Source organism: Dyadobacter sp. SG02 (genome assembly GCF_900109045.1).
Classification (GTDB): domain Bacteria; phylum Bacteroidota; class Bacteroidia; order Cytophagales; family Spirosomataceae; genus Dyadobacter.
This window is the reverse complement of the sequence record NZ_FNYL01000001.1, coordinates 490,071-547,741: the sequence shown is the minus strand read 5'-3', so window position 1 is coordinate 547,741 and position 57,671 is coordinate 490,071. Positions and strand designations below refer to the sequence as shown.

The window sequence follows — 57,671 nt, the reverse complement described above, 5'->3', positions numbered from 1 at the left end:
AACCACCCCGCAAAGCCTGCAATGCCGAAAAGCACTTTGTCGAACACAAAATTGATTCGTTCGGTACGGATTTGCCAGTAAGTGAATGCCAGGGTAAGGATCGCCAGCGACCAGAAAACGACGGTAGGTGTCAGCGGACTTGGGGCCGGAAGTGGTTCGGCAGTGAATATCTGCCGGGTCGATGAAACCAACGGAGCAGTGCCTGTGGCTGTTTTGACTTTCGCATCGGCGAAAGCCGTAGCGAGGTTGTCGGGCAGGAATGTGGCTTGTTCGGGCGTCGCGATCTCGTCGGATGGTGCACCTATGGCCAGGTCCATGCCAAAATCGGCCCAGGGGTTTTGTTTGAATGCATACAGGTCGATCCACTGGCGGAAGCTCCGTTTTTCTTTGGTATACCCATTGTAAATCAGGCTGTCCCCAACGGCCGATTTCAATGCGACGGTCATACGGGTCGCGCAGTTGTCGTAAAAGAACTTGTATTGATATTCGCGGTTCTCGGGCAGGTAATTGTTTTCGAGAAAGTTGTAAAGTCTTTGTTTCTGGGGAATGGAGAGGTTTAGTACCTGCTCGGAAATGGAGCGGCCCTCTTCTCTGTAAAATTCGACCTGATAGGAGAGTGGCGACACGGAGACGCTGTAAGGTAATGTACCTCTCAGGAATTTAACATAAAAATTACCTTCCTTGAAACTGAATGTGCCGTAATTGAATGCCCGGTCGACGCCCGTCGAAGGATCGAAAACCCAAAGTATGCTGTGCCCGAAGCCGGAATACAGCTCCGTTCCCGGCGCCACGGTAATGAGGCTGATTTTCGCCGAAGGGCTGAGGATACCGAACTGCGCCTGCGAAGCAACTGGCCTGATCAGCCATAGAAGGCAGATTAATGTAACTAACCTTAAATGTTCAATCCTCATCTTCGTCATTCGGTTTTTTCTTTTCATCGGCCTTGCCTGAAACAACGATCACAATTTCGCCTTTTACAGGTTTGTCGCCAAAATGGGCTATCACTTCCGTAACCGTCCCGCGCACATTTTCTTCAAACATTTTACTCAATTCCCTCGAAACGCACACCTGCCTGTCGGCCCCGAAATGCTCGGCGAATTGCTGCAACGCTTTCACGAGCCGGTGTGGTGATTCGTAGAAAATCATTGTCCGCTCCTCGTTGGCCAGGTTTTGCAGACGGGTTTGCCGTCCTTTTTTATGGGGCAGGAAACCTTCGAATGTGAACCGGTCGGCGGGAAGGCCGGAGTTGACCAGCGCGGGGACGAACGCGGTAGGCCCGGGCAGGCATTCCACGGGTACGCCCTCACGCAGGCAAGCGCGCACGAGCAGGAACCCGGGGTCGGAAACGGCGGGCGTGCCGGCGTCGGAAACGAGTGCCATCGTCTCGCCCTTGCGGATGCGCTCCACTACGCGTGCGACGGTCTGGTGCTCGTTGTGAATGTGGTAGCTGTGCAGGGGCTTCGAAATGCCCAGGTGTTTGAGCAGGTTCCCGGAGGTACGGGTATCTTCCGCCAGGACCGCGTCAACGCTTTTCAGCACGTTGATAGCCCTTAATGTAATGTCTTCGAGGTTGCCGATCGGCGTGGGTACTATGTAAAGTTTCATGCGTTATAAATCCTGTCGATCGCCGCGGCCAGCATGTGGTCCTTTTCGGTTACGGTGTCGCCGGCATCATGGGTATTCAATTCAAAACTGACCTTATTGTACATATTCGTCCAGTAGGGATGATGGTCCATTTCGTTCACAACATCGGCCACTTTGTTCATAAAAGCAAAAGCTTCGCGGAAATCCTTGAACGAAAAGCTTTTTTTGAGTTTGTTATCTTCTTCCTGCCACATGGTTTCTACGATTTTGATGTGCTTTTCCGGGTCAAAATACTCGTGCCATTCGACACCGCATGGCTGGATTTCCGGAAACGAATATAAGGTTAATCTGGCCGAATCCATACCGATCGAGTATATTTGAACTTTGGCCGGGTGTAAAAGCTTAAGAGGTTATAGATTAATCAAAGACAGCCTTCGGAACAGAAGGCAACCATTATGAAAGTAGAACTAGTCCGCGTAAATGACGCCTTCCATTTCGAAGGCACCGGTTCCTCCGAAGTAAAAGTACATACCGACGGCTCTCCCGAAATCGGTGGCCAGAACCTCGGCGTGAGGCCGATGGAGCTGTTGCTGATGGGCCTCGCAAGTTGCAGCGCCATTGATGTGGTACTGATCCTCAAAAAACAGCGCCAGGAAATCACCGATTTCCGCATCGTTGCCGACGGTGACCGCGAGCAGGAGCCGGATACCCAGCGCAAGCCGTTCCGTAAGATCCATTTGACATTCAAATTCGCTGGTGTGAACCTCGACGAGGCCAAGATCCAGCGCGCGATCGGCCTTTCCATGGAGAAATACTGCTCCGCTACCGCTCAGTTGGAAGCGCTGGCCACCATTACTTATGACGTTGAAATCGCCTCAGTTTAGATAAATCATGCAACAATACCACGACCTGCTGCGCCATATCCTGAAAGAAGGTGTCAGGAAAACCGACAGGACCGGCACCGGCACGATCAGCGTGTTCGGATACCAGATGCGTTTCGACCTCAAAAAGGGTTTCCCGTTGGTGACGACCAAAAAGGTACATACCAAATCGATCATTCACGAGCTGTTATGGTTTTTGCAGGGCGATACCAATATCGGTTACCTCAAAGAGCACGGCGTGTCGATCTGGGACGAATGGGCCGATGAAAACGGTGACCTGGGACCGGTGTACGGCAAGCAATGGCGGAGCTGGGAAGGAGCCGACGGGAAATCCGTTGACCAGTTGCAGGAGGTTTTGAAACAACTCAAAAACTCGCCTGATTCGCGCAGGATCATTGTTTCGGCCTGGAACCCTTCGGAACTTCCGCAAATGAAGCTCCACCCATGCCATGCATTGTTCCAGTTTTACGTGGCGCCGCCTGATACCGACGCCGGTGAGACGAAAGGGAAGCTTTCGTGCCAGCTCTATCAGCGCAGCGCGGATGTTTTCCTTGGCGTACCGTTCAACATTGCCAGCTATGCATTGCTCACGATGATGATCGCCCGCGAATGCGACCTCGACCTGGGCGATTTTGTCTGGACGGGCGGCGATACCCACATTTACCTCAACCATTTGGAACAGGTGGAAACGCAACTCGGCCGTGAACCGCGCGAATTGCCTCAATTGATTTTGAACCCGGAAGTGAAGAACGTGCTGGATTTCAAATTCGAGGATTTCGAGCTCCGGAATTACAACCCATGGCCGGGTATCAAGGCTCCGGTAGCGGTGTAACCCTCGTCTCGGGATGAGCATTCAATACATATTAGAGATTGTCGGAACATTCGCATTCGCGATCTCCGGCGCATTGGCTGTGAAGGATCAGAAGCACCAGGATTGGTTTGGTGCGAGCTTCACAGCCTTTATTTCGTCCATCGGTGGCGGTACGCTGCGCGATGTGCTGTTGGGAAGTTACCCGCTGGTCTGGATCAATGACATCACGATCATCCACGCCATTATCCTGGGGATTCTCGTCACATTTATTTTCTACAAATTCCTGCTAAGGCTGCGAAAGACGTTGTTCCTGTTCGATACGTTCGGGATCGCGCTTTTTACTTTGGTAGGGACTGAAAAGGCCTTGCATTTGGGCGTCAGGCCGGAGATTGCCGTGATCATGGGCGTTTTCACGGCCACTATGGGCGGGGTGATCCGGGATGTGATGACGAACGAAATCCCGATCATTTACCGGAAGGAAGTGTACGCGACGGCGTGCTTTACCGGTGCCTGTGTTTACCTGATCCTCGATAGTTTAGGTGTAGAGCGCAATACCACATTCATTTCGTCGGCCGTTGTCATTATCGTATTAAGGATACTGGCGGTGCGTTATCAATGGAGTGTTCCCCGGTTTTTCAGATAAAAAGAAACCGCCGGAGATGATCCGGCGGCGCTCGATATTCTTACTCTATTAATACTATTTCTTCTTCTTTTTAACTGTTGAAACAGCTTCTTTCACAGCCGGTGCAGCTTTGGCCTGCATTTCGGCGATGGCTTTTTCAACTTGTGGCTTGTAAAAATTGTAGGCTCCGTCCGGTGCGGCTGCGCCTACCGTCAATGCTTTTTGGGCTACGGGAACCGCTTCGGCGGTTTTTCCCAGTTTGTTCAAAATCTGCGCTTTGGTCCACAATGCGCCGAATGACTCTTTCAAACCGATCGCTTTGTCGGCCAGCGACAATGCTACTTGTAAATCCTTGCCTTTGGAAAGCATATAAGCGGCCGTGCTCTGCAATGTGGCTACGTCCTCTGGTTTTTCGGCTACGGCTTTGTTCAATGCAGTCATTGTAAGCGACTCGGTGCTTACGGCGAGGGGCACAGGTACAGTCACCGACGACCACGAGAGGTTCAACAGCGCTGTGCTATCGGTTACCGGCTCGATCTCGATTTTGAATGCTTCGGTGAATTCGCTCGAAGTCGGTACTACCATTGTGCGGGCAACGTCCTCAGATTCTTTGTAGGCGTCGCTGCCACCCTGGTTATAGTTTTTATTCAAAATCACTGTCCACGCAGCGCCATTGGGGATCGAAAACAATGCATACTTGCCCGCAGGTACTTTTTTGCCGCCGAATGTAAACTCGGTGCTGGATTCGAAAATCGTGGCCATGTTAGCACCGGTGCGCCAGATTTGATCGTAAGGAGCGAGCGTAGAGCCGTCGGCGAATACTTTGCGGCCTTTGAGGAACGGGCGGGAATATTTGACGGTGAAATCGGTTACACCAACGGTTTGCATTACAGTGGCTGCGGGGCTGGGCGCGGGCACGCGTTGTGCGATAGAGCCGGTCGCCAGCAGGGCAGCGAGGGACATGGATAATAGATACTTTTTCATTGCTTGAATAAGGTGGTTTATTGCTTTCAGTTGTTAAACTTGTGGTGAAATTAGAACGAAAAAACCAGATAGTCTAAATGAAAAGGGACAGTTTGCTCGCATTGCTCGCATCGTACGAACCGGAGCAGGGCTTAGAGGCTGAAATGCATAATGATACGGTCGATTTTGTGAAAGGGCATCCCGAGTGTTTCGAACGCAGCCTGCTGAAAGGGCATATCACGGCTTCCGGCTGGGTGCTTTCGCCGGGGAAAGATGCGGTACTGCTCATGCACGACCGCAAGCTCGACCGCTGGTTCCAGCCCGGCGGCCATTGCGACGGCGATCCCGACGTGCGGGAAGTGGCGATGAAAGAAGTAATGGAAGAAACCGGTATCACCGATTTGCAGGCATTGCGAGCCGGTATTTTCGACGTGGACGTGCATTTGATTCCCGCCAATAAAGACATTCCCGAGCATTACCATTACGACATCCGCTTCGCATTCAAAGCCGCCGGGGGCCAGGAAATCGTATTGAACAGCGAATCGAAAGACGTGCAATGGGTACCCGTTTCGCAGGTTCAGCATTCCAACGATTCCGAGTCGATTATGCGGATGGTGAGGAAAACTACCGCTTTATAAATTTCAGCGTGCGCTCCTGATTGTCCACTTTGATGCGGATCAGATAGATTCCGGAAGCAAGCTGGCCTGTTGCAACGGTGTGTTTGGCAGGAAGTCGCGTAGTGGCCGAATGCATCGTGGCACCGTTTGCGGCATAGAGACCCACCTTGGCCATTTTCCCAATCAGGGTTTGCGGGATGGTAAGTGTCACTTCGTCCTGCGCCGGATTGGGGGAAAGGATGACATCGCGTAACAGTTCCCCTTCGGTACCCAGCGGAGCGAACTCGTTTTGCACGATTTCCTGCGCCTTAACGAGGTTTGGAACGCCATAACCCAGAAAATTGTCGGGCGTCGCAGCCAGGTGCCCCGATTTTTTCAATACATAAATAACCTGCTGTGCCGTCAGGTTAGGGAATGCCTGCCAGAGGATGGCGGCAACACCTGCAATTTGCGGCGCTGAAAATGAAGTGCCATACCCGCTGGAGGCGCCTCCACCAAGATCGCCGATGATCGTTCCCGCACCGACCGCCGCGACATCCGGCTTTTGCTGTTGCGCCGCATTGGGGCCGACGGAGCTTAGTGAAGAATAGCTGCGGTCGTAGTTGGTGGCGCCTACTGTCAGTACCGAATCCACATCCGCAGGTGCGCCAATGTATTTCCAGGTATCGTTACCGTCATTTCCGGCGGAGTTGACAACCAGAATCCCCTTGCGCGTGGCGTAACGCGCGGCGCGGCTGACGATCGTCGTTTTACCGTCCATGTCCTTGTAGGTATGGTTATAAGCAGGCGAGTCGAATTCGTCGTCGAATGTGGTGTAGCCCAGTGAGGAGTTGATCACATCGGCGCCGAGGCTATCGGCGCGTTCGGCTGCCATGAGCCAGGTGATTTCCTCGTAGGGAGATTCGCCGAAGTTGTTTTCGGTAACATACAATGCAAATGACGCCTTGAACGCAGTACCTACCAATGTGCCGGGTAAGTAACCTGCGATCGTCGACATGACGTTCAGGCCGTGGAAGCCGTCGTTATAGATATTACCGTCGCGGGCCACGAAATCGTGGGAGTCGACAATTCGCTTTTCGTCGCGGAGCTGTTTGAAATAGGCTACTTCATCGCCTTTGGCAAAGCCGTTGTCGAGAATGGCAATGAGCATATTCTCGCCCTGGAAGCCTTTTTTGTGCATATCAGCCACTTCCATCAATGCCAGCTGCGCATTCATTTTGCCGTAATCGACATCCTCGGTTGTGCCCAATTTCCGGTTTGTAGCATCGGTGCGGGCAATACCGGGTGATTTGGAAGTGATATTGGCAACGGGCAGGTTCAGCTCAATTCCTTTGTAAAACGGTAAAGTCTTGATCTGTGCAAGCTGTGCGTCCGAAGCTTCCACCAATGCACCATTGAACCATCGACTCGGGTAGATCACCTTCGCCCCGGTTTGAGTTATCGCAAACAGGTAGCCCTGATTGACCGGGAAATCGTTTGTGGTGATGGCGATGTTCTGCTTTTTACGCCGGTCGACAGACCTTTGGGAAAGAAATTCAGTGGGCTTGTCGACGGAATAGGTACTGTTGCTTTTGTCTTTAAACAACAACAGGTATCTCGGATTACTCTGCGAGAAAACAACGCCTTCGGCGATTAGAAATGTTAATACGGTAAGCAGTAGAGTTTTTTTCATGGACGCGTTTTATGAAGGCAACGTTTGCGGCTTCTGTTTCCATATACTTCTCCCAAAGCAAAAGTGTGGAGGAATATCCTGCGGTCAGGCTACTTTTTCGCCCGGTATATCCCGGCCCCCGAGGTGATCGCATTCTAGCAATGCTTTCATGTCGGAGAAAGGTACGACGGTTTTAAGATAACCATAATTATCGGCGAGGGTAATGGTTTTGTTGTTATCGCCCATTGAAATATCGATATCCGCCATCCCGAACTGGCACGGATGCTCATAACCCGCGGCGTGCGTGATTTCGATGATCTCCTTTGCCAGCGTCTTCATATAGTTGTTGAAGCGCTCGCTTTTTAATGTGGGATCGATGCCCGATTCCAGCCATTTGTTGTTGGTGGCAATGCCGGTCGGGCAGCGGTTGGTATGGCAGGTTTGCGCCTGAATGCAGCCTATCGAAAGCATTGCCTCGCGCGCCACATTGATAATGTCCGCACCCATTGCGAATGCCATCACAGCCTGAGCGGGAAGCCCGAGTTTACCCGAAGCAATGAAGGTGATCTTATCGTTCAGGTTATGTTTCTGGAATATTTTGTAAACGGTGCTGAATGCAAAAACGAGTGGCAGCGACACGTGATCTGCAAAAGACGGAGGTGCCGCGCCGGTGCCACCTTCACCGCCATCAATGGTAATAAAGTCGGGGCCTTTGCCGGTTTCGACCATCAGGTCGGCCAGTTCTTCCCACATTTCCGTTTTACCCACTGCCGATTTGATACCTACCGGCAAACCTGTTTCCGCAGCCATGGCTTCGATAAAATCGATCATTTCGCGGACATTCGAGAATGCGCTGTGGTAGGGAGGTGAAACAACGTCCTTACCGATCGGTACGCCGCGGATTTCGGCGATTTCGGCCGTAATCTTGCTGGCCGGCAGCACGCCGCCCTTGCCGGGTTTGGCCCCTTGCGAGAGTTTCAGCTCGATCATTCGCACGGTCGGGTTGTTCTGCATCAGCTTCACCAGCTTTTCCATCACAAAATTTCCGTCGTGGTCGCGCACGCCGAAATAGGACGTGCCCATATTAAAAACCACATCCGCCCCAAATTTGTGGTAAGGCGAGAGGCCGCCTTCGCCGGTATTATGGTAGTTGCCAAATTTGAAAGAGCCCTTGTTCAGAGATTCGATGGCACGTGCGGAGAGCGATCCATAGCTCATCGCGCTCACGTTCACGACCGAACGCGGGCGATACGGGCGCTTGCGTCGGTGGTACGCGCCTATGACTTTGGCACTCGGAATGGTGTAATGGTGGGGATCGTTGCCGTTTTTGACGTGGTGGCTGTGGGTCGAATCCACGCGGTAGGGCAACATTGAAGGCTTGATGAGCACATAACCCGCTTCCTGCATATTCTGGTCGGTGCCGAAGCCCTGGTAGTTGTTCTCTTTTTTGGAAGAAGCGTAGATCCAGGAGCGCTGCCGGCGGTTGAACGGCAGCTCTTCCCGGTTGTTGGCTACAATGTATTGGCGCAGCTCCGGCCCGATCGTCTCGATCATGTACCGGAAATGCCCTACCAGTGGAAAGTTATGCTGAATGGTGTGCCTCTTTTGTAAAATATCCCTGAGCGCGATAATGGCGGCGATGGCCAGGATAATATAAAGCCAGACAGGCACGGATGCCAGGAACGACCAGACAGTTTCCATAAACAATTCCAGATGGTGAATATTCTAAACTTCTTCCCAGGTGGTAACCTTCGCGAGGTCTTTCCAGTAACCGGGATAGGATTTTACGACTACGCCGGGCTCTTCGATCAGGATTTCGCTGACCATACCCACGGGCGCGAACGCCATCGCCATACGGTGGTCGTCGTAGGTGTGAATGGACGGCACCGGATCGGTAGGGATGTCGGTGAGGGTCGTTACTTCGTATAAATGGTCTTTTTCAACTTCATTCAATTCCGCTCCCAGCTTTTTGAGCTCCTGTTGCAATGCGAAAATGCGGTCGGTTTCTTTGATTTTAAGACTTTCCACCCCGGTCAGTGAAAGGCGGATCTTTTTGATCGCGCAAATAACAACCACGGTTTGAGCCAGATCAGGGCAGTTGGTGAAATCCCAGCCCAATGATGCTTTCGCAGGGATTTTGGTCAACAGTACGCCGCGGTCGGTGAATACGCTTTCCACACCGAGGTGACGCATAATGTCGACGATGGCACTGTCGCCTTGCAGCGAGTCTTTCTTCAATCCCAATAACTCCACTTCCGCGTCGGCGGCCAATGCTACAATGCTGTACCAATAGCTCGCACCCGACCAGTCGGATTCGATGGCGTAAGGTTTGGGTTGGTATTTGAATGGCGGGATAGTGAGTACATTATGCTCCCAGTCGGCGATGTATTCGATACCGAAATGTGCCATCTGGTTCAAAGTCATTTCAATATAAGGTCTTGAACCTACTTCGCCTTCCAGTTTGATTTTCAAACCGGCGGGTAACTGCGGCGCGATCATCAGCAATGCAGATATGTACTGACTGCTCACATCGCCGCGCATGGTGAGCTCATTGTTGCCCGAATAATTGAAGCCATTCAGTTGGAGCGGCGGGTAGCCTTCCACTTTTTCGTAGGTAATATCCGCCCCGAGCTTGCGCAGCGCATCCACGAGTATCCCAATCGGGCGCTCGCACATACGAGGCGTGCCGGTCATGGTTTTCTTCTGGTTGGTTACGGCAAAGTACGCCGTCAGAAAGCGCATGGTGGTTCCTGCGTCGATCACGTCCGCTACCGCATCGCTGGAATTGAGCAGGCGGAGCATCGTCTGCGAGTCGCGGGCTTCGGAAATGTTGGTCAGCTCGGACTGGAAACCGGTGAGCGCATTGATGATCAGCGCGCGGTTACATTCACTTTTGGATGCGGCAAGCTGTATTTCTGCACGTATGGATTGTTGGGGGGGATGAACGAGAATGGATTTCACTTTTCAGATATGGTGTTTCGCAATTAATAGGTTTCAAGCACTTTCAGCTTATTCCTGTTATTGATTTTCAGGGAAGCGAATGTGAATTTATAACAAATATACCCCGCAGCCATGAGCGAACCGCCGATGACGAGCGTGGAAGTGTCGGTCGTGTAGCGTTTATTGTCGATGCCTTTGTTGAAGAAATCGGCTCCGATGAAGATCAAACCGGCCAGTGGAAGCAATGGAGCTGCCTGTGAAACGAACGGAATCCTTTTGGAAACTTTCAAAAGGCGAATGTCTTCGAGCAATATTCTCTGGTAGTCCATCCGGCCTACGGCTTCGTTCACCACACCGATGGTAAATGCAGCGTCATCAACGGACGCGATCGTTTCATTGAAACGGATCGTTTCGTTCTTCATCCGGAACTTGATATTGTCGCCCGGAAAGAACCGGTATCTGTGAAAGCCGCCGATAACAGGGGAAGCATCGAGTACCAGATATTTCTGTCCCGGCGTAGCGATTACCCGGCTGCTGCTGCCCTGTTTCAGAAAGAGTTCTTCGCTGGAAAGGGTTTTTTTAGGGTCATAATGGTCTTGCGACCATGCTTTGATATTCCCCAGGAACAGCAAAACGACAATGGGAAGGAGTAGTCTCATAGTACTAAAAGAATGGTTCAAATATAGGGAATCATTCTCTTAAACGGGCACAACTGTTGCATTGTTGCTTATTAAAAACGCGTTAAACTAGTCGTCCTCAGCCGTTTCTTCCTTTGAAACCTTTACAGATACACCACCGGACACAAGCATCTTCATCACATCCGTCGCTTTGGCGTCGACCGGTGTCACATTATCGGCGGGAACGATGAAAAGCTCGCCTGAAAGCGAATAGGAGAGGGGCATGTACACCGCCACGTGGTCGGCGATTTTGAGGTGGCTGAGGTCGGTTTGGGTAATGAAACCGATTTTTTTAATGTCGGTGTCCTTATACATCGTCACCAGCACGGGCTGGTTGAACTTCTTTTTATCCCCGACAAACGCCAGAATGAGGTCTTTGATAGAATAGTATATCAAACTCACCAGCGGAATGCGGCGCATAATGCTTTCCGTGAATTTGAAAAACGACTGCGGGACGATTGTCGAGAACAGGAAACCGAGCAGGATAATGCCGAAAATGATGATCAGCACGCCGAGGCCCGGAAGATACACCATCTGTTGGTTCGAGATCGGTATTTCGATGGGAAGGATATTGTCGAGGTATTCCACACCCGACCAGATGATCAGGGCCGTCGCATATAGCGGCGCCACCAGCACAAGTCCCCGGATGAAGTAGCTGATGATGCGTTTGAGGAATGAGTTTTTAATTTCCATATTTGCACGCCGGGCGCGCTGGTTGGCGGTCCCGGTAAAATTAGCAAGAAGTTCAATATTTGACGTATATGTATCAGGCCAGTTATTTAAAACATTTTACCGAAGAAGTTTTTCTGGCGATAGGATGTTCTCATGAAGAGGCCCGACTGGCTTCCGAAGTGTTGGTCAGCGCGGATTTGCGCGGGGTGGATTCTCACGGCATTGCCCGTTTGGCAGGTTATGTAAGGCTTTACGACCATGGCCGCCTGAACCCGAAGCCTAATGTGACCATTGCCTATGAAACGCCGAGTACCGCCGTGGTCGACGGCGACCGGGGATTAGGGCTGGTAGTGGCACCCAAAGCGATGGAAATTGCGATGGAAAAGGCCGAAAAAGTAGGGTCCGGCTGGGTATCGGTCAGAAACTCAAACCATTTTGGCATTGCGGGCTACCATGCGATGCTGGCTTTGGAGAAGGATATGATCGGCTGGACCATGACGAATGCGGCACCGCTTGTTACCCCGACTTTCTCACTGGATAAATTATTAGGCACAAACCCTATTGCCGTTGCAGTGCCCGCATTGACAGAACCTGCCTTTGTGGCAGACTTTGCATCGACGGCAGTGGCTTACGGGAAGTTCGAAATTTTGCAAAGAAAAGGCCTTCCGGCACCGCTGGGGTGGGCGCAAGACGCCGATGGTAACCCTACGACCGATTCTAATGCCGTAAAAAGCGGCGGCGGATTGTTGCCACTCGGCTCCGATCGCGAGCATGGCAGCCATAAAGGTTACGGCCTCGGCGCTATTGTCGATATTTTTTCCGGTGTGCTTTCCGGTGCTAACTTTGGGCCGTGGGTGCCGCCGTTCGCTACCGCCGGTTTTATGGGTGTGCAGCAAAGCGTGGGGCTCGGTACCGGGCATTTCCTGGGTGCGATGCGCGTGGACGGATTCCGGCCAGCCGACGAGTTCAAGGCTGATATGGACAAATGGATCGGCGCATTCCGGAACGCACGGGCCGTGGATGGCGAAAAAGTATTGATCCCCGGTGATCCCGAACGTGAAATGGAGGCCGAACGCGGTGTGAACGGTATCAAACTGCTCGAACCGGTAGTTTTGTCACTCGACGAGCTCGCGAAGCGGTTCGGCATACCATTTGAAATTAATTTCTAAATATTAAAAACAAGAGCTGACGGCCGACCGCCGATGGCTGACCGCTGAAAAAAATATGTCGCGCAATTTTAGAATAGGGTTGTTTATCACCATTGCGATCCTGGCCACTACATTTACCTTTTATTTCTGGCAGATCTTCCGGACGCCGAACTTGCAGGCTGACAAAGAATCGAGCTTCGTTTTGTTGATACCCGAGGGCGCTACCTACAAAACGGTGCTGGATACATTGAATAAGCATGATGTGATTAATGACCACATCTCGTTCCAGTTTTTGGCTAAATTTTTAAATTATACTGAAAAGGTGAAGCCTGGCCGGTATGTGATCAAGGCTAAAAGCAACAACTATGACGCGCTTAAAAAGTTGTCTTCGGGGAACCAGGACGCGGTGAAATTGACATTCAACAATATCCGCCTGAAAGAGGACCTGATCAAACGCATCGGTTCCCGTTTTGAATTTGGGGAAGATAATTTCCGCAAGGCACTGAACGACCCGGCGGTTTGTAATAAATATGGTCTCGATACGCTGACGATCGTATCGATGTTCCTGCCCAACACCTACGAAATCTACTGGACAACCGGCACCGAGAAATTTCTCGACCGCATGCACAGCGAGTACAAAAAGTATTGGTCTGACGAGAAAGTCGCCAAGGCCAAGGAAATTGGCCTGACACCCGTTCAGGTTTCCATTCTGGCTTCCATTGTAGAAGAAGAGCAGGCGCGTAAAGTCGACGAGCGCCCGCGTGTAGCAGGTTTGTATATCAACCGCTTGCACGCTAACATGCCACTGCAGGCGGACCCGACGATTAAATTCGCGTTGCAGGATTTCGCTATCAAACGCATCCTGAACCAGCAGTTAATGATCAAATCGCCTTACAATACTTACATTAATACCGGCTTGCCTCCGGGGCCGATCCGCGTTGCGGATTTCAACTCGCTGGATGCGGTACTGAACTACGAAAAGCACGACTATATTTATATGTGTGCCAAAGCGGATCTTTCCAACTACCACGCTTTTGCCACCAATTACTCCGACCACCTCAACAATGCACGCCTTTACCAGGCTGAGTTGAACCGGTTGAAAATCATGAAGTAAGGATGTTTGTTCACGAAGTAAAGGGCATCAGGGTGAGGTATGCCGATACCGACCAGATGGGATATGTGTATTACGGAAATTATGCCCGGTATTACGAGATCGGCAGGGTGGAGGCATTGCGCAGCCTGGATTTTCATTATAAAGCGATGGAAGATTCGGGCGTAATGATGCCGGTTTATGAATGCCACTACAAATACCTGAAACCAGCCCGCTACGACGACGAGCTGAATATTTTGGTTAAAATTGAGGAATTGCCCGGCGTACGCATCCGGTTTGCTTATGAAATCCGCAACCAGGAACGTGTTTTGCTCAATACCGGGGATACGACATTGGTTTTCCAGCGAATGGATACCGGCAAATTATGTCCGGCGCCCGACAAGCTGCTAGAAAAACTGAAACCCTATTTTGAACCGAAGGGATAACACGCGGCCGGTTATGCTTGAAAAATTGCTGAAAAACCGCCACATCAAAAGCATTATCACCTGGTTACAGCAAACGATGCTGTTCCGGGGAACGGTGTCGTTGTACGACATTATCCTGAACCTGGTACGCAGTAATGAGAGGCATGAGATCGACCAGCGGGCTTCGGCGGTGGCTTATAGCCTCACATTAGCCGCTTTTCCGGGGATCATCTTCCTTTTTACCCTCATTCCCTACATTCCGATTGATAATCTCGATCAGCTGATCCTCCAACTGCTGCGCGATAATATGCCCCAGGGTACCTTCGAAGCCGCCGATCAGACGATCCTGGACATCGTAAGCCGTCCACGTTCAGGCGTACTCTCGCTCGGTTTTATTTTTGCGATGATCGCTTCCACGAATGGCATGATGTCGCTCATGCGGGCATTCGATATGGTGTATGACGATACCGAAACGCGCGGTTTCCTGGCGATCAGGGGCATTGCGATGCTCCTCACATTGCTTTTAATTGCCGTACTATTCCTTTCGATCGTGTTACTGATTGTCGGTGACGCCGTGATGAACATCGTCGGCGAATGGCATATCATACGCGACAACTGGCTGATCGCATTGCTGAACATCCTGCGATATGTGATCAGCTTTGGCTCGCTGATGCTGACGATCTCGATTATCTACCGGTTCGCGCCCTCGCACGGGCGGCAGTTCACGTTCCTGAATGCGGGCTCGGTGATCGCTTCCATTCTCATTCTCGCGGCCACCTACGGATTTTCCTTCTATCTCTCCCGGTTCAGCTCTTACAACAAGCTTTATGGTTCCATTGGCACGATGATCGCGCTGATGATCTGGATTTACCTGATGGCATTTGTGATTATTCTGGGATTTGAAATCAATGCGAGCATTAACCGTGCGCGTGGGCGGTTAACTTCCAGGCACAGCGCAAAGCGGTGATTTGCCGGATAATAACATTATCGGCATCTCCGGTTTGTTGTTGGTAATTTTGTGCTGCGGTGCCCTTTCCCCCTCCGAATACACCACCGTAATGAAGGGACCGCATGGAGCGTACATCATGACAAACTTAGAAAAACCACTCGTTACAGTTATCCTGACGGCCTATAATCAGGAGAAGTACATCGAGGAAGCTTTGGCTTCCGTTTTTTACCAGACTTACGCATACATCCAGCTGATCGTAATCGATAATGCGAGCAAAGACAATACGCTGGGTGTCATCGAAAGTTTTAAAGGAAAGGCGCCAGCCTTTCAGGTAATTCGCAACCGTAATAATATCGGACTTTGCCGGGCATTCAATCAGGGACTCGCCATCGCGCAAGGCAAATACGTGATCGACCTTTCAGGGGACGATGTCATGATCGCCGACCGGATCGAAAAGCAGGTTGAAGCGTTCGAAGGGCTGTCTGACAGCTACGCCGTCGTATTTTCGAATGCGCGTTATATCGGAAAGGCGGGTCAGTTGCTGCATAATCATTATAATATCGACAGCAAAGGCCATGCAACCTGCAAGGTGCCTTCGGGCGATGTTTACAAAAATATCCTCGAAAGGTATTTCATATGCACGCCTACGATGATGATGCGGACAGCCGCATTGCAGCAATTGGGCGGCTACGACGAAACACTTGCATTCGAAGATTTCGATTTCTGGGTCCGGTCGTCGGTACGTTTTAAATACTTTTACCTCGACGAAGTCCTGACAAAGAAGCGGGTATTGAAGACATCGCTTTCCACGGGTGTTTACAAAAAAGGCAGCGGAATGTTGCAATCTTACTATGCCGTTTGCAACAAAGCCTATGACCTCAACCGCGATCAAAAGGAGTTCGATCTTTTGGCGGAGCGCATACGTACATTTATACGCAAATGTCTGTATGCCCAGGAGTTTGAACTGGCGGTGCGATTTCGCCGGTTATTGAACTATATCGAGAACCCCGGGTTGCAGACAGAGCTGATCGTCCTGATGTGCAGGCTGCATTTGCCGGTGAATTTCGCTTACAGGTTCTACATCGAAAACCTAAAAAAAATAGCCCCGCAGGAAGGATTTGCATTTTGATTTTGTTAGGTCAGAAAGTAAAATTTCCCTTATGCCTGCTGAGTTTGTTAAAATTTATCCTCAAAACCCTGACGAGCGCCGAATCCGTCAGGTAGTCGATTGCCTGCGCGACGGAGGTTTGGTGATTTATCCGACCGATACGGTGTACGGTTTGGGCTGCGACATTTATAATACACGCGCAGTCGAGAAAATAGCCCGTATCAAAGGCGTCAAACCCCAGAAGAACGACTTCTCATTTATCTGTTACGACCTGAGTCACATTTCCGACTTCGCGAGAGTGGGCAATACGGCGTTCAAAACCATGAAAAGGGTGTTACCCGGGCCGTATACGTTCATCCTGGAAGCGACGAGTAACGTCCCCAAGCTTTTGAATACCAATAAAAAAACGGTCGGAATCAGGGTGCCAGACAACCTTATTCCACGTTTGATCGTAAAAGAGTTAGGGAACCCGATCGTAACGACTTCCATTCGCGACGACGACGAGATCATCGAGTATTCAACCGATCCCGAGCTAATTTTCGAGAAGTTCCAGAACCTGGTGGATATGGTGGTGGATGGGGGTTACGGCGGCAACGTGGCGTCTACGATAGTGAAGGCCGACGGCGATGATTTTGAGGTCATCCGCGAAGGTCTGGGCGATGTAAGTATCTTCCTGTGAGATCAAAAATTGTAATGATTTAAGTTGCTGTTGAACATTGTTGACCGTACAAAATAATTATTATAAATTTTTTGATAATATCATAAGCCTTTACCATATTTGATAGTGTCGGATTTTTTAGTTAAAGAGGATCAGTCCACGGAAGTACGGATTGAATTGCAGTATCTGCCTTGTTTAGAGTATTTTACTTGTCTATTACAGTACGACCGGGTCTACATCGATATTGAGGAGAGGTATGTGAAGCAGACTTACAGAAATCGCTGCAATGTACTCACTACCAATAAAATAGATACGCTGACGATCCCGGTGAAAGGATATGAGGCAGCGAGCTCCACGAAAGATATTTTGATCGACTATAACCAGGATTGGACGAGACGCCATCTGGGTTGCCTGCAGTCAGCCTACGGAAAGTCCCCATTTTACGAGTATTACGCCCACGAGTTTGTGCGTGTTTACGAAAAGAAGCTGGCATACCTGGTCGATTTGAACTATGAATTGTTGACAATTTGTCTTAGATTGACTGGTATAAAAAAGGACATTCAGTACAATTTGTCAGGTGAACAAATCGCCGAAAAAGGAGCGTTAAACGCTATTTCACTAATAAACAACAGAAAACAGCCGAATTTGCATAAATATTACAACCCTGCGCCTTATTACCAGACCTTCGGGAATGATTTTGTGGGGAATTTAAGTATTGTTGATTTACTGTTTAATATGGGGCCGGAAGCAAAAAGTGTTTTGTTAAGATCCTGTAAGTCTCAATAAAGCTATTTTGAACAAACGGGGATGAAGTAGCGTTTAGAATACATAAACACTTTTTATTGCTACACAATGGAAGCAAAATTTTCGAATAGAGTGAAAGAGGTAATCTCAATGAGCCGGGAAGAAGCCCTCCGCCTGGGTCACGATTACATTGGTGCAGAACACTTGTTATTAGGAATGATCCGTGAGGGTGATGGTGTAGCCATAGGGTTGCTGAAAAAGCTCGGTGTGTCGCTGGACGATGTCCGCCAGACGATCGAGCAGGCAACGAAAGGTGCAGCCACAAACAACGTTAAAAATTTACAGAATATCCCTCTGACGAGGCAGTCGGAGAAGGTATTGAAGATTACATATCTGGAAGCCAAGATTTTCAAAAGTACGCTCATCGGCACTGAGCATTTGCTTCTTTCGATATTGCGTGATGAAGACAATGTAGGTACCCAGATATTGCATAAGTTCAATGTTAACTACGAAGTCATCAAGGAAATGTTAGAATATCAATCATCCGGATCCAGACCTCATATGGGGCCGGAGACCGAAGACGGGGATGATGAAGCCAGAGGCGGAATGTTTGGAGGCGGAAGTGGCTCTTCTTCCGGTAAAGAATCTAAAGGTGCTGAAAAATCCCGTACACCTGTCCTGGATAACTTTGGAAGGGATTTGACCAAAATGGCGGAAGTAGGCAAGCTCGACCCGATCGTCGGACGTGAGAAAGAGATCGAACGTGTTGCGCAAATCCTGAGCCGCCGTAAAAAGAATAACCCGATCCTGATCGGTGAGCCGGGCGTTGGTAAAACAGCCATCGCGGAAGGCCTTGCATTGCGGATCGTTCAGAAAAAAGTATCCCGTGTGCTTTTCGGCAAACGTGTCGTTACGCTTGACCTTGCTTCGCTCGTGGCCGGTACCAAATACCGTGGCCAGTTTGAAGAAAGAATGAAGGCTGTGATGAACGAGCTGGAAAAATCACCGGATGTGATCCTGTTCATCGACGAGCTCCACACCATCGTGGGCGCCGGTGGTGCATCGGGCTCACTGGACGCTTCGAATATGTTCAAGCCTGCATTGTCCCGTGGGGAAATCCAATGTATCGGAGCTACCACGCTGGACGAGTACCGCCAGTACATCGAGAAAGACGGCGCATTGGCCCGTCGTTTCCAGATGGTAATGGTGGATGCGACTTCGATCGAAGAAACGATCCAGATCCTGACCAACATCAAGGATAAATACGAAGATCACCACCACGTGAATTATACGCCTGAGGCGATCAGCACGGCGGTGAAACTTTCGGAAAGATATATCACCGATCGGTTCCTGCCCGATAAGGCCATCGACGTACTCGATGAAGTAGGTGCACGGGTGCATATCAGCAACATCACGGTTCCTGAGGATATTTTGATGCTCGAAGAGCAGATCGAGAATATCAAACAGGAGAAAAACCGGGTGGTGAAAAGCCAGAAATACGAAGAGGCTGCGCAATTGAGAGATCGTGAGAAAAAGCTGATCGACCAGTTGGACAGAGCGAAACTGGCCTGGGAAGAAGAAACCAAACAGAAACGTTACACCGTAACCGAGCACAATGTAGCCGAGGTGGTGGCGATGATGACAGGTATCCCTGTCACTAACGTATCGATGGACGAAGGCAAGAAATTGCTGAATATGGCCGACGAGTTGAAAGCGAAGGTCATTGGTCAGGACCCACCGATTGAGAAACTGGTGAAAGCCATTCAGCGTACACGTGTAGGTTTGAAAGATCCTAAGAAACCAATCGGTTCATTTATTTTCCTTGGACCAACCGGTGTAGGTAAAACAGAGCTCGCGAAAGTACTGTCGACTTATCTTTTCGATAAAGACGACTCGCTGGTGCGTATCGATATGAGCGAATACATGGAGAAATTCAGCGTATCGCGTCTGGTAGGAGCACCTCCGGGATATGTGGGCTACGAAGAAGGTGGCCAGCTGACCGAAAAGATCCGCCGCAAACCATATAGTGTTGTATTGCTCGATGAGATCGAAAAAGCGCACCCGGATGTGTTCAATATCCTGTTGCAAGTACTCGACGACGGTATTTTGACGGATGGTTTGGGCAGAAGAGTCGATTTCAGAAATACGATCATCATCATGACTTCGAACATCGGAGCGCGTGACCTGAAAGATTTTGGATCGGGAATCGGTTTCTCTACCAAAGCGAGATCTGACAATCAGGACGATATTATGAAAGGTACGATCCAGAGCGCATTGCGTAAAGCATTCTCTCCGGAGTTCCTGAACCGTCTCGACGATGTGATCGTGTTCAACTCGCTGCAACGCGAAGACCTGCACCGCATTATCGACATTTCACTGGGCAAATTGTTCAGCCGCGTGAAAGGTTTGGGTTACGAAATCGAATTGACCATCGCTGCGAAAGATTTCCTGTCCGAAAAAGGTTACGATCCGCAATACGGAGCGCGTCCTTTGAACCGGGCGATCCAGAAATACCTGGAAGATCCCGTTGCGGAAGAAATATTGAAAGGTGACCTGCGCGAAGGCGATGTACTGGTAGCCGATCATGAAGAGAAGAGTGAACAACTCGTTATAAGTGTTCGTAAAAAAGAAGAAGAGCTGGCGAACTAGATTCGCGTCGCTCGGAAAGCATTAAGTAGCTTGGAAGGCAGGTCGAAAGACCTGCCTTTTTTATTTATATTTAGCCATCGAAAATTCGTATAACTAATGGGATCTAGTTGGAAAACCGCTGTGCTGGGCATAACACTCAGTCTTGCAGCCATTAATACCTCCGTGTTTGCACAAAAATTGCCCCCGGGCCCGCAGGTTCTTACATTTTTCTCCGACGCCGACGATACTCAACAACCTTACGGCCTTTACATTCCGGAGAATTTCGACGAAAGCAAAAAGTACCCGCTCGTGATCATGCTCCACGGCGCCGGCTCGAATCACAGACTCGCATTGCGACGCGTATTTGGCAAAAGCAATGCGGAAGGGGAAACCGACGTGGAAGCGACGCGCTACTTCCCGAAATGGGATAATGTCGATTACATTGTTGCCTCGCCTTACGCGCGCGGTACGGCCGGTTACCAGGGCATCCCCGAGCAGGACGTGTATGACGTGCTTGCGGATGTCAAAAAGCGCTTTAAGATCGACGAAGACCGCACTTACCTGACGGGTCTGTCAATGGGCGGGGGCGGCACATTGTGGATCGGCCTCACACGCCCGGATATATGGGCGGCCATCGCGCCCGTGTGCCCCGCGCCGCCCGCCGGTACATTCGACCTTGCCGTTAATGCAACTAACCTGCCCGTTCATTTCTTCCACGGCGACGCCGATCCGGTGGTACCCGTGGCCGGTACACAGAAATGGGTAAGCCATTTACAAGACCTGGGTGCGGAAGTGAGTTACAAGGAATTTGTCGACGTGAAGCATGACAGCTGGGTGAATGCTTATGACAATGAGTATATTTTCCAATGGTTTGACGACTACAAGCGCAATCCGTATCCCGAACACGTGCGGTTTGTGAGCAAGCAGTATAAATATGACAAGGCATTCTGGGTGCAGTTCAATAAGTTCGCGTACGGCAAGTTGGCTGAGATCGATGCGAAGTTCACGAAAGAGAATGCATTGGAGATTACGACCAAAAACCTGGAAAAGTTTACCCTGAATTTAAAGGGCCATCCCAAATTCAGACCGGGTGCTGCGCTGGCATTGAAAATCGATGGATCGAATGTGAATACGAAGACGGATAGCCTGGTAACCTTGTTCCGCGAGTCGGCGGGCGGAAAATGGGCTGTGGAAGGTGCTACGATCATGTCGATCTATACCGGTAAGAAAAAGGGGGCGGAAGGTCCGATTTATGGCGCATTTTCCTCGCGTCACGTGTATGTATACGGAACGTCTGACAATCCCTCTCCCGAGGAGCTCAAAAAGCGCGTCGATATTGCTACGCAGGCCGCGAGCTGGTCACAATACCGGGGCGAGTTCCTGGGGCGTGTGATGTTCTTTCCACGGGTATTGGCCGATAAGGAAGTTCGCCCGAGCGATATTGAGAGTTCTAATTTGATATTGTTTGGTACGAAAGAAAGCAATGCAATGATCGGCAAGTATGCGGATCAGCTTCCGGTGCATCTGAAGAAAGGCGACACTTCGCACGGGCTGTTTTACGTGGTGCCCATGGAAGGGCATTATGTGGCGGTAAGCTCCGGTTTGCCCTGGTGGGCCGGGATGAAAGACGAAGGTTTCCCGTTCGTACCGGTCATGCACCGCAGGCTTTCGGAATTTAAGGATATTATTTTCTTCAAAGATTCATCCACCAATCTGCTGATCGACAACTATTTCACTGAAAACTGGAAGTTGGACGACGATACAAAGCGCAAGCTTTCGGCCTCTGGTGCCGTTGATATTACCCCGTAGTTTTATTTTTAAATTTTTCGATCTTAACCAATGGATTACAACGAAAAGATTTCCCGGAAATCGTTCCTCAAAGCCGGCGCATTCATGTTGGCTACACCCATGTTCTCAAAACTGAACCTGGATGTGAGAGCCTCTTCGCCGATCGGTTTGCAATTGTACACGCTGCGCAATGAAATATCGAAAGACCTGTTGGGTACGCTCAAAAAGGTGTCCGCAATTGGTTACAAGGAGGTGGAGCTTTACGGCTACTCGGACGGCAAATTCTTCGGTAAAACGCCTAAGGAGTTCAAGAAGATCCTCAGCGACCTTGGCCTGAACCCGGTAAGCGGCCATTATGGCGCCGGTGTGGAGAACAAAACCGCCAAAGGGACATTGAGCAACGGCTGGCAGAAGGCGGTCGACGACGCAGCTGAAATCGGGCAGAAATATGTGAACTGCGCCTACCTGACCGAATCTGAGCGCAAGACGATCGATCAGTACAAAAAGTATGTCGACCTGTTCAACAAATCGGGCGAAGTAGCGAAGAAAGCAGGCTTGCAATTTGGCTACCATAACCATGATTTTGAATTCAAGAAAATCGGCGGCGAATTACCCTACGATTACATTGCAGGCAAAACCGACCCTAAACTCGTGAAGCTGGAACTGGATTTGTACTGGGCTGTGAAAGCAGGCATCGATCCGATAGCATTGTTCAAGAAATATCCGGGCCGTTTCCCGCTTTGGCACGTGAAGGATATCGATAAGAAGGATGGTTCATTCGCCGAGGTAGGAACAGGTACCATCGATTTCAAGAAGATCTTCGATAACCGCAAACTCGCGGGTATGACGCATTTCTTTGTAGAACAGGACGTAGCGAAAGTACCGCCGGTACAAGCTATCGAGACGAGCTACAAGAACGTCGTGAAGCTGAAAGTTTAGCATAAAAAAAGACCCGGCCGCATAGCAGCCGGGTCTTCCAAATTATGCAGATAAAAATTTCAGTTTACTAACTGTAATTTAAGTTCGTTCAAACGGCTGCGCAGCGAAGCGTCGATCTGGCGGTCGCCCACTGTCAATACATATCCACCGATCAAAGCATTGTCTACTTTTTCGGCGAGTTCGACCGTTTTTCCGGTTGCCTTGGCAACAATATCGGTGAATTGTTTACGAAGTTCGTCGGTGAGCGGGGTAGGAGTTACCACCGTCGCTTTTTCGATTCCTTTGTGAACATTATAGGCTTTGATGAATTCCACCGCGATTTCATCGAGAATAGATTCCCGGTTCTTTCTGGTGATAATATCGAATATCGCGAATGATACCGGGCTTACGCGCTCTTTAAAAAGGGCATTCAGAATACCCGATTTCTTCTCGTGACGTACCACGGGGCTTTTCAATGCAAGCATCAGGCCGCGGTTCTTGTCTGCTGTATCTTTGAACAGCAACATATCCTGATAAACCGCTTCCAGAACGTTCTGTTCTTTCGCCAGCTCGATCAGCGATTTTGCATATCTGGATGCTACAATACTTACTGACATCGGAATTTTGGATTAAGAATGCTGATTAGTTAAGACGCGCAGACGAAGCCAGGTCGGCGATCAGTTTTTCCTGAGCTCCTTTGTCTTCCAGTTCACGGTGCAATACTTTCTCAGCGATTTCCAATGAAAGCGTAGCAACTTCTTTCCTGATCTTGCTCACAGCCACCGCCTGTTCGTTACGGATGGTTTCGCGAGCGCTTTCGATGATTTTTTGTGCTTCGACAGCCGCTTTGTCTTTCGACTCGGCGATAGTCCTGTCAGATGCATCTTTCGCGTCACGAAGGATCTGGTCGCGGATTGCATTCGCTTCTGCGATCAGTTTTTCGTTGTCCGACTTCAATTGTGCCATTTCAGCACGGGTTTTTTCAGCGAGGTCAAGTGCACCCTGAATTTCGTTTTCGCGGTCTTTCAGACCTTTCAGGATTGGTTTCCAGGCGTACTTGGACAGGATGAACACTACCAGCAAAAATACTACCAGCATCCAGAAAATAAGGCCTGGGTTTGGAGTAAGCAATGACATAGTTAAATGAGTTTTTGAGTGTAAGAACGATCTAAAATCTTCTCTCTTCTTATTAAAATTTCGTGGAAGCCTAATGCTCCCACGAGAATGTTTTTAAGCCGCATCCGGGCCTAGCGCGCCGGGACGACATTCCCCTTTCGGGAAGCTCTGTTAAAGCTTGAAAGAGATAAGCAGACAGATTACCGCTGCGAAAAGCGCTACCGCTTCGATAAGAGCCGCGATGATCAACATAGCAGTTTGGATTGCACCAGCAGCTTCTGGTTGACGGGCGATACCTTCAACAGCGCTACCACCGATTTTACCAATACCAAGACCTGCACCGATAGCAGCAAGACCTGCGCCGATTGCAGCACCGAAAACTGCAAGACCTGCACCACCTTGTTCAGCAGCTTGAAGCAAAATTTGAGCGAACATAATTGTTGTTGTTTTAAAATATAATTAATAAAAAAGAGATTCGAATCAGTGTCCGTGGTCGGCGTGGCTATGTTCTTCGATAGCGCTTCCGATGTACATGGACGATAGTAGTGTGAAGATGAATGCCTGGATGAATGCGACCATGATCTCGATGAAGTTCAGGAACAATGCGAACAGGGAGATTACCGGGGCGATCACGAAGCTTTGGAAAATAAAGATCAGACCGAAAAGGCTCAGAAGGATGATGTGGCCTGCCGTAATGTTGGCGAACAACCGGACCATCAAAGAGAATGGCTTCATGAACACACCTACGATCTCAACCGGGATCATGATGATCAACAGCGGAGCTGGTACGCCTGTCGGCGCCAAAAGGTGTTTGTAGTAGTTGCCATTTGCATTCAGGTGAACCACGATGAATGTCAATACCGCGAGGGTTAACGTAACGGCGATGTTACCGGTAAGGTTAGCCGAGCCCGGCAGCAAGCCCATGACGTTGTTGATCAAAATAAAGAAGAACAACGTGAGCAGGTAAGGCAGGTATTTTTCGTATTTCGGTCCCACATTGGGTTTCACTACTTCATCGCGGATGAAGAGGATGATCACTTCCATCGCAGATGCGAAACCTTTCGGTGCTTTGCCTTTGCTGTTTTTGTAGAAGCTGGCAACGCCTGTGAAAACGAGGATCAGGATCACTGCGCTGATGAGCATGGAAGCTACATTCTTGGTGATCGAGAAATCGTAGATTTTACGAGCTTCGTCAACCGGTACGATTTGCTCCGATTCACCATGTACCAGGTGGTATCCTTTGTATTCGTGGTGCTCGTTGTGAAAGTTAGAAGACAAGAAAGCCTCGATACCGCGGTCTTCCGAATAAAGGATCACCGGGAGGGGAAGCGAAACACCGTGCGAGAATTCCCATTCGTGGGAGTCGGCAATGTGGTGCATGATCATTTCTCCGATATTGAACTTCGCTTCGTGCTCTTCAAGCTTATGTTCAATTTTATGCTCTTCCTCGTTCACCGCCTGGGCGACCTTTCCGGCATCGTGCTGGGTAGGTTCGTCGGCGCGGGCCGGTAGGTTAAAAACGCATGTTGCCGCTATAAGGGCGATAGTAAAAAACCGTCTCAGATGGGTATACATAAATGCTTGAAATACTATGCTTTGTCAATCGCGGCGCAAGTTACGATACAAACCATATATTTCAAAGCATGTATAAAATAAATAGAGTGCAAAAAAGTCGATAACGAATAGGAATGAATCAGTTAGCCCTTTGTATAAAAACAGGCCGATGAAGATGATGCTCAGAATGATCCGTGCAACGATGCTTGAAATGTAAAATGTGACAAATTTCTCACGCTTGTTCCGCATTCCGAACTCCATCAGCCGGTGTACCAGAAATGCGAGCCCGAAAAAGAAGATGAGAATATACCATATATAGGGATGGAGAAAAGAATCCGCGTGGAATCTTTGAGCAAGGAAAAATACAATTCCCAGTAAAATAGTAGCGATCAGGGTACGTAGCATACGCGTGCGTCGGCGGGAGCAATTATCGTTTGGTAAAACTTCTTATTAAAAGGTACAGCGAGGCTGCAATGGAAGCGAGAGATAGCACGAGCGTCCATACCGGGACTTTGTTCTGCTGCCATTCGTCGATCTTGTAACCGCCCCAGGTGAACACCAGAATGGTACCCAGCATTTGCATGGCCATCCCCGAGTATTTCAGGAAGCGTGTCGACTGGCCTTTGTCCGATGGCTTTTTAGGGTCTTCCATAATCGGCAGCTTCCATTTGGGTTAAAAACGCGGTTGAAGGATAATGGTAGAATATCGGGGTAAAATTGCTTCAAATTTTGCAAATGGCATTATCTTCGATACGTAATTATTGAAAATGCCGTTTTAGGTTTGCTAACCTGACCGAACAGAAACACCCCATAAAGTCAATTTCGTGATCGACCGCTTTACCTCCCATATCCGACGCACATTACCGCTACTTGTCATGCTCATCGTCGTGGCTGCGTGTTCGCAGTACAGCTCACGCCCCGGCGCCGTTACATTTCACAACGTAGCAGCGCGGTATAATGCCTATTTCATGGCCGAGCAGGATATGTTGGAAGCGGAGTTTGAAATGCAAAAGGCTTACAAGGAGAATTACAACCAGCTGCTTCCCATATTGTTGCCGATGGACTCCGTTCGCGCGCAGGCGGTGAAGCCTAAGTTGCAGGACGCGATCAAAAAGGCGTCTATCGTGGCGGAAAAGCATCAGAACAGCAAGTGGATCGACAATAGTTATATCCTTTTGGGTAAATCCAGGCTGTACCTCGGTCAGTGGGCCGATGGCCTCGAAGCGTTACGTTACGTATATGCCAACGGGCGTGACGATAACGACAAAAACAATGCGCTCATCCTGCTCATGCGGGCGTACATCGAGCATAAGGACTATTCCAATGCATTGGGCGTAGCAGAATACCTCAGTCAACAGCCGCTCAGCAAAACCTCGCAACGCGATTTTTATCTGACCAAAGCATATTTGCACCAGCAAAACGGCGAATACCTGACTTCCGTGGCGATCCTGGAAGAGACATTCCCGCTTTTGAAGAAATCCACTGAAACGGCCCGCATTCATTTCGCGGCGGCACAGATGTACGACCGCCTCGGTCAGTATGCATTGGCCAACAGGCATTATAAAAGTGTCAACAAGAATAAGCCCAACTACGACCTTGGATTTTATTCCAACATGAATTCCCTGCAAAACCAGGTGGTACTGAACCCGGAGCGCGACCTTACGAATGTGGGTTTCGACAAAATGTTGAAAGATCGTAAAAACGACGACCTGAAAGACCATGTGTATTTCACGATGGGCTTGCTCGCGGAACACAAAAAACAGATTCCGGAAGCGGTGAGTTACCTGCAAAAAGCCGCCGCGGCGTCCAAAGGCAATATGCAGCAAAAGGCCTATACTTACCTCCAACTGGCGCGGATCGAATATGAGTCACTTGAAAATTTCGAAATGTCGAAAGCCTATTACGACAGCGCGTTGGCTATTCTGCCGCAGGAGGCCCCCGAATATCGCCTCGTATCCGACAGAAAACGCGCACTCGACAATTTTGTGACGCAATACACCATCGTTTCGGCGGAAGACAGCCTGCAACGACTGGCCAAAATGAACCCGGCCGCATTGGATAACAAGATCGACGCGATTATCGAAGCCAAAGAGAAAAAGCGACTGGAAGAGGAAGAGAAAGCCAGAAAAGCGCAAATTGCCGCACAAAATGCAAGTATGCAGCAAGGTGGGGGAAATCCGCTGGCCACCGGCGGAGAACGTCGCTTCGAACTGTTCGATCCTGCATTGGTTAGTAAAGGTAAAATCGACTTTAAAAGAGCTTGGGGTAACCGCCCGCTGGAAGACGACTGGCGCCGTAGCAGCCGCCCGTTGCGCTCGCTCGCGGGGAACAACGCTGCGGGAGGCACCGATAGCACCGCCGTGGCACAGACAACACAGGAAAATACCGGTTTGAAAAAAGGTACGCCCGAGTGGGACCAGATCCACGCGGAGCTAAAAAAGGATGTGCCATTATCGGATACGGCATTTGCGGCATCACAAAAGAAGAAGGAAGACGCGCTCTACAACCTGGGCAAGATCTATCGTTTCGATCTCAAAGAATCCAATCGGGCCATTGCGGCGTTTGAACGTGTGCTCTCGGAATATCCCAAAACACAATACAAGGACGAGATTTATTACCTGCTTTTCCTGAGTAATGAAGAAAACACGGCTCAGAAGGAATCCTGGAAGTCGAAGCTGCTAAGTGAATACCCGACGTCCACGTATGCCAGACTGGTTAATAAAACGACGGATACCGGCGGTACATCCGGTAATGCGACGAAGGAATATGAAGCGATGTACAAGCTCTATGCCGACGGCAATTACACCAAAGCGCTGGAAGATATCGAGAAAAACCTGCCATCCTACAAAGGCAGTTCCATGGAGGATAAGTTCGCATTGTTACGCGTATTTCTGATCGGCAAAGTGCGGGGCAAAGAAGCCTATGGTCAGGCCATTACGGAGTTCATGCGGCTGTATCCTACCAGCACTTACCTGCCCCGTCTGAAAGAAATGCAGGAATTCAATTCCCTGTCGATGGGCAAAAGATAATAGGCTGAAATTGTATATTTGCCTTTTCCAGTAACCTATCACCCCACATCTATGCTTGAATTGCAACCCGGAAAGTATCGGCGTACCATTGTCCGTCTCTGGCGGTTTGTTGGCTTGGGACTGGGTCTGATCATATTCTATATTGTTGCCGTCAGTTTTAACTTTTTGTGGTTGTTCGGCGCCATGCCGGACCTGAAAACGCTCGAAAACCCGAAGAGCGAGCTAGCCTCGGAGCTTATTAGCGAGGACGGTAAATCGCTGGGTAAATACTTTTTCGAGAACCGCACGCCCATCGACATCGCGCAAATTTCCCCTAACCTCATCGACGCGCTCGTCGCGACGGAAGATGCCCGTTTTGTCAACCACTCGGGTATTGATCCGCGAAGCCTTGCCCGGGTATTTAAAGGAGTTGTTTCAGGAAGTTCCAGCTCCGGGGGCGGTAGTACGCTCACGCAGCAGGTGGCCAAAAACCTTTTCAATACCCGTTCGGAAGAATATGAAGGGCTGCTCGGCAAAATCCCGGTGGTGCGCATTGTGATTGCCAAAACCAAGGAATGGGTGCTCGCTGTCGTGCTGGAAAGGAAGTATACCAAGCAGGAGATCATGCAGATGTACCTGAACACGGTTTCGTTTGGTAATAATACATATGGTATCAAAGTCGCTGCCAAAACGTATTTCGACAAAGAGCCCTGGGACCTGAATGTTACCGAAGCTGCATTGCTGGTCGGTATGCTGCAAAACCCGACACTGTTCAATCCGTTGCGTTTCCCAACCAATGCATTGAACCGGAGAAATACCGTTCTCGCGCAGATGTATAAATATGATTACATCCGCGAGGACGATTTTAACAAATACAAAGACAAATCGCTCGGCCTCAACTTCACCGTCGACAGCCATAATACCGGCCTGGCGCCCTATTTCCGCGAATCCATGCGGGGGTATCTCAAAAGTTGGGTAAAGCTCTACAACGAAGAGCACGACACCGATCTCGACCTGTACACCAGCGGCCTGCGCATTTACACCACCATCGATTCGCGCATGCAGCGTTACCAGGAGACGGCATTGACCGAGCACATGAAAGCGCAGCAAAAGCTATTCGACGAGCACTGGAAAGGCCGTAACCCGTGGACTTTCGATAATGGTAAGGAGATTCCCGGATTCATTACCACCGCCGCGAAGCGCTCTCCGCATTTCATTTCTCTTAAACGGGATCTCGGCGAGGAGGCAGCGTGGAAAATCATGAAGAAACCTTACAAAATGAAGGTCTTCACCTGGAATGGCGAAAAGGAAGTAACTATGAGCCCATTGGACTCTATCGCCTATTACAAACGGTTCTTGCGCGCGGGTATGATGTCCATGGACCCGCGTAACGGGCACGTGAAGGCTTGGGTAGGAGGTATTAATTTTAAATATTTCAAATACGACCACGTCAAGCAGGGATCGCGGCAGCCGGGTTCTACTTTCAAGCCGTTTGTGTATGTTTCCGCATTGGACAAAAATTTCCTGACGCCCTGCGACCATGTGACCGACCAGCCCATTTTCTTCGGGCTTTCCGATGGCGTGCCGGGTGGATGGTCTCCGAAAAACTCCAATAATAAATATTCCTACCAATCGCTGTCGCTGCGGCAGGCATTGGGTAAATCGGTGAACACCGTGAGCGCTTACCTGATGAAAATGGTACGGCCGAAAGCGGTGGTGGAATACGCGCATAAGCTCGGTATCACCTCCAAATTGCAGGAAGTACCTTCACTTTGTCTGGGTATCAGTGATGTGTCGGTATATGAAATGGTAGGAGCCTACTGCGCATTTGCGAATGGCGGGCACAGGACGGAGCCGATGACGATCCTGCGCATTGAAGACCGCTATGGTAATGTATTGCAGGAGTTTTTCCAGAAGCAGAACCAGGAAATCAGCGCGAATATGGCTTATAACATGCTGTATCTGATGCGCGGGGCTGTCGAAGATCCGGGAGGTACTGCCGGCCGTCTGCGGCAATATGGCGTGACCGAAGGCAATGAGATTGCCGCGAAAACCGGTACTACTTCAAACTACTCTGACGGTTGGTTCATGGGCATGACCCAAAACCTCGTGTCGGGTATCTGGGTAGGCGGTGAAGACCGCGCCATTCACTTCCGTACCATAGCCTACGGGCAGGGCGGCCGCATTGCGATGCCGGCCTGGGGATTGTTTATGCAAAAAGTATATGCCGATCCAACGCTGGTACAATACCGTAAAATACCATTTACCAAACCTGAAAACTACGTCCGCGAATGCGGCGGCGTAGCAACCGACAGTACCGATACCTACATCCCGCCGTCACGTTCCGACGACGAGGGTGTTTTATTCTGATCCCATTTAAAACTCCTGTCCGTGAATATTCTCGTTGCCCCTGACAAGTTTCGCGGTTCGCTGGAAGCTGTGGAAGTATGCGATGCCGTTACCGATGGTATTAAAAAGGCATATCCCAACGCCAAAGTGACGGCGATCCCGCTGGCTGACGGCGGCGAGGGAACTTCGAAGATATTGACGCAGCAAGCCAACGGTTCCGAAGTGACGGTAACTGTAATGGACCCACTTAATCGCCCTGTGAAAGCTATTTACGGTCTTTCGGAAGACCATCAGGTGGCATTCATTGAAATGGCAGCGGCCTCGGGACTGGGACTTTTGAAAACGGAGGAGCGTAACCCGCTTCGCACGAGTACATTCGGTACGGGACAGCTGATCGTCGATGCATTGGACCGGGGTGTGAAAAAGATCATTCTGGGTATTGGCGGAAGCGCTACTACCGACGGCGGCATTGGCATGGCGGAGGCGCTCGGCTACGCATTTAAGGATTCGGAAGGGCATACGCTTCTCCCCAATGGGCAATCGCTTGAAAAAATCGCGTCGATCGACAAGCATAATGCCGATCCCCGGCTCGCATTGGTATCGGTAATAGTGGCCTGTGATGTGACGAACCCGTTATTTGGTAAGGAAGGTGCCGCGTATGTTTACGGTCCACAAAAAGGGGCGGATCCTGACATGGTCGTCCAGCTCGACCAGGGTTTGGAAAACCTCACGCAGGTGGCCACGCGTGCATTCGGGCGTGACGTGAGCCAGGTACCGGGCGCGGGCGCTGCGGGAGGCCTCGGAGCGGGCTGTATGTGGTTCCTGAATGCGGTACTGAAAGATGGCATCAGCATTGTGATGGAACAATGCAACATCAGCTCACTGGTTGAAAAGGCCGATTTGGTTATCACGGGCGAAGGTAAGGTGGACGAACAGACATTGGCCGGTAAAGTGGTGAAAGGACTCGCCGGACTTTGCAAAAACCACCACGTGCCGCTGGCCGTTGTGTGCGGCACCTTGCAGATCACGCCCGGGCAGGCCAGAGATGCAGGCATGACTTACGCCGTGTCGGTACTCAACCGCCCGATGGACCTGAATGCCGCCCAAAGTGAGGCTTTCCGGCTCGTGAGCGACGCAACTTTTCAATTGATGCGGTTGTTTTTCTTCAACAGGGGCGTAGTGTAGTCCTAAATTTCAATCAATGTCTGAATTCAATTATAAAGAAGAACTCGCCAAAATTCCTCTCGATCCCGGTGTGTACCGGTATTTCGATGAAACCGGTGAGGTAATATATGTAGGGAAAGCAAAAAGCCTGCGCAACCGGGTTTCGAGCTATTTTTTAAAGAATAATCAGCACGACCGTAAGACCAGACGGCTCGTGAGCCAGATCCGCCGGATCGAATTTACCATTGTTTTGAGCGAATGGGATGCATTGCTGCTGGAAAACCAACTCATCAAACAGTTGCAGCCCAAGTTCAATATCCTGCTCAAAGACGATAAGACCTACCCGTTCATTTGTGTTACCGACGAACCGTTCCCGCGTGTGTTCCCTACGCGGAATATGGACCGCACCAAAGGTACTTTTTACGGCCCGTTCGCCAATTTGCGCTCCATGCATACTTTGCTGGACATGTTCAAGGCATTGTATCAGATCCGCTCGTGCCAGCTGCCGCTGACGAAATCGAATATCGAAGCTAAAAAATTCAAAGTTTGCCTTGAATACCACATTGGCAACTGCAAAGGCCCGTGCGAAGGCTTGCAGGGAGAGGGCGAATACGATGCAGAAATCGAGCAGGTACATAATATATTGAAGGGCAACTTGACGTCGCCACAGCAGTATTTCAAGGAGAAAATGCTCGAAGCTGCCGAGCAAATGGCATTCGAGAGAGCCCATTCCTGGAAAACGAAGATCGAGCATTTGTCGAACTTCCAGAGTAAGGCTACCGTCATCAACCCACGCATTGGTAATATCGATGTGCTGACGATCGTGTCCGACGAGGAGGCTGCTTACCTGAATTTTATGAAAATAAAGGAAGGGTATATGGTGGCGACGCAGACATTGGAGGTCAAGAAAAAGCTCGACGAAAGCGATATGGAAATCCTCGCGATGATGATCGTGGAAATGCGCACTACGTACGGCTCGGAGGCAAAAGAACTCATTTCGAATCTGAAACCGGACCTGGATATGCGGCTGGAAGTGACGGTTCCGCAAATCGGCGACAAGAAGAAGCTGCTGGATATGTCCATGAAAAATGTGATGTATTTCAGAAGGGAAAGGACCGAACGCCGCGAAGTGGAAGCATCCGCCACAACTTCTAAAAAGGATCGCGTACTGATCCGTCTTAAAGCCGATTTACAGATCAAAACACTGCCAAGACATATTGAATGCTTCGATAACTCCAACATCCAGGGTACCAATCCGGTGGCGTCGATGGTTTGCTTCAAGGATGGAAAGCCGTCGAAAAAAGATTATCGCCATTTTAATATCAAAACTGTCATAGGCCCGAACGACTTCGCGTCCATGAACGAGATCGTTTCGCGCCGGTACCTGCGCCTGATAGCGGAAGAGCAGCCATTGCCTGATCTGATTGTCGTCGACGGCGGTAAGGGGCAGTTGGGCGCAGCCTGCGATGCATTGAAAAGCCTCGGCATTTACGGACAGGTACCAATTATCGGTATTGCCAAAAGGCTGGAAGAAATCTATTTCCCGGAAGATCCGCTGCCATTATACATCGACAAGCGCTCAGAATCCCTGAAACTGATCCAGCAAATCCGCGACGAGGCGCACCGTTTCGCGATCACGTTCCACCGCGACAAGCGCAGCAAGGCCAGTCTGGTGAGCGAGCTGGAAGGTGTGGTGGGTGTCGGGAAAGTGACGGCTACGAAGCTTTTGAAGCATTTTGGCTCCGTGCGCGCAATTCGCGAGAGCTCTGTCGAAACGCTGACGGACCTTATCGGCCTCGACCGGGCGAAGAAGGTCCGTGCCTATTTCGATACAATGGCCGGCGATTAAAGTCCGATGTATTTCCCCACGATGTAACCGGTCGTCCAGGCATTCTGGAAGTTGAAACCGCCTGTAATGCCGTCGACGTCCATCACTTCCCCTGCGAAGAAAAGTCCGGGCAGGGAGCTGCTTTGCAATGTGTCAGGGTCGATATCGGCCAATGCAATGCCGCCGCAGGTCACGAATTCTTCTTTAAAAGTGGTTTTACCGTTCACTTCGTACTGGCTATTGGTAAGCAGTTCGGTCATCCGGTTAAGGACTTTATGACTTGCATCTCCCCAGCGCAATGTGTCGGGAATTTCCGCCTTTTCGGTAAATGCCTTCCAAAGCCGCGAGGGTAATCCGAACCGGGCGTGCGAAGCGATCTGCTGTTTGCCTGTATTGGTTTTTTCGGCTAAAAGAAAATCCCGCACTTCCTGTTCTTTCATTTCAGGTAGCCAGTTAATACGGCACGTAAAATGGTAATCCTGTTCAGCCAGGTCACGCGCGCCCCAGGCGGAGAGTTTCAGCACCGCCGGCCCGCTGAAACCCCAATGGGTGATCAGCAATGGCCCGCGCCATTCATGTTTGGTACCTGCTATTTTGACCAAAGCATCTTTCACAGAAACACCGGCCAGTGGTAGCAGATAGTTGTCGGGCGTATTGAATGTAAACAGGGATGGTAGCGGCGGTACAATCCCGTGCCGGTGTTCTTCCAACCAGTCAAAACTTTCCGCTCTGGGATAGCCACCGGTTGCGATCAATAGGCGATCGGTTAGAATGGGTTCGCCATTGACGATCTTCAAATGAAATACATCGTCGGTTTTTTCAAAAGAATCTACATGAATACCAGTCCTGATCTCGATCCCGAGGTTTCTGGCAGTTTTAACCAGGCATTCGGTAATGGTATGGGATGAATCCGAGACCGGAAACATGCGGCCGTCGGCTTCGGTTTTGAGTTGAACCCCTCTTTTTTCAAACCAGGCAACCGTAGAATCGGCATCGAAATGCGGCAGGAGCTTGCGGAGGAGCTTTTCGCCTCTCGGATAATTCTTGATAAAATGCCGTAACTCGTGGGGCCGGTGCGTAACGTTGCACCTTCCGCCGCCGGAAATGCGGACCTTGTTGAGCACCGTCCTGCTCTTTTCGAGAATGGTAATATGTGCGTCCGGAAACGTCTCCGCAGCTGTTATCGCCGCCATAAAACCCGAAGCGCCGCCGCCCACAATTGTAATCGTCATAATGCCTGATTTGTCCTACAAAAATGACATGCAACTTTTAAAAACTGCAATTTCTTTTTCTATCTTTCAAAATAGCTTCAAAAATTTCAACAAAAACCATTTAAAACTATACATGCAAAAAGTACTTGTGATTGGATTGGGAAAAGTAGGCTCGCTCGTCGCGACTTTGCTGAGCAAACGTTTCCAGGTAACGGGGGTCGATAAGGCCCAGCCGACTGTGCAACTGCCCTTCAATGTAGTAGCCGGCGATGTGAACGACGGTGCATTCCTGGACAAAGTACTGGCCGGTTTCGATGCCGTAGTGTCCTGTATGCCTTATAACCTCAACCTGCCCATTGCGCAACGCGCGCACAAGGCCGGTATCCATTATTTCGACCTCACCGAAGATGTGCCTACCACAGCCGCCATCCGGGAAATGGCCAAAGACAGCAGGAGCGTACTCGCACCCCAATGCGGGCTGGCGCCAGGCTTTATCGGCATTGTGGGTATGGATTTGGCCAAACGTTTCACCAAAATCCGTGACATCGAGCTTCGTGTAGGCGCATTGCCGCGCTACCCGAACGGGCAGATGGGCTACTCGTTCACATGGTCTCCCGCGGGTGTAGTGAACGAATACCTGAACGACGCGGAGGTGATCCACAACGGCGTTCGTAAAATGGTACCCTCGCTCGAAGGCATTGAAATGATCAATATCGAAGGCCAGGAATTCGAAGCATTCAGCACTTCCGGGGGGCTTGCGACCATGTGCGAAACGCTGGAAGGAAAGGTGGATACATTGAATTATAAGACCATCCGCTACCCGGGCCATTGTAACCTGATGCGCTTCGTGCTCTATGAGCTTTGCCTGAAAGACAAGCGTGCATTGGTAGAGGAAATCCTGACGGAGGCCAAACCGCCCGTGCAGCAGGACGTCGTGTACGTGTATGCCGTCGTGGAAGGCTGGAAAGGCAGTCACCTCGAACGGGAGGAATTTTATCAGGCTTACCATCCGATTCAGATCGACGGGCAGCATTGGCGTGCTATTTCGTGGACAACGGCCGCTTCCATTGCGTCGGTGGTGGAAATGGTAGCCGATGGCGTACTGCCCGGAAGCGGGTTTGTCCGGCAGGAGGATATTGCGCTGGATGATTTTTTCAAGACGATGAATGGGCAGTTTTTTAAGAATATTGGCTAGGAAAGTATGAAAGGTATCGATGTAATTCTTGAAAAGCTGGGCATCGCAGGTGTCAATCACGGTGTAACAACCGGGCAATCGGGATGGGAAGGCGGCGGGGTATTGCTGGAATCGTTTTCACCGGTAGATGGCCTGAAAATTGGATCTGTAACGCAATGCGCCCGGGCAGATTATGACCGCGCCGTGGAAACCGCTTCACTCGCCTTCAAAACATGGCGAAGCATACCCGCGCCGAAACGCGGCGAAATTGTGCGGCAAATGGGCGTGAAACTGCGGGAGTCTAAGCAGGAACTGGGTACGCTTGTCAGTTATGAAATGGGTAAAAGTTTGCAGGAAGGGCTGGGGGAGGTCCAGGAAATGATCGACATCTGCGACTTCGCCGTGGGGCTTTCGCGGCAATTGTACGGCCTTACCATGCATAGCGAGCGCCCGCAGCACCGCATGTATGAGCAATGGCACCCGCTGGGCGTGGTAGGTATTATCAGCGCATTCAATTTTCCGGTGGCGGTATGGTCGTGGAATTCGATGATCGCGTGGGTATGCGGGAATGTGTGCGTATGGAAGCCTTCGGAAAAAACGCCTTTGACGGCTATCGCCTGCCAGCATATTATAAAGGATGTTTTAAAAGATAATCATGTGCCGGAGGGCGTTTCATGCATAGTTTCCGGCGGGCGTGACGTGGGCGAATGGCTCGCGAATGACCCGCGGGTCGCATTGGTATCGGCTACCGGCAGCATTCCGATGGGCCGCTCGGTGGGAGAGGCCGTTGCGCGCAGATTAGGTAAAAGCTTGCTCGAACTGGGCGGAAACAATGCAATCATCGTAACCCCGACGGCCGATTTGAAAGTGGCTATCCCGGCGATTGTTTTCGGGGCGGTAGGAACGGCGGGGCAGCGGTGCACCTCGACGCGCCGTTTGATTGTTCATGAATCCATATTTGAGGATGTAAAAAGCCGTTTGAAAAAAGCATACAGCCAGTTGAAAATTGGTAACCCACTGGACCCGGCCATTCATGTAGGGCCTTTGATCGACAAACAGGCCGTAGCGCAGTACCTGAATGCCGCAGAACAGATCAGGCAGGCCGGAGGTACATTTGTAGTGGAACCCGGTGTGCCGGAGGGCGATGCGTCCGTGTCCGGCTGCTACGTTTCGCCTTGCATTGCGGAGGTAGAGAACCATTGGGGCATCGTGCAGCACGAAACATTCGCGCCCATACTTTACCTGATCCGCTACCGCGACGCCGATGAGGCGATTGCTTTGCAAAACGATGTGCCGCAAGGGCTTTCGTCGGCCATTTTCACCAACGACCTGCGCGATGCGGAGCGGTTTCTGTCCTGTACAGGCTCCGATTGCGGCATTGCCAATGTGAATATAGGTACCTCCGGTGCGGAGATCGGCGGCGCATTTGGTGGCGAAAAGGAAACAGGCGGCGGGCGCGAATCGGGTTCGGACGCGTGGAAGGCCTATATGCGACGCCAAACTAATACGATCAATTACGGCACGGCATTGCCGTTGGCGCAGGGAATAAAGTTTGAGATTGAGTAATTAAAATTTCTAACTTTGTACAAATCGGTTGCACATTATATTTTCAGTTTTAGATTTTCAGAATGAAATACAAGCTTACATCAGAACAGATTTCGTCCAAAGTTGCAGGAGAAACAGTAATTCTCAACCACAGCAAAGGCGCATATTACGGGCTGGATGAAGTAGGTGTTCTGGTCTGGGACGCATTGGAGAAAGGGCCGCAAACGATCGAATCGTTGTGTGAAGTGGTAACCAGTGAATATGACGTCGATCCCGATACTTGTAAAACCGATATCGACGGGTTGTTGAAGGATTTGATTTCCGAGAGACTGGTTGAAATAATCAAATAGATTTTGGGCAAAATCGGTAAGCTGATAGGGAAATGGCGGCGCTTGTCCGGTCCGGAAAAATGGATTTTCCTGCGGGCCGCATGGTGCCTGCTGTGGATCAAAGCCGGGCTGATATTGCTTCCGTTTTCGCTGTTCAGAAAGTGGTACCACCGGCTTAGTCGGCCGGGCCGTGTCCAGGAGGCCGTGCCGGAAACAATGGAGCGAACAGTTTGGGCGGTAGATACGGCGGCCAACTTGCTCCCGTTTGAACTTTTGTGCCTGCCCCGCGCCCTCGCAACCAAGTACCTGTTGCGTAATACACCGGCTTTGACCCTCGAAATAGGTATTGAGATCAATCCCGCCAAGCAATTCGAGGCGCATGCCTGGGTGGAGCAAAACGGGAATATCATTATCGGGCGCTGGCCCGACACCGTTTCCTACAAACGCCTCTGGGTTTGGGAATGATTTAATTTTACACACATGCATCATTACACAGCCTTCGGGCTTTCTATTCATTCAGAAATTTCCCTGCCCGAACTGGCCGAAGGCGACCCGCATTTCACAGCCGATGTTTACATCCGACAAGGAGCTATAAATCTCCCCGCAATGCGCCCGACGACCATTTACCGTCGCGGGATTCAGGCATTTTTCGGGCAGGACGAGCATGCGCTGTATCTGGATTGGGCCGGCGTGGCGTCTTTCCGGGCTACCGCCGGTAGTGAGTTGCTGGTTTCTCCCGCGACATCGGACGGCAATATTATCAGCCTGTTTACCGTCAGTGAGGCATTAGGCCTCCTTTTATTTCAAAGAGGACATTTTCTGCTTCATGCCAGCTCGGTGGCCGTAGGCGACGAGGCCTGGTGCTTCATGGGCGTGCCCGGGGCCGGAAAATCGACGACGGCGGCGGCATTTATCAAGGCGGGTTGCAGGTTACTAAGCGACGATCTCACCGCCATCACCTTCAACGAACCCGGGAATCCGGTGATTATTCCGGCGTATCCTCAGCTCAAAATCTGGGAAAATACCGTTACCGGTCTGCATTATAACAAATCAGAACTTGAACCGGTCAGCGAGGGCGTAAACAAGTTTTCTTACCAACCCCGGGAGCAGTTTTCGGCACGGGCAGTTCCATTAAAAAAGGTGTTTTTTCTGCATAAAGCGAGGAACAAACCGGCAATTCAACCCATGAATGTGGCCGAAGTACCAGGCGAAATGCTGCGCAATTTTCCATTGGCGACCGAGCTTATGACTGGTGATAATCTTAAAAGACACTTTTTCCAAAGTCTTCAATGTGCCAGGTCGGCTGAACTGTTCCGAAAAAGGCGGCCGGAGGGGTTTGATAATTTGGAAAAATGGGTGGCGACGAGCGTTCGTGAGCAATTAATCGCGGAACAGGATGTAGTGAAGGACAGTGTTTGATAAAGAGATCAGAGACCAATGGCTAAAACAACTTCCGCGGAACTTTTACTGATTCTGGACGCATGTCTCGGTTCACAGGACGACCGCGATATCGGGCCGGTCGATGTCGACGAACTTTATAAGTTAGCCGAATACCACCAGGTCCGCCCGCAATTGCTTTCCTACCTGAACGAGAGGGGAATAATGCCCGAATTTCAGGCTATGCTTCGTAAAGATTGCCAGCAAATTGCATTCGAGAATATGATAGCGGCGCGGGAACTGGCAGATATTTCAAATCTCCTGAAATCCCATGGCATCGACACATACGCATACAAAGGAAGCCTTTGGGCGGACTGGCTTTACGGAAACATTAGCCAGAGAGAGTTTGGAGATATCGATATTCTGATTCCGGAAGGCTCGTTTTCAAAAGCATATGAGCTGCTAACGGCCGAACGGGGCTACGTGGCGGATGAATACCGGCGTTACCTGCTTGGTAACCCGAAAACCCGTGAGAGTTTTTTCAGGACAGATTATCATATTCCTATGATGAGCCCTCCTGATAAGCCGATGCAGTGGGTTCTTGAAGCGCACTGGCGCATTGCTTATCCCCGCCTCCTGTTTGAGTTTCCTTCCCGTGAATGGGAAAAGTATAAGGAAGATTTTACCTTTCTGGGGTCCAGCATTCATGCATTTCAGCGGGAATATCAGGTATTAATGCTGTTGGTGCATCATGGCGGAAAGGAAGAGTGGAGCAAACTGAAATATGTGGCGGATTTTGCCGCATATATGCGAAAGTTTGGGAGCGTCACCGACTGGGATAAGGTGACAGAAATCGCAAAGCAAAAAGGCATATTTACATTGCTTGCCCAAAGTACCGGGTTACTTCGTGCATTGGGCATGGAATGGAAAAAAGAGTGGCCTCTGTTCGAGACCAACTCTCTTTCCGGCTCTTATCTCCAGAATTGGGAAGTAAGAAAAAAAGATCCTTCCAACTCCACCTGGCCGTATTTCAAGCATGGACTGTCGATACACGACGGTATCAAGCACCGGACCCGCCTGGTTGTGAGCCACTTCCAATACTTTACTGAATTTCAGCTGATATGGAGTAAGTTCAGGTACAAGCGGCGGTTGGCTAAATCAAGGACACAAGAATAGTGCCGTCAATGCTGTGGCCGGGCGCGAGGATATTTAAGCCCTCGCCGGTATTGAACGCGTCCACATTGGCCGTCAACGCCTCGATAGCGACGCAATCGCGCGCAGGCGGCGTATATATGACGAGGTAGTTGAACTTCCCTTCCCCGGTTTCCTGCTCGATGCGCAGGGTAACATTCTGATTTTTCGAAATAAGTTCTGTAACCGCGGTTCCGCCGGCGTTCTCTACAATAAACGCATTATCGAATTCCTTCCGGTGCAGCAATGCAGGCATCGCCATATCGAACGGCTCGGTGCCGATCGGGATCAGATTTTCATTGAAGGTAACCAGGCGTTTGGACGGGATATTGATCTTCCAGGCCTCCACATCTTCGTTACCAAGCATCCAGTAGGGATGCCAGCCAAACATGGCAGGGCAAGGTGATTGCCCATTGTTTTTAGCCTCATATTTCAGTTCGAAACGGCCATCCGAATGCAAGGTGTAGCGAACCGAGAAATGCACCTGGAATGGATAACCTTCCGCATTGTCGATGGTATAGGACAGTTGAATGGACGCATTATCCTCGTGAATGACCTGTTCGTCGAGATGGAAATGGTTTTTGCGCACCAGCCCGTGAATGGCGTTCTGTCCGCCGTCCTCGTTTTTACGCAGCTGATATTCTTTGCCCAGAAATTTGTATTTACCTTCCGGAATACGGCTCGCGAACGGGAACAGCAGTTCGCTGGCACTTTTCGTATCAGCTACCAATGCAGAAGGGGTAGGAGGTGTTTTCAGGACGGAAAAGAGCGTCAGGCCCTTGCGCAGGGAAAGCTGCCGGACAATGCCGCCCAGCTCCGGGATCACTACGCAGCGGTTTTCAGTAGTTGTTTCATGTATCACATATTCGGTAAGGTCGCCGAACTGCTGTTTGAAGATTTCAAAAGGCATATGCTTTGATGGTTTAGGGTCAAACGATTTACTATATGCTGTAAAAATAATAGCCGGACAGGTTGAATTGTCCGGCTATCAGATTTTTATTCGTTCAAAAGTGCCTATTCTGTATCGGCGCTTTTTTCGGCTTCCGCCATCTCTTCTTCTTTGCGTTCTTTTTCGAGCGTCTGTTTCACCACCTCTTCGTGGATGGCAGCTTCTTCGTTTGAACGACGGTTGATATAAGCCTGGTAGCTCGTTTCCTTCTCGTAAGGACGTTTACCGATCAGCTTTTCGAGGTCGGCCTGGAAGAGGATTTCTTTTTCAAGAAGCTCTTTTGCCAGTACTTCCAATGCATCACGTTTTTCAACCAGGAGGCCTTTTACGAATTGATACGCCTGATCAACCAGTTTCCTTACTTCTTCGTCAATCGCTTGGGAAGTCGATTCCGAGTAAGGTTTGGTGAATGCGTAATCGGTCTGTTTCGAATCGTAGAATGAAATGTTACCGATGCGTTCGTTCATACCGTACATGGTTACCATACTGTATGCCACTTTGGTTACCCTTTCGAGGTCGCTCAACGCGCCGGTAGAGATCTTGCCGAACACTACATCTTCCGCAGCACGGCCGCCCAATGTCATACACATTTCATCGAACAGCTGCTCGGTACGGTACAGATACTGCTCACGCGGGAGATATTGTGCGTAACCCAATGCCGCCACACCACGCGGTACGATCGACACTTTCACCAAAGGATCGGCGTGTTCGAGGAACCAGCCTGCCACCGCGTGACCTGCTTCGTGGTAAGCTACGATCTGCTTTTCTTCCGGTGAAATCAGTTTGTTTTTCTTTTCCAAACCACCAATCACGCGGTCCATTGCATCCTGGAAATCCTGCATCGTTACTTCCTCACGGTTGCGACGGGCGGCGATCAATGCTGCTTCGTTACAAACGTTCGCGATTTCAGCACCGGCAAAGCCAGGAGTCTGGGACGAAAGTTTCTGAATATTAACGTCGGTAGCCAGTTTCAATGGCTTCAAATGCACTTTGAAAATCGCCTCACGACCAATTACGTCAGGCTTATCAACGGAAATCTGGCGGTCGAAACGTCCCGGACGGAGCAATGCAGGGTCGAGAACGTCAGGGCGGTTGGTAGCTGCTACGATGATGATACCGGAGTCGGTTGCGAAACCATCCATTTCCACGAGCAGGGAGTTCAATGTGTTTTCACGTTCGTCGTTGGAACCAGGCATTGCGCCACGGCCACGTGAACGGCCCACGGCGTCGATCTCATCGATAAAGATAATACAAGGTGCTTTTTCTTTCGCTTGCTTAAACAAGTCACGCACACGCGCCGCGCCCACACCCACGAACATTTCCACGAAATCGGAACCTGAAAGGGAGAAGAACGGTACGCCTGCTTCACCTGCCACCGCTTTCGCGAGCAAGGTCTTACCCGTTCCCGGAGGGCCTACGAGCAATGCCCCTTTGGGGATTTTGGCACCCAGTTTCTTGAATTTGTCAGGGCTTTGGAGGTATTCTACGATCTCTTTGATCTCTTCTTTCGCTTCGTCGAGACCGGCTACGTCGTTGAATGTAATTTTAACCTTATTCTCCGCATCGAAAAGCGTCGCACGGGAGCGGCCGATATTGAAGATCTGGCCACCCGGACCTACACCGCCCGACATCCTGCCGAGGATGAAGTACATCACCAGGATCATCACAATGAAAAAGCCCCAGGTTCCGAGGAAACTGGTCCAGTCGTTGCGGGTATCTACTACAAAAGGTACCTTATCGTCGTCGGGAACACCTTCCTGCATTTTATCGAAATCCTTCTTGAAGGTCTCCGCAGATGTTACCTGAAATTGGTAATGAGAAGCACTTTCTCCGCCGAAATAGTTATTTTCCTTTGCAACAACCCTGTATTTGTCGAGTTTGAGCGCTTCGGGTTTGAGCGTAACTTCCACCGATTTGTCATTCACAATGGTTACGCGCTCCACTTCCTTATCGGCCATCATCTTCTCAAAACGCTTCTGAGTGGTTTCGCGGATTGTCGATGTGCGGTTAAGGTACGTGATTCCGAGTATAGTAGCGATCAGAGCGGCTATTATCCAACCTTGATATCCCTTCTGAGGACTTTTAGGGTTGAGTGGCCCCCTTTTGTTATCGTTTTCAGACATTCGTTCGTTTTAATTAAGAGGAAATATAATAAACAACAATCCCGGCGGAGCTAATGTTCGCCCGCGGGCCTTCATACCATGGAGTCTTCCAGGTATGTTACCTCTGCATCTCCCCAAAGTTCTTCCAGATCGTAGTGTTTGCGGCGTTCTTTGTTGAAAATATGTGCGACCACGTCGACATAGTCAATCAAAATCCATTCCCCATTCGCCTTTCCTTCTTTTTGCCAGGGCTCTGTTTTGGATATTTTGTACACTTCGTCTTCAATCGAGTTGGCCAACGCATCTATTTGCGTGTCGGAATTTCCCGAGCAAATCACGAAAAAGTCGGTTATTGAATTTTTTACTTTTCTGAGGTCTAATATGGCAATGTCCAAACCCTTCTTTTCTGTCATGCCCTTCACCACTAGTTCGGTGAGATCTTTTGAGGATAGTTCTTTATTTTTGCGTTCTTTCATGCGTGATTGTTTCCTTTTCTAAAACCCTAAAGTAAAACAAAAAAATTGTACAACTCTACACAGGACACGCTAATAATTGGTAAAAAAGTAATATATCTGCCAACTTGTCATTCCACGAACGACATAGCGGCTGAAATAGTACATGCGGGGCTCTTTGAGGAAGGAACGGTTGTCATTACCGATAATCAGGTAAAAGGAAGAGGCCAGCGCGGAACGGCCTGGAATGCCAATGCGGGTGAAAATCTGACATTTTCGGTCGTGCTGACGCCAGGTTTTCTACCCATTCAGGAGCAATTTCTGATCAGTCAGGTGACCGCCCTCGCTACACGCGCATACCTGGGCAGCTACGTGCCCGATACAAAAGTGAAATGGCCGAACGATATTTATATGAACAATCGTAAAGCCGTAGGGGTGCTGATCGAGAATTCGTTGCAGGGAAGCCGTTACGCAACTTCGATCGTCGGTATTGGTGTGAATATCAATCAGTCGGTATTCCAAAATAACCACGCTACCTCGCTTGGACGTGAAACAGGGCGCACATTCTCACTGGCGGAAGAGTTTCACAAACTGCTGAAATTTCTGGATGTGTATTATATCAGGCTGCGCTCCGGTGCGCAGAATGACGCAATTCGCAGTGAGTATCTCAGTTATTTGTATGGGTATCAGCAGGATGTGAAATTTTTGCACAAAGGAAATATAACAAACGGCTCGGTGACCCATGTGACGAAGCTTGGAAAATTGCGTGTCAAACTGGCTACCGAGCCGGAAGAATTGGAATTCGGCCTGAAAGAAATTGAATGGGTCAAAGAATAATCAACCCCATTTGCCGAGCACGGCCATTACTATCGCGCAAATGCCCAATCCGAGCGACTCGCGCGCCAACTCGATATTAAGGCTGCGCATAGCAGTTTCTCCGAAGAAAATGCCTTCAAATTCAGGAGGCCATTGCAAGATAGCTCCCACCAGATAGCCTGCGGCCAGCACATAAAACACCCACGGCGGCCAAAGCTCCCGGATGCTCATGAAGCAACCCAGGGCAGCGAAGCTGTAAATGGCAATCCAAACGCCCGAATCGGGGTCGTTCAGTTGCAGGTAGGCGAAGATCACGAAAAGTATCCCGAAAAATATCTTTAAAAGTTTCATGATAAAGCGGGTTAAGAAATACAATAATGAAAGATTATGTTAAAAAGCTGTTACCACGCAGTTGTTAACCGTCGGTGATACCCTTTTAACACATCTTTTACTGACAAAATTGCGCTAATGCGTTAGCTGCATCGCTATATCCCAGGTTCAGAGCCTGTTTGAGGCTGGTGCATCCGAGGTCTTTTTCACCGTCATTGTATTGCGCGAGCCCAAGCCCGTAAAATGCTTTTCCATATTGCCCGTCGAGTTTCACCGTTTGACGGAATGCCAATGTTGCTTTTTTGAAATCCTGGGCCCGGTAATAGGTGTTGCCGAGATTGTACCAGGCTTGCTTGTTGTTAGCATCCAACTGGGTGGCTTTTTCGAAGTCCTTGATGGCGTCGGGCGTCTTGTCCATCAGCACGAGCAACTGGCCGCGGTTCAGGAAGACATCCGCGGTATCGGGTGCAAGCTCGGCTGACTTGTTATAGTCGGCAAATGCGGAATCCAGCTTGTTTTCGTCCGTATAAAGCAATGCGCGGTTGAAATAGGGGCGGTAAGAGGCAGGTTGGAGTTTGATCGCCTGGGCAAAATCCAATAGTGCATTGTCGTTCTCTTTCAGCTCGTAGTACGCTACGCCGCGGAGGTTGAATGCGTCTGCACTGGAGGTATTTTTTTCGATCGCTTTGTTGATGAATTCAATGGCTTCGCGGGTCTTGCCCTGTTGCATGAGCTCTTTACCTTTTTGAAGGAATGCGTCGGAAGATTGGGAGCAGGAGTAAAGAAAAATCAGAAAAAATAAAAAAAATAATCGAGGCATACTGGTTCATTTCTAGTTGATTCGCACAAAAGTAAGGCGAAACGTTACACGAATGTTTTCTTTTTGTGAATAAAATGTCCTTATCTTTGCACCCGGCAAATCGGAACTACCAGCTCCTTTCGAATCCCCCAGGTCCTGACGGAAGCAAGGGTAGATGGTCGATGCGGTGAGATTCTCGGTTTGCCTTTTTTTATTTCTCTCCCCCTTGCATTCCCCCTTTCTTTCTTTTTGCTTTTGTTCAGGGTTTCCTACTTTTGTGGAATATTCTAACCAATAAATTTTCAATATGAAATTTTTCATTGATACTGCGAACCTGAATGAAATTCGGGAAGCGCAGGCGCTTGGTGTATTAGACGGTGTTACCACCAACCCATCTTTGATGGCGAAAGAAGGAATTACGGGTAAGGATAATATAATGCGTCACTACAAAGCTATCTGCGACATCGTGGATGGTGATGTAAGTGCGGAAGTAATCTCGGTTGATTTGGAAGGAATGATTCGTGAAGGCGAAGAGCTGGTAGAGATCGACGAGAAAATCGTGGTGAAAATCCCGATGATCAAAGAAGGTATCAAAGCCCTTAAATATTTCTCGAGCAAAGGTGTCCGCACCAACTGTACGCTGATCTTCTCACCAGGACAAGCGCTGGTAGCTGCGAAAGCGGGTGCTACTTACGTTTCTCCGTTCGTAGGTCGCCTTGACGATATCTCAACCGACGGTATCGCATTGATCGAGCAGATCCTGACTATTTACAGAAACTACGGTTTCGATACGCAGGTATTGGCGGCGTCGGTTCGTCACCCAATGCACATTATCCAATGCGCAGAAGTTGGTGCCGACGTAATGACCGGCCCATTGAGCGCGATCGAAGCATTGCTGAAACACCCGTTGACCGATATCGGTTTGGAGAAATTCCTTTCTGACTACAAAAAAGGAAATTCTTAATCAGTTTGTCACATTGAGCGAAGTCGAAGTGCAAATGCGATGTCGCAGCTCCTTCGACTTCGCTCAGGATGACAATACTACCCACACTATCCACATTCGAGCGTTTTCTGCTCAACCCAATCATTATTTTTAGCACAATTATGACCACCGATTCGACGGAGCCAATAATCAGACTGGAAAGGGCAGATATTTATCAGGGTGAGAGGCCCGTCTTGAACGACGTTCATTTTGAGATCAATAAAGGAGAATTCGTTTACCTTATCGGTCGTACCGGTAGTGGTAAGAGCTCGCTTTTGAAAACACTATACGCCGATTTATGGCTGCATACCGGTTCTGCCAAAGTGGCCGGTTACGAGCTGCACAATATTAAAAGGGCCGATATCCCGTTCCTTCGCCGCAGAATAGGCATTGTTTTCCAGGACTTTCAGTTGCTATCCGACCGTTCCGTGGAAGACAACCTCGCGTTCGTGTTACGGGCGACGGGCTGGGAAAACCAGGGGAAAATCTCCAAACGCATTGCCGAGGTACTCATGCAGGTAGGCCTGGGTACCGCCCAGAAAAGAATGCCGCACCAGCTTTCCGGTGGCGAGCAGCAGCGCGTGGTAATAGCCCGCGCAATGCTCAACGAACCACAAATCCTGATTGCCGATGAGCCTACCGGTAACCTCGACCCGGAAGTAGGCGACCAGATTATGCAGGTTTTCCGTACTATTAATAATGCAGGAACCGCGATATTAATGGCCACCCACAACCACGACTTCCTGAAACGCTTCCCTGCCCGCGTGATCAAATGCGAGAATGGTGGGATTACGGTAAGCGAGTAACCATATTTAAGTCAACAAAAAAGGGCGTCTGATCAACTCAGGCGCCCTTTTTGCATATTTGGAATTGCTATTTCGCTTTCATATCGATCACCGGAATGATCATCTCTTCAAGCGATACGCCACCATGCTGGAAGGTGTCGCGGTAAAGGTTCACGTATTGGTTGTAGTTGTTCGGATATGCGAAAAAATAATCCTCTTTCGTAAACACGTACGAAGTCGAAACGTGCGGTTTGGGCAGGAAAATGCGCTCCGGTTTGCGGCATACCATCAAATGGTTGTCGTCGAAGCCGAGGTTCTTGCCGTGTTTGTAACGGAGGTTTGTATTCGTTTCGCGGTAGCCGATGATTTTTACAGGTTTCTGTACGCGGATCATACCGTGGTCGGTGGTAAGGATCAGACGACCTTTTTTCTCGGCTACTTTACGGATGAAATCAAGCAGCGGCGAATGCTGGAACCACGAGCGGGTGATCGAACGGTAGGCTGCTTCGTCGGGCGCGAGCTCCTTGATCATCTGCACGTCCGTGCGGGCGTGGGAAAGCATATCCACAAAGTTGTAGACAATCACATTCAACTGGTTGGTCAGCAGGTTGTTGAACGTATCCACCAGTGCTTTGCCCTGGTTGGTATTCAATATCTTGTTGTATGAAAACTTGATATTCAAATGGTTCATTTCCAGTTGCTTTTGAAGGAAATCCTGCTCGTGGTTATTCAGTCCTTCTTCACCTTCCGGAGTATTTTCGTCGCTCACCCACCATTGCGGATGCTTGCGCTCCATTTCGCTCGGCATCAGGCCGGAGAAGATCGCATTACGTGCGTAGCCCGTTGTCGTGGGCAAAATGGAGTAGTACGATGATTCCTCTTCGATATTGAAAAACTCTTGCATGATTGGCTGGATCATTTTCCATTGATCATAACGGAAGTTGTCAATCAGCAGGAAGAAAACCGGTTCACTCGATCCTTTCAGATGCGGGAATACCTTCTGTTTCATCAACTGGTGGGAGAGGATCGGTTTGTCTGAACGTGGGTCGTTCAGCCATTCTTCATATTCGTCTTCGATGAATTTACAGAAATTGGCATTCGCCTCGCTTTTTTGCATACTGAAAACCTCGGCCATCCCCTGGTCGTCGGAGCTTTCGAGTTCGAGCTCCCAGTAAATGAGTTTTTTGTAAATATCGGCCCATTCCTCGTGACCAATGCGGTCCTGGTATTGCATGGCCAGGCTGCGGAATTCCTGCTGGTAACTGAGGGTCGTTTTTTCTGTTACCAGGCGTTTGTTATCCAGTATTTTTTTGACAGAAAGTAATATCTGATTAGGATTCAGTGGCTTAATGAGGTAATCGTCGATTTTGGAACCGATGGCATCCTCCATAATATGCTCCTCCTCGCTTTTAGTGATCATCACGACGGGCAGGTTCGGCTGCTGCTGCTTGATCTGCGCGAGGGTTTCGAGGCCCGTCATCCCCGGCATCATTTCGTCGAGGAAAACAATGTCGAACCGGTCGTTCTCGATGCGGTCCAGCGCATCCGCGCCGCTGTTCACGGGCGTCACGTTGTAACCTTTATTGGTAAGGAACATGATATGCGGTTTGAGAAGATCTATTTCGTCATCGGCCCACAGGATGTTATATTGCATAAGACTCGTTTTTCAAAAGTGGTAATTAGTTTAAAAACAATAAAAGGCTAACGCATCGGTAGAAGCTGGTCGTATACGTAAAACGGTTTTAACGTTTTTTAAGAAATATACGGCTAATCCTTATACGTTAACCTTCCTCGTAAAAAATGCATTCCACAAATGCCTGTTACGGCAAAAATTTTCGGGTAACCCTGTCAAGGTCGTCGGGCGTGTCCACACCGTGTGAATCGTCCGAAGTAACTACGGCCCTGATCGCGTAGCCGTTTTCCAGCCAGCGGAGCTGCTCCAATGCTTCGGCTTTTTCCAGCGAAGACACTGGAAGTTGGGTTATTTCCGCCAAAACATCAGTTCTGTAAGCGTAAATGCCGATGTGTTTATAAAAAACATGTGATTTCAGAAACTCATCCTGGCTCTGGGCATTGCGCAAATAGGGGATCGTTTGTCGGCTGAAATACATCACTTCGTTTCTTTTGTTCAAAACTGCCTTTGGCACATTCACATTAAAGAGAATGTCGTCATTGTCGATCACTTTTACTAATGTAGCCAGTTCGGTTTCCCCATTCAGTACCGAGGCCAGGTGATCGATCGGCTCGGGGCTGATGAACGGTTCGTCGCCCTGGATGTTGATGACGTAATCGTAACTGGCTTCCGTCTTGCCTAGCGCTTCGAAGCAGCGGTCGGTGCCACTTTGGTGATCTGGTGAGGTCATAACCGCCGTTCCGCCGAATTCGCGGACGTGGTTCAATATTCTTTCATCATCGGTCGCTACGATTACCTGATCGAGTTGCGTAGCTTTGGACGCTTGTTCGTAGACCCGCTGGATCATACTTTTTCCTCCGATATCCACCAAAGCCTTGGCAGGGAAGCGGGTAGAAGCATAGCGGGCCGGTATTATTCCTAGAATGCGCACGAGGTCGTTATCAGTTAAATTAGAGTTCAAAATAAAGGTAAAAAATTGCAAAATCTTTTTTCGTTCCGCTTTTCGGAAAACATATGGCGGGTAATGCCCGATGCGAATCCGGATAGTTCTCTGTGGGCCATTGAGTTACGCAATGCGGAACGTCACGAGGTATCCTTCGCGGTGATCGATACCGATCATCTTGCAGTGAAATGGCAGCGGCAGGTGGAAGGCACCGATTGGTGGACGTCGCTGACGGCTTTTTCCGATCAGCATATTTATTTACATAACTACCGCTACCCCGAAGTCCCCGAACCGACGGATCTGTTGGCGGTGAATGTCGAAACAGGGTTTTTATCATGGATTTTACCTAACCATTTGCTTATCAGGAATGCCGGGGGAGGTTTGCTGGAAGTGGCAACCAAGCAGGGCGATTCGTTTGAACACCTGCTTTGCAATGCATCGACCGGCGAGCTCCTGCCCCTGAATGCGGAATTGCCGGAACCGGATGACGAAATAATTTTAGCAGAACCCGTTCGTTACATCGGAGAGAATATGTACTTCGAACGGCTCGCGCAATTTATCAACGACGCAACGGGCGGCCACACCGCGGTAGCCATTGATTATTTGGAGAAAAGACCCTATATAATCTTTTCTTATTATATTTACGAGCAAGATAAAACAGTGCAATACCTCCTCATAGTAACCGATCAGAAGCAACAGGTTTTACACGAGAAACTATCGGAAGAGCGGGAAGGAACAGGCCGCTCGACGATGATGCTGAAAGCGTCCACACTGGTTTATCTGAAAAATAGCAACGAGTTTTCGAGTTTAACGCTTTCATATTAAATGAAATACATTTTTTGCCTGGTCCTTTTGGCAGGATTGATGACAGGTTTGACGAGTGCCCGGGCTAAGGGATTGAATGCTGTTGATTCCGTAGGGGTCGAGAAGGTAGGGGGGAAGATTTTCGTTATTCATAAGGTCAATCCGGGGCAGACGATGTTTGCCGTGGTTCGCCAGTACGGAACGACCATCCACGCATTGCGCGAAGCCAATCCTGGCATGAGCGACCAGATCCAGTCGGGGCAAACGATACGGGTGCCTTACACGCCCAAAGTTGCAAAGAAAGACTCCAAAAAAGACGATAAGAAAGAGGAGAAAAAGGAATTGGTAAAGGCTGAGGTGAAAGAAACCAAACCCGTTGCCGACACTCCTTCGGTGGCTACCAGCACCTCCGCACCGTCGGCATCTTCGGCTACCGCGCTTCCCGCAAACGGCATTCACAAAGTAGAACCGGGACAGACACTGTACCGCGTGGCTGTTAAGTATGGCGTGCTGATGGCCGATCTCCGTAAATGGAACAATCTCACAGACGATAACCTTAAAGACGGCCAGGAGCTGATCGTAAGCGAAAAAGGTGCAGAAAAAGCCGCCGCACCTGTGGCGACACCCCCTGCTCCAAAGGTTGCTACTACTGTTGTAAAGGATTCAGTGAAAGCGAAAACGGCAGTTCCGGAGAAGGTAGTGAAGCCTGTGGAAGAAGTAGCTCCGCCGAAAGTCGTGAAAAGCAAGAAAAAATCGGAATCGGGCCTCGCAGAGGTGATCGAAACGGACGAAAGTACCAGCAAATTCCTCGGTTTGCACCGCTCCGCGCCGATTGGATCGCTGGTAGAAGTTTTGAATGAATACAACCAGGAAAAAATCATCGTCCGCATTATCGGCCGCATTCCCGACACAAGCGCGAATGACGACATTGTGATCAAACTTTCGTCGCGCGCATTTGAAAAAGTTTCTCCTAACAGCAAACGATTCAGGGCCGTAGTGAGTTATCTTGAATAACTACGGAAAAGATATTATGAAACACGCACCTCAGTTTCGTTCCAAAAGGGAAGAAGAGCGCGAAGCGCTGAAAAATACGGCAGGCTATAAGGTTTGGACCGTCATGTTTACGTTGCTGTATCCGTTTATCGCCATTTTTACATTCCTCTTTTCGGGAATTGTGATGATTTTCTCAGGTATCTCACGCGTGCTGGCTTACCTGTTCGGAGGTAGCCATGCCAGACGTTAATCACACCGCGTACCCGCCATCCTACGTCGCCGAGCTGCTCGATGAAAAGGTAGCCCAGTACAACAGGCCGGATTTTATTCCCTTCGACCCGATCAGCATCCCGCACCGGTTCTCTTTGAAGCAGGATATTGAAATCATGGGTTTCTGGGCCGCGGTACTCGCCTGGGGCCAGCGCAAAACCATTATCAACAAATGCCTGGAATTGGCCGCATTGATGGACAATGCACCTTACGACTTCGTGCGGAACCACCATGAAAGCGACCTGAAACCATTCCTGTATTTCAAACACCGCACTTTCAACGCCACCGATACGCTCTATTTCCTGCATTTCTTTCAGGAATACTACAAAATCCACGACTCGCTGGAATTCGCATTCAGCAGCCATATGAAACCCACGGACGTTATGATTGAAAACGGCCTTATCGGTTTCCACGACTTCTTCTCCAACTCCGAAAACTTCCCCGTACGCACGCGCAAACACATCGCTACACCCGCGCGCAAATCCTCGTGCAAGCGCCTGAACATGTTCCTGCGCTGGATGGTCCGCAAAGACGACCACGGCGTCGACTTCGGCATCTGGAACACCATCCGTCCCACACAACTCGTCTGCCCCTGCGACGTCCACGTCGACCGGGTCGCACGTGTGCTGGGCCTCATCAAACGTCCCGTCACCGACTGGCAAACTGCCACTGAGCTTACAGCTTCGCTCCGCCTGCTCGATCCCAATGATCCTGTGAAGTATGATTTCGCTTTGTTTGGATTGGGGATTGAAGGGTTTGCGAGCTGAGAGGCGCTTGTAACTGCCGATCAAACCGTATAAAAACGCAACACGGCCATTTGGGTAGAGAATGACGTTCCGCAATCGGTGAAAGATGCGGTGATAGACGTTTATTCAGTAGGTGGGGTGAAAGTGAATTCCTATCCCGTAAAAGAGCGTGGTAACGGAAGTCTGACAATTTCAGCAGGTGATTTTCACAATGGCGTATTTCTTTACGACCTGGTCACTGACGGAAAAAGCAATGGCGTGAAGAAAATGGTGATTCAGAAATAGTTAACTACCTCAATGCAAAAGCGGGCACTTACCAGGAGCGCCCGCTTTTACTATCCATTATTTAAATCGGTTTTACAATGCAGCATTCTCAAACCGCACGGACTCTATCGAGAACAATGGCTTGTTACCAGCTTCTGCATTTTTAAATACAAAATAGACCTTATGCAGCTTGCCATCCACAGGTGCCTTTACGGGAACACTGATGGTTTCGGACTTATCCACTTTGCCTTCACCAATTTTGGCGCCTGCAACACCATCGAGGCGAACCTCCAGCGTTCCGCCGGCGGAACGGGCGGCATTGCTTCCAACTGCAATAGCCAATTTCGAAATCTCGGTCAGATCGATGTCGTCGAAAGCGATAAAGCCGCCGTCTTTCATACCGATCACCATTTCACTGCCATTGTCGCCTTTGTATTTGAAGGTGCTTTTGGTCGTGTCGGCCATATTTGCCATCAAAGTCGCCGGACGCAATGCAACGGTTTTGGAACCGGTCAATGGGCCCATATTGCCCGCACCTTTGTCGGTGTAGCTGGCTGTGAAAATGTACGAACCGTCTTTCTTTTTAGCCTGCGTCACGTATGAGCTTTTCAAAGGTTTCTTATCGACAGCCTTTTCATTTGCGAGGCCGAGAATGTATTTCACCATCTCTTCCACTTCCTCCGGCTTATGTTGCGGGTGGCCCGGCATCGCCTGCTCGCCCCAAACGCCGCTTCCACCTTTCAGAACTTTGTCGGTGAGCGTTTTCAACGAGTTGCGCTCGCTTTTGTATTTTTTTGCAACTTCGCGGTAAGCCGGACCGATCGATTTCTTGTCGATCGAGTGGCAAGCCTTGCAATCGCTCAACTCGATCATCCGCTTGCCAGTTTCAAAGCCGGTGTTGGCCTGGTGGCCTTGTGCGAGCTGTGTTTTATCGAAACCTTCGAGGTAATTGATGGTCAGCGTCACTTCGTCTTCCGGGATTTTCTTGGTTGCAAGGCTGCCGTCTTCCTTATCCGAAACAGAAACTTCGTAGTTCACAGGTTTGTCATTCCAATAGAAAGTTTTGTTGCCTTTAATGGCCACATCCACTTTTGGAATCGCATTACCCACGCGCACGATCACGTCCGAGGTGTTCGAGTTCCCAGCATTGTCTGTCACTTTCAAAGTAGCAGTGTATTCTCCTGGTTTAGAGTATGTAAAGCTCGGGTTAGCCAGCGTGCTCTTCGGCAGGCCTTTGCCAAACGACCATTCATATTTGATCGGGTCGCCGTCGTGATCCAGAGAGCCCTTTGAAGAAAAATTGACTTTCAAAGGTGTTGCTCCCGTCGTATTAGTAGCGCTTGCGATAGCCACCGGCACGCGGTTGCCTGCATTGAAGGTAATATGCGAAAGGCTGGCTTCGTCGTTTTGGGCAAACCAGTTCGGGCCGTATTCCAATGTATACAATGAACCGTCTTTGGCAAATTGCATGTCGATAGGGTGGCTGAACTTGGTGTCCGGCATAAAGCGTTCGATGCTTTGCAGGTCGCCCTTCTCGTTCATGGTCACGATGTTGATGTAATCGCGGATCCAGTCATAAGCGAAGAACTTTCCATTATAATAGGAAGGGAATTTAACCTTGCTATCCTGAAAATCAGCAGCATAGTACACTGGTCCGGCCATGGCATTACGTCCACCCTTACCCACGATCGTTCCAAATTCCGGCGAATCCGCGTATGGATAGTAAATGAATGCAGGCTGAGCAGGCGGTAGCTCCTGTATACCAGTGTTATGCGGCGAGTTATTGATCGGTTTCAAAGGATCGAACGGCTTGCCGGAAGTACTATCGGCGAAGTTGAAATCGATATAAGGCCTGTTGTTCCCGATAAACAGCGGATAACCGAAATAACCTGCCTTTCTTGCCTGATTTACCTCGTCATAACCTCTCGGGCCGCGTTTTGGATCATCATTCGATGCGTCCGGGCCTACATCACCCCAATACAAATAACCTGTGTGTTGGTCCACGGAAATGCGGTAAGGGTTGCGGGTACCCATTACGTAGATTTCCGGCCGCGTCTTGTCAGTTCCGGGAGGGAACAGGTTGCCTTCGGGAATATCATAAAGGTTAGTACCGCCCGGCATATTCGCACGGCGGTCGCCGTAGCGTGGCTTAATCCGCAATACCTTGCCTCTCAGTGAATTGGTATTGGAAGAAGTATGCTGTCCGTCCCAACCCTCACGTCCCGGGCGCTCGTCGATGGGGCCGTATCCATTGGATTGGAACGGGTTCACGTCGTCACCGGTTGAAAGGTAGAGGTTGCCTTTGTTGTCCCAGGCAATCGACCCGCCGGTATGGCAGCAATCGGTGCGCTTTACAGGAACGGTTAAAAGTACTTCTTCTGTGCTGAGCAGCACGGTGTCCTTTACATCGTCGTATTTGAACCTCGATAAGTGCTGGGCAGTATCCGGCTCCGACGATGGCGGCGAATAGTACATGTAAATCAGTTTGTTAGTCTTAAAGTTCGGGTCGATATTCAGGCCCATCAGTCCGTATTCCTGTTTGGTATAAACGGGCACTTCACCAACGAGTTTAATCTTGCCGGTTTTAGGATTATAAAGCTTCACCTTACCCTTTCTTTCTGTGAGAAGTACACGCTGATCATCGAGAACTACCAGTTCAGTTGGCTCATCGAGTTTGGAAGCCAGTACTTTTTTGGTGAAACGGTTTTCTTCCGGACGCGATTTCGAGTAATCCAGTTTCGACGCCATGGCCCAGTTGAGACCGCCTGTAAGATGTTTTACAAAAACCGGGTTCACGAAAGTAGCGTCTTCATGCCCGAAATTGGTATAGAATGCCTTTCCACCGTCAAACTCGTGGTACCACGACATTGGGTGGTTGTCGCCCATTTTGCCATCCTTGTAAGTCTTCTCGTCAATTTTGACAAGGACATTTACTTTCTCATTGAAGTTTTTGAAGTCGTAAAACTCATCCTTGATCTTCCATTTTTTAGGAAAACCATCCATCGACGGGTGCTGATCATTCACCACAAACGCTTCGCCTTCCTGCACGTTCGGGTTGCCCGGGTGGCTCAGGAATTGCGCCCCGGCGAGCTTGTTGTACCATTGCCAGTCATACTCGGTATCGGTCGCAGCGTGGATGCCTACGAAGCCTCCGCCTGCCTGGATGTAACGCTCAAATGCATCCTGCTGCTTGTCGTTCAATACATTACCGGTGGTATTCAGGAATATGACCGCGCTGTATTTTTGCAGGTTTTTGTTGGTAAAGGCAGCCGAATTCTCGGTAGTATCTACCGCGAAACCGGTTTCTTTACCCAGTTTCAGGATGGCAGTTTTCCCTGCGGGAATAGAGGAGTGCCGAAACCCGGCAGTTTTGGAAAACACCAGCACGCGCTTTTCCGGCGTCACCGTCTGTGCCGTAGCCACCAGACTGCAACATGCCAGGGCCGTTGCGCCGGCAATCCTGAAACGTTTCAGAACTTTTTGAAAAGGGGATTCACTCATTATCATGATTTGGTTAACGTAGAAAAACCTATCTTCCATAAGGAAGACAGGTTTTCAATATACTTGTAGGATCGACAATTAAAGGCCTAACACCTTGCGGTTAAACGCCTCATCTGCACCGGTTCCGGCAAAATCGTCGAACGCTTTTGTGGTCACTTCGATGATGTGGCTTTCGATGAACGGTGCACCTTCCGCCGCACCTTGCACGGGTGATTTAATGCAGCATTCCCATTCCAGAACTGCCCAGCTATCATAGTCGTATTGCGATAGTTTCGAGAAAATTCCGCCGAAATCCACCTGGCCGTCGCCCAGCGAGCGGAAACGTCCTGCGCGATCTGCCCAGCCAGCGAAGCCGCTGTAAACGCCCTGTTTGCCGCTAGGATTGAATTCCGCGTCTTTTACGTGGAATGCCTTGATGCGATCGTGGTACAGATCGATGAACTGGAGGTAATCCAGTTGCTGCAACACGAAATGGCTTGGGTCGTAGTTGATGTTCGCGCGGGTATGGCCGCCGAGGTAGTCTACAAACATTTCGAAAGTAGTACCATCAAACAAATCCTCACCCGGGTGCAGCTCGTAGGC

At 49.9% G+C, this 57,671-nt stretch carries 56 protein-coding genes (2 of these 56 cut by a window edge); 32 read left to right on the top strand and 24 right to left on the bottom strand.

Annotation, left to right across the window (positions count from 1 at the left end; all coding sequences use genetic code 11):
- The 3 genes in view from BMW93_RS02395 to BMW93_RS02385 are tightly spaced (each overlapping or abutting the next) and all read right to left on the bottom strand, a layout consistent with a single transcriptional unit that may run on beyond the window.
- Window positions 1-911: the 5' portion of a DUF4105 domain-containing protein gene (locus BMW93_RS02395; RefSeq protein WP_090373577.1), read on the bottom strand. It extends 319 nt beyond the left edge of the window; the window shows 911 of its 1,230 coding nt (coding positions 1-911); it begins with the start codon at window positions 909-911; the stop codon falls past the left edge of the window.
- Complete coding sequence (rsmI, locus tag BMW93_RS02390) at window positions 901-1,605, bottom strand: 16S rRNA (cytidine(1402)-2'-O)-methyltransferase (protein WP_090373576.1); 705 nt, start codon at window positions 1,603-1,605, stop codon at window positions 901-903. Before rsmI ends, BMW93_RS02395 begins: the two co-directional genes overlap by 11 nt.
- Window positions 1,602-1,838: a 4a-hydroxytetrahydrobiopterin dehydratase gene (locus tag BMW93_RS02385; protein ID WP_090373870.1), complete on the bottom strand. Its 237-nt coding sequence runs from the start codon at window positions 1,836-1,838 to the stop codon at window positions 1,602-1,604. The genes rsmI and BMW93_RS02385 overlap by 4 nt, the downstream gene beginning before the upstream one ends.
- Before the next feature lie 201 nt (window positions 1,839-2,039).
- On the opposite strand from BMW93_RS02385, the gene BMW93_RS02380 reads away from it, so the two are divergent.
- The 3 genes from BMW93_RS02380 to BMW93_RS02370 are packed head-to-tail and all read left to right on the top strand — an operon-like array spanning window position 2,040 to window position 3,919.
- Window positions 2,040-2,468 (top strand): OsmC family protein, encoded by a 429-nt coding sequence (locus BMW93_RS02380; protein ID WP_090373575.1) that lies wholly within the window; start codon window positions 2,040-2,042, stop codon window positions 2,466-2,468.
- Window positions 2,469-2,475: 7 nt separating this feature from the next.
- Window positions 2,476-3,297 carry a thymidylate synthase gene (locus BMW93_RS02375; RefSeq protein ID WP_090373574.1) on the top strand — a complete coding sequence of 274 codons (822 nt, stop codon included), beginning with the start codon at window positions 2,476-2,478 and terminating at the stop codon, window positions 3,295-3,297.
- Window positions 3,298-3,310: 13 nt separating this feature from the next.
- Window positions 3,311-3,919 (top strand): trimeric intracellular cation channel family protein, encoded by a 609-nt coding sequence (locus BMW93_RS02370; RefSeq protein WP_090373573.1) that lies wholly within the window; start codon window positions 3,311-3,313, stop codon window positions 3,917-3,919.
- Between the two features lie 54 nt (window positions 3,920-3,973).
- On the opposite strand, the gene BMW93_RS02365 is transcribed toward BMW93_RS02370, so the two are convergent.
- The gene (locus BMW93_RS02365) at window positions 3,974-4,882 is read right to left on the bottom strand and encodes a DUF2911 domain-containing protein (protein WP_090373572.1); all 909 of its coding nucleotides are present in this window, start codon (window positions 4,880-4,882) and stop codon (window positions 3,974-3,976) included.
- Window positions 4,883-4,959: 77 nt separating this feature from the next.
- Here BMW93_RS02365 and BMW93_RS02360 point away from each other — a divergent pair, with 77 nt between their 5' ends.
- The gene (locus BMW93_RS02360) at window positions 4,960-5,499 is read left to right on the top strand and encodes an NUDIX hydrolase (protein WP_090373571.1); all 540 of its coding nucleotides are present in this window, start codon (window positions 4,960-4,962) and stop codon (window positions 5,497-5,499) included.
- Here BMW93_RS02360 and BMW93_RS02355 read toward each other — a convergent pair.
- The 5 genes from BMW93_RS02355 to BMW93_RS02335 all read right to left on the bottom strand — a co-directional run bounded on the left by BMW93_RS02355 (window position 5,486) and on the right by BMW93_RS02335 (window position 11,439).
- Window positions 5,486-7,150, bottom strand: coding sequence for a S8 family peptidase (locus BMW93_RS02355; RefSeq protein ID WP_090373570.1), 1,665 nt, complete (start codon window positions 7,148-7,150; stop codon window positions 5,486-5,488). The genes BMW93_RS02360 and BMW93_RS02355 overlap by 14 nt on opposite strands.
- Before the next feature lie 84 nt (window positions 7,151-7,234).
- Window positions 7,235-8,830, bottom strand: coding sequence for an FMN-binding glutamate synthase family protein (locus BMW93_RS02350; protein ID WP_090373569.1), 1,596 nt, complete (start codon window positions 8,828-8,830; stop codon window positions 7,235-7,237).
- Window positions 8,831-8,854: 24 nt separating this feature from the next.
- The gene (locus BMW93_RS02345; RefSeq protein WP_090373568.1) at window positions 8,855-10,090 is read right to left on the bottom strand and encodes a 3-phosphoshikimate 1-carboxyvinyltransferase; all 1,236 of its coding nucleotides are present in this window, start codon (window positions 10,088-10,090) and stop codon (window positions 8,855-8,857) included.
- Window positions 10,091-10,113: 23 nt separating this feature from the next.
- Entirely contained in the window at window positions 10,114-10,728 is a 615-nt protein-coding gene (locus BMW93_RS02340; RefSeq protein WP_090373567.1) for a hypothetical protein, read from the bottom strand.
- 87 nt (window positions 10,729-10,815) lie between these two features.
- Window positions 10,816-11,439 (bottom strand): DUF502 domain-containing protein, encoded by a 624-nt coding sequence (locus tag BMW93_RS02335; protein WP_090373566.1) that lies wholly within the window; start codon window positions 11,437-11,439, stop codon window positions 10,816-10,818.
- A gap of 68 nt (window positions 11,440-11,507) precedes the next feature.
- Between BMW93_RS02335 and BMW93_RS02330 the strand changes: the two genes are divergently transcribed.
- The 10 genes from BMW93_RS02330 (at window position 11,508) to BMW93_RS02285 (ending at window position 22,895) form a co-directional block, all read left to right on the top strand.
- Complete coding sequence (locus BMW93_RS02330) at window positions 11,508-12,587, top strand: Ldh family oxidoreductase (protein ID WP_090373565.1); 1,080 nt, start codon at window positions 11,508-11,510, stop codon at window positions 12,585-12,587.
- Window positions 12,588-12,642: 55 nt separating this feature from the next.
- Window positions 12,643-13,680: an endolytic transglycosylase MltG gene (gene mltG / locus BMW93_RS02325; protein ID WP_090373564.1), complete on the top strand. Its 1,038-nt coding sequence runs from the start codon at window positions 12,643-12,645 to the stop codon at window positions 13,678-13,680.
- A 2-nt stretch (window positions 13,681-13,682) separates the two neighbouring features.
- A complete protein-coding gene (locus BMW93_RS02320) occupies window positions 13,683-14,102 on the top strand; it encodes a thioesterase family protein (protein WP_090373563.1) in 420 nt (139 codons plus the stop codon).
- Window positions 14,103-14,115: 13 nt separating this feature from the next.
- Window positions 14,116-15,048 (top strand): YihY/virulence factor BrkB family protein, encoded by a 933-nt coding sequence (locus BMW93_RS02315; protein WP_090373562.1) that lies wholly within the window; start codon window positions 14,116-14,118, stop codon window positions 15,046-15,048.
- Window positions 15,049-15,166: 118 nt separating this feature from the next.
- Window positions 15,167-16,159 carry a glycosyltransferase gene (locus tag BMW93_RS02310; protein ID WP_090373869.1) on the top strand — a complete coding sequence of 331 codons (993 nt, stop codon included), beginning with the start codon at window positions 15,167-15,169 and terminating at the stop codon, window positions 16,157-16,159.
- Window positions 16,160-16,190: 31 nt separating this feature from the next.
- Entirely contained in the window at window positions 16,191-16,817 is a 627-nt protein-coding gene (locus BMW93_RS02305) for an L-threonylcarbamoyladenylate synthase (RefSeq protein WP_090373561.1), read from the top strand.
- Window positions 16,818-16,922: 105 nt separating this feature from the next.
- Entirely contained in the window at window positions 16,923-17,582 is a 660-nt protein-coding gene (locus BMW93_RS02300; protein ID WP_229240146.1) for a WbqC family protein, read from the top strand.
- A gap of 66 nt (window positions 17,583-17,648) precedes the next feature.
- Window positions 17,649-20,189: an ATP-dependent Clp protease ATP-binding subunit gene (locus BMW93_RS02295; protein ID WP_090373559.1), complete on the top strand. Its 2,541-nt coding sequence runs from the start codon at window positions 17,649-17,651 to the stop codon at window positions 20,187-20,189.
- 96 nt (window positions 20,190-20,285) lie between these two features.
- Window positions 20,286-21,977, top strand: coding sequence for an alpha/beta hydrolase-fold protein (locus BMW93_RS02290; protein WP_090373558.1), 1,692 nt, complete (start codon window positions 20,286-20,288; stop codon window positions 21,975-21,977).
- A 30-nt stretch (window positions 21,978-22,007) separates the two neighbouring features.
- On the top strand, window positions 22,008-22,895 hold the full coding sequence (locus BMW93_RS02285) for a sugar phosphate isomerase/epimerase (protein ID WP_090373557.1): 888 nt from the start codon (window positions 22,008-22,010) through the stop codon (window positions 22,893-22,895).
- A gap of 59 nt (window positions 22,896-22,954) precedes the next feature.
- Here BMW93_RS02285 and atpH read toward each other — a convergent pair whose 3' ends face one another.
- The 5 genes from atpH to BMW93_RS02255 all read right to left on the bottom strand — a co-directional run bounded on the left by atpH (window position 22,955) and on the right by BMW93_RS02255 (window position 26,196).
- On the bottom strand, window positions 22,955-23,491 hold the full coding sequence (gene atpH / locus BMW93_RS02280; RefSeq protein ID WP_090373556.1) for an ATP synthase F1 subunit delta: 537 nt from the start codon (window positions 23,489-23,491) through the stop codon (window positions 22,955-22,957).
- A 25-nt stretch (window positions 23,492-23,516) separates the two neighbouring features.
- The gene (gene atpF, locus BMW93_RS02275) at window positions 23,517-24,011 is read right to left on the bottom strand and encodes a F0F1 ATP synthase subunit B (RefSeq protein ID WP_229240145.1); all 495 of its coding nucleotides are present in this window, start codon (window positions 24,009-24,011) and stop codon (window positions 23,517-23,519) included.
- Window positions 24,012-24,161: 150 nt separating this feature from the next.
- Entirely contained in the window at window positions 24,162-24,425 is a 264-nt protein-coding gene (atpE, locus tag BMW93_RS02270) for an ATP synthase F0 subunit C (protein WP_090150806.1), read from the bottom strand.
- A 45-nt stretch (window positions 24,426-24,470) separates the two neighbouring features.
- The gene (gene atpB, locus BMW93_RS02265; RefSeq protein WP_090373555.1) at window positions 24,471-25,565 is read right to left on the bottom strand and encodes a F0F1 ATP synthase subunit A; all 1,095 of its coding nucleotides are present in this window, start codon (window positions 25,563-25,565) and stop codon (window positions 24,471-24,473) included.
- Between the two features lie 406 nt (window positions 25,566-25,971).
- Window positions 25,972-26,196, bottom strand: a complete 225-nt coding sequence (locus BMW93_RS02255) for an AtpZ/AtpI family protein (protein ID WP_090373553.1) — start codon at window positions 26,194-26,196, stop codon at window positions 25,972-25,974.
- Window positions 26,197-26,368: 172 nt separating this feature from the next.
- On the opposite strand from BMW93_RS02255, the gene BMW93_RS02250 reads away from it, so the two are divergent.
- From BMW93_RS02250 to uvrC, 4 genes are read left to right on the top strand one after another with little or no spacing between them, the layout of a single operon-like run.
- Entirely contained in the window at window positions 26,369-28,573 is a 2,205-nt protein-coding gene (locus tag BMW93_RS02250) for a tetratricopeptide repeat protein (RefSeq protein ID WP_090373552.1), read from the top strand.
- 51 nt (window positions 28,574-28,624) lie between these two features.
- On the top strand, window positions 28,625-30,922 hold the full coding sequence (locus tag BMW93_RS02245) for a transglycosylase domain-containing protein (RefSeq protein WP_090373551.1): 2,298 nt from the start codon (window positions 28,625-28,627) through the stop codon (window positions 30,920-30,922).
- A 21-nt stretch (window positions 30,923-30,943) separates the two neighbouring features.
- The gene (locus tag BMW93_RS02240; protein WP_090373550.1) at window positions 30,944-32,086 is read left to right on the top strand and encodes a glycerate kinase; all 1,143 of its coding nucleotides are present in this window, start codon (window positions 30,944-30,946) and stop codon (window positions 32,084-32,086) included.
- A 16-nt stretch (window positions 32,087-32,102) separates the two neighbouring features.
- Window positions 32,103-33,914, top strand: coding sequence for an excinuclease ABC subunit UvrC (uvrC, locus tag BMW93_RS02235; RefSeq protein WP_090373549.1), 1,812 nt, complete (start codon window positions 32,103-32,105; stop codon window positions 33,912-33,914).
- Here uvrC and BMW93_RS02230 read toward each other — a convergent pair.
- Window positions 33,911-35,125, bottom strand: coding sequence for an NAD(P)/FAD-dependent oxidoreductase (locus BMW93_RS02230; protein ID WP_090373548.1), 1,215 nt, complete (start codon window positions 35,123-35,125; stop codon window positions 33,911-33,913). The two genes, uvrC and BMW93_RS02230, sit on opposite strands and share 4 nt — an antisense overlap.
- A 112-nt stretch (window positions 35,126-35,237) precedes the next feature.
- Here BMW93_RS02230 and BMW93_RS02225 point away from each other — a divergent pair, with 112 nt between their 5' ends.
- From BMW93_RS02225 to BMW93_RS02200, 6 genes are all read left to right on the top strand, one after another.
- Window positions 35,238-36,299, top strand: coding sequence for a saccharopine dehydrogenase family protein (locus tag BMW93_RS02225; RefSeq protein ID WP_090373867.1), 1,062 nt, complete (start codon window positions 35,238-35,240; stop codon window positions 36,297-36,299).
- Window positions 36,300-36,305: 6 nt separating this feature from the next.
- On the top strand, window positions 36,306-37,844 hold the full coding sequence (locus BMW93_RS02220) for an aldehyde dehydrogenase family protein (RefSeq protein WP_090373547.1): 1,539 nt from the start codon (window positions 36,306-36,308) through the stop codon (window positions 37,842-37,844).
- A 62-nt stretch (window positions 37,845-37,906) separates the two neighbouring features.
- On the top strand, window positions 37,907-38,173 hold the full coding sequence (locus BMW93_RS02215) for a PqqD family protein (protein WP_090373546.1): 267 nt from the start codon (window positions 37,907-37,909) through the stop codon (window positions 38,171-38,173).
- A gap of 3 nt (window positions 38,174-38,176) precedes the next feature.
- Window positions 38,177-38,617: a lasso peptide biosynthesis B2 protein gene (locus BMW93_RS02210; protein ID WP_090373545.1), complete on the top strand. Its 441-nt coding sequence runs from the start codon at window positions 38,177-38,179 to the stop codon at window positions 38,615-38,617.
- Between the two features lie 15 nt (window positions 38,618-38,632).
- A complete protein-coding gene (locus BMW93_RS02205; RefSeq protein ID WP_090373544.1) occupies window positions 38,633-39,571 on the top strand; it encodes a serine kinase in 939 nt (312 codons plus the stop codon).
- 18 nt (window positions 39,572-39,589) lie between these two features.
- A complete protein-coding gene (locus BMW93_RS02200) occupies window positions 39,590-40,705 on the top strand; it encodes a nucleotidyltransferase family protein (protein WP_090373543.1) in 1,116 nt (371 codons plus the stop codon).
- On the opposite strand, the gene BMW93_RS02195 is transcribed toward BMW93_RS02200, so the two are convergent.
- The 3 genes from BMW93_RS02195 to rsfS form a co-directional block, all read right to left on the bottom strand.
- Complete coding sequence (locus tag BMW93_RS02195; protein WP_090373542.1) at window positions 40,683-41,630, bottom strand: aldose 1-epimerase; 948 nt, start codon at window positions 41,628-41,630, stop codon at window positions 40,683-40,685. The two genes, BMW93_RS02200 and BMW93_RS02195, sit on opposite strands and share 23 nt — an antisense overlap.
- A 104-nt stretch (window positions 41,631-41,734) precedes the next feature.
- Window positions 41,735-43,792, bottom strand: coding sequence for an ATP-dependent zinc metalloprotease FtsH (gene ftsH, locus BMW93_RS02190; RefSeq protein WP_090373541.1), 2,058 nt, complete (start codon window positions 43,790-43,792; stop codon window positions 41,735-41,737).
- A 71-nt stretch (window positions 43,793-43,863) separates the two neighbouring features.
- Window positions 43,864-44,247, bottom strand: coding sequence for a ribosome silencing factor (gene rsfS, locus BMW93_RS02185; RefSeq protein ID WP_090373540.1), 384 nt, complete (start codon window positions 44,245-44,247; stop codon window positions 43,864-43,866).
- A gap of 45 nt (window positions 44,248-44,292) precedes the next feature.
- Between rsfS and BMW93_RS02180 the strand changes: the two genes are divergently transcribed.
- Complete coding sequence (locus tag BMW93_RS02180) at window positions 44,293-45,060, top strand: biotin--[acetyl-CoA-carboxylase] ligase (protein ID WP_090373539.1); 768 nt, start codon at window positions 44,293-44,295, stop codon at window positions 45,058-45,060.
- Here BMW93_RS02180 and BMW93_RS02175 read toward each other — a convergent pair whose 3' ends face one another.
- Both BMW93_RS02175 and BMW93_RS02170 read right to left on the bottom strand, forming a co-directional pair.
- Complete coding sequence (locus BMW93_RS02175; RefSeq protein WP_090373538.1) at window positions 45,061-45,390, bottom strand: transmembrane 220 family protein; 330 nt, start codon at window positions 45,388-45,390, stop codon at window positions 45,061-45,063.
- 97 nt (window positions 45,391-45,487) lie between these two features.
- Complete coding sequence (locus tag BMW93_RS02170; protein WP_090373537.1) at window positions 45,488-46,189, bottom strand: tetratricopeptide repeat protein; 702 nt, start codon at window positions 46,187-46,189, stop codon at window positions 45,488-45,490.
- Between the two features lie 286 nt (window positions 46,190-46,475).
- On the opposite strand from BMW93_RS02170, the gene fsa reads away from it, so the two are divergent.
- Together fsa and BMW93_RS02155 are read left to right on the top strand one after the other, a co-directional pair.
- Window positions 46,476-47,132 (top strand): fructose-6-phosphate aldolase, encoded by a 657-nt coding sequence (gene fsa / locus BMW93_RS02160; RefSeq protein WP_090373535.1) that lies wholly within the window; start codon window positions 46,476-46,478, stop codon window positions 47,130-47,132.
- 140 nt (window positions 47,133-47,272) lie between these two features.
- Window positions 47,273-47,956: a cell division ATP-binding protein FtsE gene (locus BMW93_RS02155; protein WP_090373534.1), complete on the top strand. Its 684-nt coding sequence runs from the start codon at window positions 47,273-47,275 to the stop codon at window positions 47,954-47,956.
- A gap of 67 nt (window positions 47,957-48,023) precedes the next feature.
- On the opposite strand, the gene BMW93_RS02150 is transcribed toward BMW93_RS02155, so the two are convergent.
- Entirely contained in the window at window positions 48,024-49,589 is a 1,566-nt protein-coding gene (locus BMW93_RS02150) for a PglZ domain-containing protein (RefSeq protein ID WP_090373533.1), read from the bottom strand.
- 166 nt (window positions 49,590-49,755) lie between these two features.
- Complete coding sequence (kdsB, locus tag BMW93_RS02145; RefSeq protein ID WP_090373866.1) at window positions 49,756-50,499, bottom strand: 3-deoxy-manno-octulosonate cytidylyltransferase; 744 nt, start codon at window positions 50,497-50,499, stop codon at window positions 49,756-49,758.
- A 45-nt stretch (window positions 50,500-50,544) separates the two neighbouring features.
- Here kdsB and BMW93_RS02140 point away from each other — a divergent pair, with 45 nt between their 5' ends.
- The 5 genes from BMW93_RS02140 to BMW93_RS02120 all read left to right on the top strand — a co-directional run bounded on the left by BMW93_RS02140 (window position 50,545) and on the right by BMW93_RS02120 (window position 53,609).
- Window positions 50,545-51,336 carry a DUF4905 domain-containing protein gene (locus tag BMW93_RS02140; RefSeq protein WP_090373532.1) on the top strand — a complete coding sequence of 264 codons (792 nt, stop codon included), beginning with the start codon at window positions 50,545-50,547 and terminating at the stop codon, window positions 51,334-51,336.
- Entirely contained in the window at window positions 51,337-52,329 is a 993-nt protein-coding gene (locus BMW93_RS02135; protein ID WP_090373531.1) for a LysM peptidoglycan-binding domain-containing protein, read from the top strand.
- A gap of 16 nt (window positions 52,330-52,345) precedes the next feature.
- Entirely contained in the window at window positions 52,346-52,558 is a 213-nt protein-coding gene (locus BMW93_RS02130; protein WP_090373865.1) for a hypothetical protein, read from the top strand.
- Complete coding sequence (locus tag BMW93_RS02125) at window positions 52,545-53,345, top strand: TIGR02757 family protein (protein WP_090373530.1); 801 nt, start codon at window positions 52,545-52,547, stop codon at window positions 53,343-53,345. The genes BMW93_RS02130 and BMW93_RS02125 overlap by 14 nt, the downstream gene beginning before the upstream one ends.
- 90 nt (window positions 53,346-53,435) lie before the next feature.
- A complete protein-coding gene (locus tag BMW93_RS02120) occupies window positions 53,436-53,609 on the top strand; it encodes a hypothetical protein (protein WP_229240144.1) in 174 nt (57 codons plus the stop codon).
- Between the two features lie 72 nt (window positions 53,610-53,681).
- Here BMW93_RS02120 and BMW93_RS02115 read toward each other — a convergent pair whose 3' ends face one another.
- Both BMW93_RS02115 and BMW93_RS02110 read right to left on the bottom strand, forming a co-directional pair.
- Window positions 53,682-57,089: a ThuA domain-containing protein gene (locus BMW93_RS02115; protein ID WP_090373864.1), complete on the bottom strand. Its 3,408-nt coding sequence runs from the start codon at window positions 57,087-57,089 to the stop codon at window positions 53,682-53,684.
- Between the two features lie 78 nt (window positions 57,090-57,167).
- Window positions 57,168-57,671, bottom strand: the 3' end of a protein-coding gene (locus tag BMW93_RS02110) for a sugar phosphate isomerase/epimerase (RefSeq protein ID WP_090373529.1). 549 nt of this gene lie beyond the right edge of the window; 504 of the gene's 1,053 nt are visible here — the last part of the coding sequence; the start codon falls outside the window, past its right edge; the stop codon is at window positions 57,168-57,170.

Bases quoted from the DNA above. Each gene is read 5' to 3' on its own strand.
- BMW93_RS02290 (WP_090373558.1), top strand. From the start codon at position 20,286: ATGGGATCTAGTTGGAAAACCGCTGTGCTGGGCATAACACTCAGTCTT.
- BMW93_RS02365 (WP_090373572.1), bottom strand. From the start codon at position 4,882: ATGAAAAAGTATCTATTATCCATGTCCCTCGCTGCCCTGCTGGCGACC.
- BMW93_RS02175 (WP_090373538.1), bottom strand. From the start codon at position 45,390: ATGAAACTTTTAAAGATATTTTTCGGGATACTTTTCGTGATCTTCGCC.
- mltG (WP_090373564.1), top strand. From the start codon at position 12,643: ATGTCGCGCAATTTTAGAATAGGGTTGTTTATCACCATTGCGATCCTG.
- BMW93_RS02385 (WP_090373870.1), bottom strand. From the start codon at position 1,838: ATGTGGCAGGAAGAAGATAACAAACTCAAAAAAAGCTTTTCGTTCAAG.
- atpH (WP_090373556.1), bottom strand. From the start codon at position 23,491: ATGTCAGTAAGTATTGTAGCATCCAGATATGCAAAATCGCTGATCGAG.
- BMW93_RS02155 (WP_090373534.1), top strand. From the start codon at position 47,273: ATGACCACCGATTCGACGGAGCCAATAATCAGACTGGAAAGGGCAGAT.
- BMW93_RS02310 (WP_090373869.1), top strand. From the start codon at position 15,167: ATGACAAACTTAGAAAAACCACTCGTTACAGTTATCCTGACGGCCTAT.
- BMW93_RS02245 (WP_090373551.1), top strand. From the start codon at position 28,625: ATGCTTGAATTGCAACCCGGAAAGTATCGGCGTACCATTGTCCGTCTC.
- BMW93_RS02350 (WP_090373569.1), bottom strand. From the start codon at position 8,830: ATGGAAACTGTCTGGTCGTTCCTGGCATCCGTGCCTGTCTGGCTTTAT.
- BMW93_RS02285 (WP_090373557.1), top strand. From the start codon at position 22,008: ATGGATTACAACGAAAAGATTTCCCGGAAATCGTTCCTCAAAGCCGGC.
- BMW93_RS02340 (WP_090373567.1), bottom strand. From the start codon at position 10,728: ATGAGACTACTCCTTCCCATTGTCGTTTTGCTGTTCCTGGGGAATATC.
- BMW93_RS02205 (WP_090373544.1), top strand. From the start codon at position 38,633: ATGCATCATTACACAGCCTTCGGGCTTTCTATTCATTCAGAAATTTCC.
- BMW93_RS02115 (WP_090373864.1), bottom strand. From the start codon at position 57,089: ATGAGTGAATCCCCTTTTCAAAAAGTTCTGAAACGTTTCAGGATTGCC.
- atpB (WP_090373555.1), bottom strand. From the start codon at position 25,565: ATGTATACCCATCTGAGACGGTTTTTTACTATCGCCCTTATAGCGGCA.
- BMW93_RS02355 (WP_090373570.1), bottom strand. From the start codon at position 7,150: ATGAAAAAAACTCTACTGCTTACCGTATTAACATTTCTAATCGCCGAA.
- BMW93_RS02295 (WP_090373559.1), top strand. From the start codon at position 17,649: ATGGAAGCAAAATTTTCGAATAGAGTGAAAGAGGTAATCTCAATGAGC.
- BMW93_RS02200 (WP_090373543.1), top strand. From the start codon at position 39,590: ATGGCTAAAACAACTTCCGCGGAACTTTTACTGATTCTGGACGCATGT.
- uvrC (WP_090373549.1), top strand. From the start codon at position 32,103: ATGTCTGAATTCAATTATAAAGAAGAACTCGCCAAAATTCCTCTCGAT.
- BMW93_RS02370 (WP_090373573.1), top strand. From the start codon at position 3,311: ATGAGCATTCAATACATATTAGAGATTGTCGGAACATTCGCATTCGCG.
- BMW93_RS02125 (WP_090373530.1), top strand. From the start codon at position 52,545: ATGCCAGACGTTAATCACACCGCGTACCCGCCATCCTACGTCGCCGAG.
- BMW93_RS02150 (WP_090373533.1), bottom strand. From the start codon at position 49,589: ATGCAATATAACATCCTGTGGGCCGATGACGAAATAGATCTTCTCAAA.
- BMW93_RS02255 (WP_090373553.1), bottom strand. From the start codon at position 26,196: ATGGAAGACCCTAAAAAGCCATCGGACAAAGGCCAGTCGACACGCTTC.
- rsfS (WP_090373540.1), bottom strand. From the start codon at position 44,247: ATGAAAGAACGCAAAAATAAAGAACTATCCTCAAAAGATCTCACCGAA.
- BMW93_RS02335 (WP_090373566.1), bottom strand. From the start codon at position 11,439: ATGGAAATTAAAAACTCATTCCTCAAACGCATCATCAGCTACTTCATC.
- atpF (WP_229240145.1), bottom strand. From the start codon at position 24,011: ATGTCATTGCTTACTCCAAACCCAGGCCTTATTTTCTGGATGCTGGTA.
- BMW93_RS02375 (WP_090373574.1), top strand. From the start codon at position 2,476: ATGCAACAATACCACGACCTGCTGCGCCATATCCTGAAAGAAGGTGTC.
- atpE (WP_090150806.1), bottom strand. From the start codon at position 24,425: ATGTTCGCTCAAATTTTGCTTCAAGCTGCTGAACAAGGTGGTGCAGGT.
- BMW93_RS02220 (WP_090373547.1), top strand. From the start codon at position 36,306: ATGAAAGGTATCGATGTAATTCTTGAAAAGCTGGGCATCGCAGGTGTC.
- fsa (WP_090373535.1), top strand. From the start codon at position 46,476: ATGAAATTTTTCATTGATACTGCGAACCTGAATGAAATTCGGGAAGCG.
- rsmI (WP_090373576.1), bottom strand. From the start codon at position 1,605: ATGAAACTTTACATAGTACCCACGCCGATCGGCAACCTCGAAGACATT.
- BMW93_RS02305 (WP_090373561.1), top strand. From the start codon at position 16,191: ATGCCTGCTGAGTTTGTTAAAATTTATCCTCAAAACCCTGACGAGCGC.
- BMW93_RS02195 (WP_090373542.1), bottom strand. From the start codon at position 41,630: ATGCCTTTTGAAATCTTCAAACAGCAGTTCGGCGACCTTACCGAATAT.
- BMW93_RS02130 (WP_090373865.1), top strand. From the start codon at position 52,346: ATGAAACACGCACCTCAGTTTCGTTCCAAAAGGGAAGAAGAGCGCGAA.
- BMW93_RS02215 (WP_090373546.1), top strand. From the start codon at position 37,907: ATGAAATACAAGCTTACATCAGAACAGATTTCGTCCAAAGTTGCAGGA.
- BMW93_RS02360 (WP_090373571.1), top strand. From the start codon at position 4,960: ATGAAAAGGGACAGTTTGCTCGCATTGCTCGCATCGTACGAACCGGAG.
- BMW93_RS02320 (WP_090373563.1), top strand. From the start codon at position 13,683: ATGTTTGTTCACGAAGTAAAGGGCATCAGGGTGAGGTATGCCGATACC.
- BMW93_RS02315 (WP_090373562.1), top strand. From the start codon at position 14,116: ATGCTTGAAAAATTGCTGAAAAACCGCCACATCAAAAGCATTATCACC.
- BMW93_RS02225 (WP_090373867.1), top strand. From the start codon at position 35,238: ATGCAAAAAGTACTTGTGATTGGATTGGGAAAAGTAGGCTCGCTCGTC.
- BMW93_RS02330 (WP_090373565.1), top strand. From the start codon at position 11,508: ATGTATCAGGCCAGTTATTTAAAACATTTTACCGAAGAAGTTTTTCTG.
- BMW93_RS02170 (WP_090373537.1), bottom strand. From the start codon at position 46,189: ATGCCTCGATTATTTTTTTTATTTTTTCTGATTTTTCTTTACTCCTGC.
- BMW93_RS02380 (WP_090373575.1), top strand. From the start codon at position 2,040: ATGAAAGTAGAACTAGTCCGCGTAAATGACGCCTTCCATTTCGAAGGC.
- BMW93_RS02135 (WP_090373531.1), top strand. From the start codon at position 51,337: ATGAAATACATTTTTTGCCTGGTCCTTTTGGCAGGATTGATGACAGGT.
- ftsH (WP_090373541.1), bottom strand. From the start codon at position 43,792: ATGTCTGAAAACGATAACAAAAGGGGGCCACTCAACCCTAAAAGTCCT.
- BMW93_RS02230 (WP_090373548.1), bottom strand. From the start codon at position 35,125: ATGACGATTACAATTGTGGGCGGCGGCGCTTCGGGTTTTATGGCGGCG.